This is a genomic window from Nocardioides sp., assembly GCF_004803405.1.
GTDB classification, from domain to species: Bacteria; Actinomycetota; Actinomycetes; order Propionibacteriales; family Nocardioidaceae; genus Nocardioides; species Nocardioides vastitatis.
Genome location: NZ_SSXI01000094.1, coordinates 1 through 51,897, shown reverse-complemented (window position 1 = coordinate 51,897; position 51,897 = coordinate 1). Strand labels below are relative to the sequence as shown.

48 protein-coding genes and 3 tRNA genes are annotated in these 51,897 nt (G+C 69.3%); 21 read left to right on the top strand and 30 right to left on the bottom strand.

The window, feature by feature from the left end; all coding sequences use genetic code 11:
* Positions 1 to 620 precede the first annotated feature (620 nt).
* The 4 genes from E7Z54_RS24355 to E7Z54_RS07000 all read left to right on the top strand — a co-directional run bounded on the left by E7Z54_RS24355 (position 621) and on the right by E7Z54_RS07000 (position 4,364).
* Positions 621 to 821, top strand: a complete 201-nt coding sequence (locus E7Z54_RS24355; protein ID WP_378527431.1) for a winged helix-turn-helix transcriptional regulator — start codon at positions 621 to 623, stop codon at positions 819 to 821.
* A gap of 424 nt (positions 822 to 1,245) precedes the next feature.
* Positions 1,246 to 2,643: an MFS transporter gene (locus E7Z54_RS07010; RefSeq protein WP_206056054.1), complete on the top strand. Its 1,398-nt coding sequence runs from the start codon at positions 1,246 to 1,248 to the stop codon at positions 2,641 to 2,643.
* A 121-nt stretch (positions 2,644 to 2,764) separates the two neighbouring features.
* Complete coding sequence (locus E7Z54_RS07005; RefSeq protein ID WP_136432281.1) at positions 2,765 to 3,334, top strand: TetR/AcrR family transcriptional regulator; 570 nt, start codon at positions 2,765 to 2,767, stop codon at positions 3,332 to 3,334.
* A gap of 238 nt (positions 3,335 to 3,572) precedes the next feature.
* Entirely contained in the window at positions 3,573 to 4,364 is a 792-nt protein-coding gene (locus E7Z54_RS07000) for an ATP-dependent helicase C-terminal domain-containing protein (protein ID WP_206056053.1), read from the top strand.
* Between the two features lie 415 nt (positions 4,365 to 4,779).
* Here E7Z54_RS07000 and E7Z54_RS06995 read toward each other — a convergent pair whose 3' ends face one another.
* Genes E7Z54_RS06995 through E7Z54_RS06980 form a run of 4 tightly spaced genes read right to left on the bottom strand, consistent with a single transcriptional unit; the run spans position 4,780 to position 9,642 of the window.
* Entirely contained in the window at positions 4,780 to 5,157 is a 378-nt protein-coding gene (locus tag E7Z54_RS06995) for a universal stress protein (protein WP_136432277.1), read from the bottom strand.
* A gap of 43 nt (positions 5,158 to 5,200) precedes the next feature.
* Positions 5,201 to 7,264 carry a tripartite tricarboxylate transporter permease gene (locus E7Z54_RS06990; RefSeq protein ID WP_136432276.1) on the bottom strand — a complete coding sequence of 688 codons (2,064 nt, stop codon included), beginning with the start codon at positions 7,262 to 7,264 and terminating at the stop codon, positions 5,201 to 5,203.
* A gap of 10 nt (positions 7,265 to 7,274) precedes the next feature.
* Positions 7,275 to 8,474 carry a tripartite tricarboxylate transporter substrate-binding protein gene (locus E7Z54_RS06985; protein ID WP_136432274.1) on the bottom strand — a complete coding sequence of 400 codons (1,200 nt, stop codon included), beginning with the start codon at positions 8,472 to 8,474 and terminating at the stop codon, positions 7,275 to 7,277.
* 58 nt (positions 8,475 to 8,532) lie between these two features.
* The gene (locus E7Z54_RS06980; RefSeq protein WP_136432272.1) at positions 8,533 to 9,642 is read right to left on the bottom strand and encodes a PrpF domain-containing protein; all 1,110 of its coding nucleotides are present in this window, start codon (positions 9,640 to 9,642) and stop codon (positions 8,533 to 8,535) included.
* A gap of 196 nt (positions 9,643 to 9,838) precedes the next feature.
* On the opposite strand from E7Z54_RS06980, the gene E7Z54_RS06975 reads away from it, so the two are divergent.
* On the top strand, positions 9,839 to 10,756 hold the full coding sequence (locus E7Z54_RS06975) for a LysR family transcriptional regulator (RefSeq protein WP_206056052.1): 918 nt from the start codon (positions 9,839 to 9,841) through the stop codon (positions 10,754 to 10,756).
* A 664-nt stretch (positions 10,757 to 11,420) separates the two neighbouring features.
* Here E7Z54_RS06975 and E7Z54_RS06970 read toward each other — a convergent pair.
* The 7 genes from E7Z54_RS06970 to E7Z54_RS06935 all read right to left on the bottom strand — a co-directional run bounded on the left by E7Z54_RS06970 (position 11,421) and on the right by E7Z54_RS06935 (position 20,863).
* The gene (locus E7Z54_RS06970; protein WP_136432270.1) at positions 11,421 to 11,834 is read right to left on the bottom strand and encodes a TIGR03618 family F420-dependent PPOX class oxidoreductase; all 414 of its coding nucleotides are present in this window, start codon (positions 11,832 to 11,834) and stop codon (positions 11,421 to 11,423) included.
* Positions 11,835 to 13,071: 1,237 nt separating this feature from the next.
* The gene (locus E7Z54_RS06960) at positions 13,072 to 13,683 is read right to left on the bottom strand and encodes a TetR/AcrR family transcriptional regulator (protein ID WP_206056051.1); all 612 of its coding nucleotides are present in this window, start codon (positions 13,681 to 13,683) and stop codon (positions 13,072 to 13,074) included.
* Positions 13,684 to 13,696: 13 nt separating this feature from the next.
* On the bottom strand, positions 13,697 to 15,874 hold the full coding sequence (locus E7Z54_RS06955) for a 3-hydroxyacyl-CoA dehydrogenase NAD-binding domain-containing protein (protein WP_136432267.1): 2,178 nt from the start codon (positions 15,872 to 15,874) through the stop codon (positions 13,697 to 13,699).
* Positions 15,875 to 15,903: 29 nt separating this feature from the next.
* Positions 15,904 to 17,115: an acetyl-CoA C-acetyltransferase gene (locus E7Z54_RS06950; RefSeq protein WP_136432266.1), complete on the bottom strand. Its 1,212-nt coding sequence runs from the start codon at positions 17,113 to 17,115 to the stop codon at positions 15,904 to 15,906.
* Between the two features lie 24 nt (positions 17,116 to 17,139).
* Positions 17,140 to 18,303, bottom strand: coding sequence for an acyl-CoA dehydrogenase family protein (locus E7Z54_RS06945; protein WP_136432265.1), 1,164 nt, complete (start codon positions 18,301 to 18,303; stop codon positions 17,140 to 17,142).
* Between the two features lie 11 nt (positions 18,304 to 18,314).
* Positions 18,315 to 20,072 (bottom strand): AMP-dependent synthetase/ligase, encoded by a 1,758-nt coding sequence (locus E7Z54_RS06940; RefSeq protein ID WP_136432264.1) that lies wholly within the window; start codon positions 20,070 to 20,072, stop codon positions 18,315 to 18,317.
* A 143-nt stretch (positions 20,073 to 20,215) separates the two neighbouring features.
* On the bottom strand, positions 20,216 to 20,863 hold the full coding sequence (locus E7Z54_RS06935; protein WP_168798206.1) for a TetR/AcrR family transcriptional regulator: 648 nt from the start codon (positions 20,861 to 20,863) through the stop codon (positions 20,216 to 20,218).
* Positions 20,864 to 20,966: 103 nt separating this feature from the next.
* Between E7Z54_RS06935 and E7Z54_RS06930 the strand changes: the two genes are divergently transcribed.
* The 4 genes from E7Z54_RS06930 to E7Z54_RS06915 are packed head-to-tail and all read left to right on the top strand — an operon-like array spanning position 20,967 to position 25,381.
* Positions 20,967 to 21,893, top strand: a complete 927-nt coding sequence (locus E7Z54_RS06930; RefSeq protein WP_136432262.1) for a metal-dependent hydrolase — start codon at positions 20,967 to 20,969, stop codon at positions 21,891 to 21,893.
* Entirely contained in the window at positions 21,890 to 22,975 is a 1,086-nt protein-coding gene (locus tag E7Z54_RS06925; protein ID WP_136432261.1) for a PDR/VanB family oxidoreductase, read from the top strand. Before E7Z54_RS06930 ends, E7Z54_RS06925 begins: the two co-directional genes overlap by 4 nt.
* A 43-nt stretch (positions 22,976 to 23,018) precedes the next feature.
* Complete coding sequence (locus E7Z54_RS06920) at positions 23,019 to 24,548, top strand: flavin-containing monooxygenase (RefSeq protein ID WP_136432260.1); 1,530 nt, start codon at positions 23,019 to 23,021, stop codon at positions 24,546 to 24,548.
* Positions 24,545 to 25,381 (top strand): SDR family NAD(P)-dependent oxidoreductase, encoded by an 837-nt coding sequence (locus E7Z54_RS06915; RefSeq protein ID WP_136432259.1) that lies wholly within the window; start codon positions 24,545 to 24,547, stop codon positions 25,379 to 25,381. Before E7Z54_RS06920 ends, E7Z54_RS06915 begins: the two co-directional genes overlap by 4 nt.
* Positions 25,382 to 25,404: 23 nt before the next feature.
* Here E7Z54_RS06915 and E7Z54_RS06910 read toward each other — a convergent pair whose 3' ends face one another.
* The gene (locus tag E7Z54_RS06910) at positions 25,405 to 26,364 is read right to left on the bottom strand and encodes an alpha/beta hydrolase (protein WP_168798205.1); all 960 of its coding nucleotides are present in this window, start codon (positions 26,362 to 26,364) and stop codon (positions 25,405 to 25,407) included.
* A gap of 77 nt (positions 26,365 to 26,441) precedes the next feature.
* On the opposite strand from E7Z54_RS06910, the gene E7Z54_RS06905 reads away from it, so the two are divergent.
* From E7Z54_RS06905 to E7Z54_RS06890, 4 genes are all read left to right on the top strand, one after another.
* Positions 26,442 to 28,403 carry an aldehyde dehydrogenase family protein gene (locus E7Z54_RS06905; protein WP_136432257.1) on the top strand — a complete coding sequence of 654 codons (1,962 nt, stop codon included), beginning with the start codon at positions 26,442 to 26,444 and terminating at the stop codon, positions 28,401 to 28,403.
* A 56-nt stretch (positions 28,404 to 28,459) separates the two neighbouring features.
* Entirely contained in the window at positions 28,460 to 29,191 is a 732-nt protein-coding gene (locus E7Z54_RS06900; protein WP_240769554.1) for an enoyl-CoA hydratase/isomerase family protein, read from the top strand.
* Between the two features lie 467 nt (positions 29,192 to 29,658).
* Positions 29,659 to 30,030, top strand: a complete 372-nt coding sequence (locus E7Z54_RS06895) for a helix-turn-helix transcriptional regulator (protein ID WP_136432255.1) — start codon at positions 29,659 to 29,661, stop codon at positions 30,028 to 30,030.
* A 737-nt stretch (positions 30,031 to 30,767) separates the two neighbouring features.
* The gene (locus E7Z54_RS06890) at positions 30,768 to 32,894 is read left to right on the top strand and encodes a restriction endonuclease (protein WP_136432254.1); all 2,127 of its coding nucleotides are present in this window, start codon (positions 30,768 to 30,770) and stop codon (positions 32,892 to 32,894) included.
* A 183-nt stretch (positions 32,895 to 33,077) separates the two neighbouring features.
* On the opposite strand, the gene E7Z54_RS06885 is transcribed toward E7Z54_RS06890, so the two are convergent.
* The 4 genes from E7Z54_RS06885 to E7Z54_RS06870 all read right to left on the bottom strand — a co-directional run bounded on the left by E7Z54_RS06885 (position 33,078) and on the right by E7Z54_RS06870 (position 36,398).
* The gene (locus E7Z54_RS06885; protein ID WP_206056050.1) at positions 33,078 to 34,451 is read right to left on the bottom strand and encodes a HEPN domain-containing protein; all 1,374 of its coding nucleotides are present in this window, start codon (positions 34,449 to 34,451) and stop codon (positions 33,078 to 33,080) included.
* A 176-nt stretch (positions 34,452 to 34,627) separates the two neighbouring features.
* The gene (locus tag E7Z54_RS06880; protein ID WP_136432253.1) at positions 34,628 to 35,872 is read right to left on the bottom strand and encodes a tyrosine-type recombinase/integrase; all 1,245 of its coding nucleotides are present in this window, start codon (positions 35,870 to 35,872) and stop codon (positions 34,628 to 34,630) included.
* Positions 35,865 to 36,089 carry a helix-turn-helix domain-containing protein gene (locus tag E7Z54_RS23020; protein WP_168798204.1) on the bottom strand — a complete coding sequence of 75 codons (225 nt, stop codon included), beginning with the start codon at positions 36,087 to 36,089 and terminating at the stop codon, positions 35,865 to 35,867. Before E7Z54_RS23020 ends, E7Z54_RS06880 begins: the two co-directional genes overlap by 8 nt.
* Before the next feature lie 236 nt (positions 36,090 to 36,325).
* Positions 36,326 to 36,398 (bottom strand) — tRNA-Arg (locus E7Z54_RS06870).
* Positions 36,399 to 36,489: 91 nt separating this feature from the next.
* On the opposite strand from E7Z54_RS06870, the gene E7Z54_RS06865 reads away from it, so the two are divergent.
* On the top strand, positions 36,490 to 37,491 hold the full coding sequence (locus tag E7Z54_RS06865; protein ID WP_136432251.1) for a LuxR family transcriptional regulator: 1,002 nt from the start codon (positions 36,490 to 36,492) through the stop codon (positions 37,489 to 37,491).
* A 7-nt stretch (positions 37,492 to 37,498) separates the two neighbouring features.
* Here E7Z54_RS06865 and E7Z54_RS24170 read toward each other — a convergent pair whose 3' ends face one another.
* The 3 genes from E7Z54_RS24170 to E7Z54_RS06855 form a co-directional block, all read right to left on the bottom strand.
* Positions 37,499 to 37,624 (bottom strand): hypothetical protein, encoded by a 126-nt coding sequence (locus tag E7Z54_RS24170; protein WP_276606206.1) that lies wholly within the window; start codon positions 37,622 to 37,624, stop codon positions 37,499 to 37,501.
* Between the two features lie 151 nt (positions 37,625 to 37,775).
* Positions 37,776 to 37,866: transfer RNA gene (locus tag E7Z54_RS06860), tRNA-Ser, on the bottom strand.
* Between the two features lie 89 nt (positions 37,867 to 37,955).
* Positions 37,956 to 38,411, bottom strand: coding sequence for a hypothetical protein (locus E7Z54_RS06855; protein WP_136432250.1), 456 nt, complete (start codon positions 38,409 to 38,411; stop codon positions 37,956 to 37,958).
* Between the two features lie 100 nt (positions 38,412 to 38,511).
* Between E7Z54_RS06855 and E7Z54_RS06850 the strand changes: the two genes are divergently transcribed.
* Positions 38,512 to 38,599, top strand: a tRNA-Ser gene (locus E7Z54_RS06850).
* A 16-nt stretch (positions 38,600 to 38,615) separates the two neighbouring features.
* Here E7Z54_RS06850 and E7Z54_RS06845 read toward each other — a convergent pair.
* On the bottom strand, positions 38,616 to 39,509 hold the full coding sequence (locus E7Z54_RS06845; protein ID WP_136432249.1) for a phenylalanine 4-monooxygenase: 894 nt from the start codon (positions 39,507 to 39,509) through the stop codon (positions 38,616 to 38,618).
* 89 nt (positions 39,510 to 39,598) lie between these two features.
* On the opposite strand from E7Z54_RS06845, the gene E7Z54_RS06840 reads away from it, so the two are divergent.
* Positions 39,599 to 40,030 carry an Lrp/AsnC family transcriptional regulator gene (locus tag E7Z54_RS06840; protein ID WP_136432248.1) on the top strand — a complete coding sequence of 144 codons (432 nt, stop codon included), beginning with the start codon at positions 39,599 to 39,601 and terminating at the stop codon, positions 40,028 to 40,030.
* A gap of 6 nt (positions 40,031 to 40,036) precedes the next feature.
* Here the strand turns inward: E7Z54_RS06840 and E7Z54_RS06835 are convergent, their stop codons facing one another.
* The 3 genes from E7Z54_RS06835 to E7Z54_RS06825 are packed head-to-tail and all read right to left on the bottom strand — an operon-like array spanning position 40,037 to position 42,122.
* Entirely contained in the window at positions 40,037 to 40,270 is a 234-nt protein-coding gene (locus tag E7Z54_RS06835) for a biotin/lipoyl-binding carrier protein (RefSeq protein ID WP_136432247.1), read from the bottom strand.
* A 38-nt stretch (positions 40,271 to 40,308) separates the two neighbouring features.
* Positions 40,309 to 41,328 (bottom strand): hypothetical protein, encoded by a 1,020-nt coding sequence (locus E7Z54_RS06830; RefSeq protein ID WP_240769553.1) that lies wholly within the window; start codon positions 41,326 to 41,328, stop codon positions 40,309 to 40,311.
* A gap of 11 nt (positions 41,329 to 41,339) precedes the next feature.
* Positions 41,340 to 42,122, bottom strand: coding sequence for a carbon-nitrogen hydrolase family protein (locus tag E7Z54_RS06825; protein ID WP_136432246.1), 783 nt, complete (start codon positions 42,120 to 42,122; stop codon positions 41,340 to 41,342).
* 36 nt (positions 42,123 to 42,158) lie between these two features.
* Between E7Z54_RS06825 and mobA the strand changes: the two genes are divergently transcribed.
* From mobA to E7Z54_RS06805, 4 genes are read left to right on the top strand one after another with little or no spacing between them, the layout of a single operon-like run.
* Positions 42,159 to 42,773: a molybdenum cofactor guanylyltransferase gene (gene mobA / locus E7Z54_RS06820; RefSeq protein ID WP_240769552.1), complete on the top strand. Its 615-nt coding sequence runs from the start codon at positions 42,159 to 42,161 to the stop codon at positions 42,771 to 42,773.
* A gap of 53 nt (positions 42,774 to 42,826) precedes the next feature.
* Positions 42,827 to 43,153, top strand: coding sequence for a DUF6457 domain-containing protein (locus tag E7Z54_RS06815; protein ID WP_136432245.1), 327 nt, complete (start codon positions 42,827 to 42,829; stop codon positions 43,151 to 43,153).
* 59 nt (positions 43,154 to 43,212) lie between these two features.
* The gene (locus E7Z54_RS06810) at positions 43,213 to 44,190 is read left to right on the top strand and encodes an NAD(P)H-quinone oxidoreductase (protein WP_136432244.1); all 978 of its coding nucleotides are present in this window, start codon (positions 43,213 to 43,215) and stop codon (positions 44,188 to 44,190) included.
* A gap of 52 nt (positions 44,191 to 44,242) precedes the next feature.
* Positions 44,243 to 44,839, top strand: a complete 597-nt coding sequence (locus E7Z54_RS06805; protein ID WP_136432243.1) for a bacterial proteasome activator family protein — start codon at positions 44,243 to 44,245, stop codon at positions 44,837 to 44,839.
* A gap of 36 nt (positions 44,840 to 44,875) precedes the next feature.
* On the opposite strand, the gene E7Z54_RS06800 is transcribed toward E7Z54_RS06805, so the two are convergent.
* The 6 genes from E7Z54_RS06800 to E7Z54_RS06775 all read right to left on the bottom strand — a co-directional run bounded on the left by E7Z54_RS06800 (position 44,876) and on the right by E7Z54_RS06775 (position 49,896).
* Positions 44,876 to 45,130: a helix-turn-helix domain-containing protein gene (locus tag E7Z54_RS06800; protein ID WP_136432242.1), complete on the bottom strand. Its 255-nt coding sequence runs from the start codon at positions 45,128 to 45,130 to the stop codon at positions 44,876 to 44,878.
* The gene (locus tag E7Z54_RS06795) at positions 45,130 to 45,897 is read right to left on the bottom strand and encodes a DUF2975 domain-containing protein (protein WP_136432241.1); all 768 of its coding nucleotides are present in this window, start codon (positions 45,895 to 45,897) and stop codon (positions 45,130 to 45,132) included. The genes E7Z54_RS06800 and E7Z54_RS06795 overlap by 1 nt, the downstream gene beginning before the upstream one ends.
* Positions 45,898 to 46,024: 127 nt before the next feature.
* Positions 46,025 to 46,639: a hypothetical protein gene (locus tag E7Z54_RS06790; protein ID WP_136432240.1), complete on the bottom strand. Its 615-nt coding sequence runs from the start codon at positions 46,637 to 46,639 to the stop codon at positions 46,025 to 46,027.
* Entirely contained in the window at positions 46,636 to 47,523 is an 888-nt protein-coding gene (locus E7Z54_RS06785; RefSeq protein WP_136432239.1) for an HAD family hydrolase, read from the bottom strand. The genes E7Z54_RS06790 and E7Z54_RS06785 overlap by 4 nt, the downstream gene beginning before the upstream one ends.
* Positions 47,520 to 48,824 carry a serine--tRNA ligase gene (gene serS / locus E7Z54_RS06780; RefSeq protein WP_136432238.1) on the bottom strand — a complete coding sequence of 435 codons (1,305 nt, stop codon included), beginning with the start codon at positions 48,822 to 48,824 and terminating at the stop codon, positions 47,520 to 47,522. The genes E7Z54_RS06785 and serS overlap by 4 nt, the downstream gene beginning before the upstream one ends.
* Positions 48,825 to 48,879: 55 nt before the next feature.
* The gene (locus tag E7Z54_RS06775; RefSeq protein ID WP_136432237.1) at positions 48,880 to 49,896 is read right to left on the bottom strand and encodes an aldo/keto reductase; all 1,017 of its coding nucleotides are present in this window, start codon (positions 49,894 to 49,896) and stop codon (positions 48,880 to 48,882) included.
* Between the two features lie 55 nt (positions 49,897 to 49,951).
* Here E7Z54_RS06775 and E7Z54_RS06770 point away from each other — a divergent pair, with 55 nt between their 5' ends.
* Positions 49,952 to 51,526, top strand: a complete 1,575-nt coding sequence (locus tag E7Z54_RS06770; RefSeq protein WP_240769551.1) for a YegS/Rv2252/BmrU family lipid kinase — start codon at positions 49,952 to 49,954, stop codon at positions 51,524 to 51,526.
* 103 nt (positions 51,527 to 51,629) lie between these two features.
* Here the strand turns inward: E7Z54_RS06770 and E7Z54_RS06765 are convergent.
* Positions 51,630 to 51,897: DUF4446 family protein (locus E7Z54_RS06765; RefSeq protein WP_136432236.1), on the bottom strand; the 268-nt coding region annotated here is incomplete at its 5' end.

Here is a 51,897-nt window from a genome sequence, read left to right as displayed (position 1 = left end):
CTACGGCTCCAACTGGGGCCATTTCAGACTGGCACACTCATTCGTGCGAGGCGGCCGCGAACTCGTCGAGTTGCGTGCGGGAGAAGCCCCACCGGGGCAGCGATCAGCTCTGCGGAGACGCTTTGAGGGATCAGGGAAGGTGCATAGCGGGCAGCCACCGTGGGACCCGCGAAGTCCTTGCCCTCGTCTGGCTGCCGATCGGGACGTGCGACATCGACTCGACCCCGAGGCGATCGCGACGTCGTAGGCATCAGCGATCACACCCTGCGCGGCAAATGCTACGCCTGCTGGCGCGAGCCGCACTGCCGGTCGACGGTGACCCCTGGGACCGACTCAGGAAAGCCGGCGGCGAGAAGCGCGCGTCGTGCCCGCCTGCTCACCGACCCGGCCTATCACGCCGCTGATCACCTCGTCGACCACCGAGGGGTCGATGCCCGTGCGCTCGACCAGCGCCCTGAGTGCGGCCGCATGCAGGTCGACGGGGGTTGCATCTCGGAGTAGGCGCCGCCGGGCTTGCCTTTGGCAAGCGGCGTGCGGACGGCGTCGAGGATGACGGCTGTAGCCATGGCGAGGGCCCTTCTCGGTGGTGACCGGTGCGCACTTGTCCCATCGCGTGAAGCTTGGAGCTGGTTGGGGCCAAGGGGACGTCGCTGGCGGTGCGGGAGATGCTGCTCGACAACCACCGCTTCGACGAGTCAATTCGTCGCACCGGCGCACCGCGCGAAATCCTGACCACCCGACTGCGCAGACTCGTAGCCGCCAAGCTGGTCACCAGGTGCATCACGACGGAACGCCCCGTGGTGCAAATACCACCTCACTGACGCCGGGCAAATCACTTGATCCGATGGTCGCGACCCTTCGCGCATTCGGAGACCGTCATCTCGCCGGTGAGGCCGGTCCCCCGGTGGTCTTTCAGCACTTCTGCGGGAACGTCTACCAGGCCGTTCTCGCGCGCCAGGCCTGCCGCGAAGTCGTGAACCAGAAAGAACTTGCCCTCGTCGATTCCACACCCGCCCGCGACCTAGGGGGTGACCCCGGACACATGTAGGCGGCGACGGATTGCGGCATGAGCTCCCATCTGTCAGCATTGTGGAAACCGATCGGTTTCCACCGGTCTTCGACCTAAAAACAGCAAGGGGAAAAATGACTACCGCTCTCGATCGCGCGGCCCCCGCCTCCGAAAAAGCAGACCCGGGGTTTCGAGGCTCACATGCCGCGCGCTGGTGGGTGCTTGTGGTGCTGGGCGTGGCGCAGCTCATGGTCACTCTCGATGCGACCGTCGTGAACATCGCGCTGCCCGCCGCGCAACAGGACCTCGCCTTCAGTGATGGCGACCGGCAGTGGGTCATCACGGGTTACGCCCTGGCCTTCGGCAGTCTCCTGATGCTCGGCGGCCGGCTCGGGGACCTGTTCGGCCGACGTGCCACCTTCCTGATCGGCCTGCTTGGTTTCGCGATTGCGTCCGGCATCGGCGGTGCGGCCGGCAACTTCGAGATCCTGGTCGCGGCACGCGTCGGCCAAGGCGTCTTCGCCGCACTGCTGGCACCCGCTGCGCTCTCGCTGCTCACCGTGACCTTCACCGAACCGTCCGAGAGAGCGAAGGCCTTCGGCATCTTCAGTGCACTGTCCGGCGCGGGCGCCGCGATCGGGCTGCTCCTGGGCGGCATGCTCACCGAATGGGCCTCCTGGCGATGGGTCATGTTCGTGAACATCGGCTTCGCAGGCCTTGCACTGGTGGGTGGCGTGCTGCTGCTGGCCAAGCATGTCGCCTCCGAGCGGCCCAAGCTGGACATCCCAGGCACGCTCGTGGCCAGTGCCGGCCTGTTCGCCATCGTCTACGGGTTCTCCCACGTCGAGTCGACCAGCTGGACCGACCCGGTCGCCCTCGGCTTCCTGATCGGCGGCGCCGTGCTGCTCGCGGCGTTCGTGGGGGTGGAGGCCCGGGTCGCGCATCCCTTGCTGCCGCTTCGACTCGTGGCTGACCGGACCCGCGGTGGGTCGTTCCTGGCGGTGTTCGTCATGGGCATGGGGATGTTCTCGATCTTCCTGTTCCTCACCTACTACCTGGCAGTCACCCTCGGTTACTCGCCCATCAAGGCAGGAGTTGCGTTCCTTCCGATGGTCGCGAGCATCGTGGTCTCGTCGGTCATCGTGCCGTCGGCGCTGCTGCCGAGGGTCGGTCCGAAGGTCGTGCTCAGCATCAGCTTCCTGGTCTCCGCGGCTGGCATGATCTTGCTGGCTCAGCTCGGGCTGGACAGCGGCTTTACAGCAGGTGTCATGCCCGGACTGATCCTGCTGGGCGTCGGCCTGGGGGGCGTGATGACCACTGCGTTCCAGGGCGCCACCGCGGGCGTACACCACGAGGACGCGGGTGTCGCCTCGGCGCTGATCAACACCAGCCAGCAAGTGGGGGGCTCGATCAGCACGGCGCTGCTGACCACTGTCGCCACGTCGGCGATGACCGACTACCTGTCCTCGCACAAGGCCGGCCCTCTCACCATGGCGCAGGCCCACGTCGAGGGCTACACGGCCACCTTCTGGTGGGGCGCCGGGATCTTCGTGGCCGGCGCGATCATCGCGGCAATCGTGGTGCCGAATTCGGCTCTGGCGCCGTCGGAGGGCGAGGCCGTGATCGCGCACTGAACCTGAACCCCCGCCGCCTGCCGCGGCCGTCCGTCGGGACCAGTCGCGGCAGGCTGCGCGGGGGCATCAGATTGAATACCGATCGGTTTCCATTTCGCTGGAACGGAGCTATCCTCCCGTCATGTCCACCGAGGTGAGATCAAGTCCGCGGGACCGACTGCTGGAGGCTGCGGCCACGCTCACCTACCAGGAGGGTGTGAGCATCGGCGTCGACGCCCTCTGCAAGGCGGCCGGAGTCTCCAAACGCTCCATGTACGCTTTCTTCGAGAGCAAGGACGAGCTGCTGACCGCATGCCTCGAGCAGCTCGAGGACTCCTACGCGGACCGGCTCCTGCCACCGGCGGAGTTCGTGGGCTCGCCTCGCGAGCGGATCTTGCACGTTTTCGACCAGCTGGAGAAGCAAGCGAGCACGCCCGACTTTCTGGGCTGCCGATACCTGTCCGCCCAGATCGAGATCAAGGATCCCAGCCATCCCGCGAGCCAGGTGGCCTACCGGGTCAAGGAGAAGCTGGCGTCCTTCTTCCGCGGCGAAGCCGGCAAGGGTGGGGCGAGCGACCCGCTTCTGCTGGCCCGCCAGCTGATCCTGGTCTTCGACGGCGCCAATGCTCGCGCGGGAATCGGAGCCGACACCCTGACCAGGCTCATCAGGCCCACGGTCACTGCCTTGCTCGATGCAGCGAATATGCGCTGACGGGACTCGGGGCGCTCCTCGAACCGGTTCTGCCCCCGAGGCGGCCGCGGTCACAGGTCGAACCAAGGTTGGACCCGGGACACAGCATCAGCGGGGAGTTGATCGCCGGACTGGGACCAGGTCACCTGGACTGGAGGGCGAGTGCTGGCCCGCCGACGGACGTTGCTGGGCGCGATCGAGCTCAGTTCCGCCCGTCGCCAGCGCCTCCCGGATCGCATCGCTCCGGGCGCGCAGCGCCGTGGCCGCCTCCGTCCACGCGAGGAGAGCGATTCCCTCGGTCACGGCCTGCGCGGGTGGATCGCTGAGCCTCGACTTCCTGCACCGCGCGCTCGGTGACCCGTGGCCCGATGTGAGCGACGAGGCGCTGACGCAGGACCTCCAGTCGTGGCTCGGGCCGCAGTTGGCGCGGGTCCACTCGGCCCAGGATCTTCGTCGTATCGACGTGACTGCCGCGCTGCGAGCGATGGTGCCGTGGCCGGAGGCGGGCAGGCTCAACGACTTGGCCCCTGAGCGCGTCGAGGTGCCCAACGGGTCGAGCGTGCGGATCGACTACTCCCAAGATCAGCCGGTGCTCGCCGAGCGACTGCAAGAGGTCTTCGGCTGGACCGCAGTACCTTCTGATACGGAGTCAGGGTCACGTCGTGAGTTCGACCGTGGCGACGCGGTCGAGGAAACCGTCGACCAGGCGGTGGCTGCGCCGCCGGGCGTTCTCTTCGATGGCGGCCGTGTCAGCTACCAGAGTGTCGACATTGGCTCCCATTGCGACGGCCGCGGCCGCACCGCCGTTGCCGAGCCATCCGGCGAGCATCGAGCTGGTGAGCTCGGGATGGAATACCACTGCCAGGTTGCGTCGTACGACGAACGCCTGCGAAGCCGCCGGGTTCGAGGCCAGCTCACGCGCCCCCGGCGGCAGGGCCCACGATCTAAGTCAAGACCTCAAAAGGCCCGGTCACCACAGTGCTCACCCGCCGGCGGACTCGGACACCATTCAGGCCGAAACCAGCGCCGTGCACCCCCATTACGTGACTGAGACGGACAACCACACCAACAGGAGGAGGGACACGCCGCAGCAACGGCGACAACCGAATACGGCGAGGCGCCTTCACACCACCGCTTACAGGAACTGGCACGGAAATTGACGAAGCCCCGGATCCGAAGTCCCGGGGCCCGTCACACGTGCGCGAGGGGGAGTTGAACCGTAGGAACACCACGCTCGATCAGGCGAGAACTGCGGTCCTGAGCGTGAAACCGCCCTCCAGTTGCCTCCCGTTACCTCGGGGGTGTGCACCCCAGGGGTGCACCGGCCAGATCTATTAAGTTGAGCGAACGCCTTCCGCTACAGCACCCACACTAAGCCCGTCACCCCGCCGGGCGCGGGGAGCCTGATCGCCTGCCAGGTGGCACCCGGTGCGGGCTGATTGGCGCCGACCGCTCCGGATGGGGGATCAGCCGTCAGCGACGGTGGGCTTTACCGCCAGCACGGGACAGGTCGCGTCGAGCAGGATCCGCTGGGCCGTGCTGCCGAAGACCAGCTTCCCGACCGCCGTTCGCGCGCGGAGCCCGAGGACCACCAGGCGGGCGTCGCGTCGTTGTGCGACCTGTATGACGTTGTCGCTGGGGTCGCCCAGGTCTCCGCGATCGACCTCGACGCGGCCGGCGATGTCCGGCCAGCGGGTCTCAAGCTCCCCCACGTCGGGGGCAGCGTCCCCTCGTACGGCGGGCACGATGATCACGGTCTCCCGGTTTCGCGTGGACTCGGCGACGGCGGCCGCGACGGCGGCGTGTCCGGGCGGGGTGTCAGCGTAGGCGACGACGATGGTCATCGGCTTTCCTTTCGATGTTGCGTGGGCGAAGAGGCCGGCCTGGTCACTGCAGGGCGCCGAGGGGCAGGTCGACGGGCAACAGGGAGGGCAGGGACAGCAGCACGAGGCCGAGGACGAGGGTGTAGATGATGGCCGTCCGCGGGCGGGTTCGCGCCGCGTACAGGAGGAACACCGGGGTGAACACCAGCGTTGCTGCGGCGTAGCCCCCGACCATGACGAGAACGAGGAATGCTGCCATGGCCGCGAACGTGCGTGCCGCGATCACCAGGTCGTGGTGCCGGGTCAGGGCTGGGGTGTCGACCCTGGGCTCGACGCGGGTGGCGAGCATGGTGGCTCCCGATCCTCCTGCGGGCTCGCGGGCGTCCTTCACGGCGTCCCGCCCGGCTCGCCGGCGGTTCACACGGGCTTCCTGCCATGTCAGCACGAGCGCAGCGACCAGACCGCACACGGCCACGAGACGAGGCATCAGTCGCGCCTCCTCGGAGAACGACCCGCTCACCCACAGCGCGCCGCCGAACAGGAACACCGCGACGACGGCGACGGCGGCGGACCAGGGCGTGCCGGCCAGCGAGCCCTCCAGCTCGTCGCCGGCTGCGGCCACGTTCTCGTGCTCGTCCCGATGACCGTCGTCGGCCGCACCTGAGGCTCCCCGGAGCCTCTTGATCAGGGACCACAGCACGGGCACGACCAGCAGTGCGGCGAAGGCGAGGACGCCCGGTCGCGCCATCCACTCGGCACCGTCGTACAGGCTGGCGGTCAGGTAGTAGTAGCGCTCCATCGGGATGGCGAGGACGAAGCCGATCAGGAACGGTGCGCGCGGCATGCCGGTGGCCTTGAGGAAGAACCCGGCCACTCCGAGCGCGACCATCACCCACAGGTCGCCGAGCTGGCCGCTCTCCTGGAAGGCGCCGAGGAGCATCACCACGAGAAGACCGGGCCCGAGCACGGCGAAGGGCACCCTGGTGAGCTTGGCGAGTGAACCCGTCGCGAGGAAGCAGAGGAACGCACCGGCGATCGAGGCGATCGCGAACGCCCAGACGATCAGGTACATCAGGTCGAGGTGGTCGGTGACGATGGCCGGCCCCGGCTGGATGCCGTACGTCAGCAGCATCCCGAGCAGCATCGCCGACGGCACGCCGCCCGGAATGCCGAAGAGGAAGGTCGGGATCAGGTCGCCGGCCTCGACCGAGTTGTTGGCGCTCTCGGGACCCACGATGCCGCGCGGGTCGCCCTTGCCGAACTTGCGCTTGTCCTTGGCGGTGGCGACGGCCTGCCCGTAGGCGAGCCAGGTGCCCGCCGTGGCGCCGACGCCAGGGAGGATGCCGGCCCAGATCCCGATCAGTGACCCTCGGATGACCTGCGTCCAGTGGGTCAGCCACTCTCGGATGCCGGATGCCCAGCCACCGGTGAGCTCGACAGGCTTCTCAGCCACACGACGTTGACCGACGCGGCTGGCGATCTCGGCGAGCCCGAACACACCCAGCGCCACTGCGACCAACGAGAGGCCGTCGCTGAGGAAGAGGGAGCCGAAGGAGAAGCGCTCCTCGGCGGTCGTGGGCGAGGTACCGACGAGGCCGAGCAGGAGGCCGAGGAATCCGGCTGTCAGGCCCTTGACGACGTTGCCGCGCGAGAGCACGGCGGCGAGTGAGACCCCGAGGACGGTCAGCATGAAGAGCTCCGGGCTGCCGAACGAGAGCACCAGGGGCCGTGCCAGCGGGATGGCGAGGGTGAGCCCTACCGCGCCGATCAGGCCACCTGCCATCGAGGAGAGGAAGGCGAGTGACAGTGCTCGTTTGGCCTGTCCCTGCCGTGCCATCGCGTAGCCGTCGAGCATGGTCACGCTGGCCGATGCGGATCCGGGCGCGCCGAGCAGGACGGCGGCCACGGTATCCGAGGTGTGCACCACGGCCAGGGCACCGATGAGCATCGCAAGAGCAGGCTCGGGGTCCATGCCGAACGTGACCGGGAGGAGGATCGCCACCGCGCCGGTGCCACCGAGGCCCGGGATCAGGCCGATGACGAGACCGGCCAGCACGCCGATGGCGAGCATGAGGAGAAGTGAGGGATCGGCCAGGGAGGCCAGTGCCGAGAACGCTGCGTCAGTCATGGTGTTGCCCCTAGTCGATCGTGATGTCGTAGTCGGTCTCGAGCAGCTCGAGCACGTCCTCGCGGACGTCTTCGTCCACCCGGTATGCCTCACCGATGCGCTCGGCGAGGTCAGCCGAGGCGTCGATCGGGTAGCCACCGAGGACCTCGGCCGCGGACTTCTGGAATTTGGGGTCGGCGCCCATGTCCTCGGCCGTGGACCGCAGCAGCTCGACTGCCTCGTCCGGGGTGTCCTCTGGGACCCAGAGCGCCTTCTGATAGGTGTACGTCAGCGCCAGGATCGCCCGGTACGTGTCCAGTACCTGCGGGTCCGGCTGCTCCCCGTGGAGCTGCTCGTACACCTCGACGACAGTGGGAAGATCGGGGAAGTTGGGATCGCGCACGATCTCACCGGCCTCGTCCACCTGTCCCAGGGAGAAGAGCGGCACCGCGGTGCCGTCCTCCACCAGCGGCTCCACCGCCGGACCGTAGAACGAGGTGGTCTGGTAGTCGATGTCCACCTCGCCGCGCTGCAGCGCGAGGTTGACCGGGCCGCGGCCCTCGAACCCGAAGGTCGCCTCGACATCGGCGGAGAGGAGGTCGAAGGCCAGCAGCGTCGTGAGGTCGAGGCTGGTCGCCGCGATGCCGCCGAAGACCAGTGGCTTGTCCCGGTCCACGAGGTCCTCGACGCCGCGCACGCCGGCGCCGGTCCGGGCGTAGACCACTGCCCCGGTGCCGTTGGCCAGGATGGGCCGCAGCTCCGTGAAGTCGTAGTGCACCGCTGGCAGCTCGAGGAGGTAGGGCACCACCGTGGAGGCCGTGCTGACCAGGACCTCCGTCCCGTCGGACTTCGCGGAGGTCATGAAGTGGTTCGTGCCGAGGATGCCCTCGCCGCCGTCGTCGTTGACAGGGGCGAGTCCCGGGGAGCCGGGCACCGCCTCGGTCAGCTCGGCCCCAACGAAGCGAGCCCAGGTGTCCGTGCCGCCGCCCTCGGCCAGGGGGATCATCATCTCGACGGTCTCACCGGAGTAGTCGCCGTCGGTGGTGGAGGCCGGCGGGTTCAACAGGTCACCGCCCAGCACGGAGACGCCCACCGCCAGCGCCGCGAAGCCGGCCACGATCGCGCCGGTGAGTCGCGGGCTCGGCGCAGGGCGCTCGAGCGAGTCCTGCGCGGGACTGACGTCATGGTCTCCGGTCGTGGCCACGTCCTCTTCGTTGACGTGCTGGGTCATGAGTTCCTCCAGGTGAAGCGAGCCTCGCACGGACGTCCCGTGTCAAGGGGGTGGATGGTCATGCCGAGGCCGATGGCAGGAGCGGTGGGTCCGGCAGCACCACGGACCCGTGGGCCAGCCGCCGGTAGGTGCGCACGACGCCGACGACGGGGACACCGTCGTGGTCCTCGGCGAAGGTGCTCACGCACCCCGCCGGCGTGCGCAGTCTCAGGCCGGTCGTGGGTCGGAGGGTGGGCACGAGGTCGTGCACGACCGTGCCTGGGGCGCCCGCTGCCAGGGTCAGCGCCACGGAGCCGGTGACCGGGACGGCCGGGTGGAAGCGCCCCATCGACAGCATGCGGACGGTCAGGTCGTTGCCTTCGACGCTCTGAGAGCCGGGAGCCGAGATCAGCGCGAGCTTCGGAACGGCGCGGGCGACGGCACCTGGGCTCTCCGCGAGTCCCATCAGGACCCCCGCTTCACGACGTACCGCGTCGAGGCGGGCCAGCAGCCCCGGAACCAGATCGAGCTCGGCGATCTCCTCGTTCCCCTGCACACCGAAGTCGGAGGCATTGGCCGCCACGACCGGAGCGCCCGCGTCGACCAGCGTGACAGTCACCCCGCCCACGGCCTCCGACAGGATGTCGCGCTGCCGACCCGTGGGGAAGAGCCGTCCGGTGCTCCGGCCGGCCGGATCGACGAAGCCCATGCGCACCGGAGCGCCGGGGAAGGGGACGCCCGGGATCGTCTCGGACGCAGCCTCGTCGAGCAGGCCCCCGGGAGTCGGCACGTGTTGCACGATGAGCTGGTTGGTGTTGGTGTTGAGGACCCGCACGGACGTCTCCGGCGCGTCGGTCCCCACCCAGCCTTCACGGATCGCGAACGACGCGACCACGGCGGAGCAGTTGCCGCAGTTGCTGCCCCAGTCGACCTTCGGCTCGTCGATGCCGACCTGGGCGAACGTGTACTCAACGTCCACACCCGTAGCTGATGAGGGAGCGAGGATGACCGCCTTGCTCGTGGTGGACGTACCCCCACCCACGCCGTCGACCTGCCGGTGGTCCGGGCTGCCGTAGATGCGCAGCAGCACCTCATCGACAGACATGTCCGGGACCTGCAGGTCGTCGCGACGGAAGACCCAGCACTTGCTGGTACCGCCCCGCATCCAGGTCGCGGCGATCTCGCGCATGTTGCCTCCTGAGACGACAGTCCGGACGTTCCGGACCTACTCAGGTTGAGGCCAGGTGAGTTGTAGCACAATCACGGTTCTGCACATCGCCATGAAGCAACACTTCATGGTGGACCGCAGTCCTCCGAGGCGTACCAAGCGCCGCGGTCGCTCAAGCGGCGCTGCACATCCCTTCATGGCCTTGTAGCAGAACTTCATGCAGAATCGGGGCGTGCTGGACATCAAGCGGCTGCAGATCCTGTTGGCGATCGTGGAGGAAGGGTCCGTGACCAGCGCTGCTGCAGCGCTGGGCTACACACCGTCCGCGATCTCCCAGCAGCTCCTGAGGCTCGAGCGCGAGGCTGGACAACCGCTCCTCGACCGCCACGCCCGCGGCATGACTCCGACAGACGCAGGGTTGGTGCTGGCCACGCACGCCCGCAAGGTCCTGCGTCAGCTGGCGGCTGCGGAGTCGGATCTCGCGGACATCGCCGGCGTCCGTCGCGGCAGCGTCACCCTGGGCACCTTTCCCACGGTCGGCAGCTCGTTCCTGCCCCTGGCGGTACGTCGATACCGCGAGCTCTACCCCAACATCACGCTGACGATCAGCAGTGGCCGGGAGGATCATCTGGTGCGCATGCTGGAAGAGGGCAAGGTCGCAATGTCCTTCCTGTGGGACTACGCCTGGCAGCGGATCGACAACGACGAGCTCGTGCTGACGGAGCTGTTCACCGATCCCACCGTGCTGCTCGTCGGCTCCACCCACCGCCTGGCCCGGCGCCGTACGGTCCGCATGGCCGACCTCGCGGCCGAGCCCTGGATCATCCGGGCCGGAGGACACCCGGTCGTCGAGGTGCTGCAGCGCAGCGCCGTGGCCGCCGGCTTCACGCCGACCATCGCCTTCCAGGCCAACGACTACCAGGAGGCCCAGGCCATGGTCAGCGTCGGCCTCGGCATCGCCTTGGCGCCGAGGACGGCCACAGTCAACCAGCACCCGGACGTGCGGGTCGTCTCCCTGGGTGACACCGCACCCCCCAGGCGGGTCCTGGTCGCGCACCGACCCGGTCGCGTCCGGAGCGCAGCCGAGCTCGCCCTCCACGACGTCCTGGTCGAGACCGCATCCACCTACACCTGAGTCAGCGGTTGCGGCCGCGCGTCTCATCGCGAGATGTCGTGTTGCGGGTCTGCTGCACGAGCTGGTGACAGTTTGAGCTGGCCGCCTGGGTGGTGGCCGTCTACTGACTCACCCGCAAACGCCAACATCGGGACGGTGTAATCCCCCACTCAAAGCGCCCCCATAGAGGTCGCCCGCCAAGACTGCAAAGGGAGAGTGCAGCGACACCGGGGCGACGGAGTCCCGCTACGGGTCTCGGGGTACGGGCGTGCCTCGCACTCCCCCGCTGGGATGCCACCAGCCTGACTACCGAGTGGCCCCGTGCGCCAGATACGGCCTCGGGTCGATCCCCCCGATCATGCCCCGATGTCAGGAAGGTCCGCGATCCTCGGGGATCTTCTCCAGATCCCGGCTCTTGACCGCATCAGGAGCGCCAGGCCAAGGGCTCCGATGAGCGTGGGGAGCGACCAGAGGCGAGGGTGGTCCGGTTCACACCGATGTCTGCACGGCCTTCGTCGCGCGGGGGTGAACGACTGTGATCCCGTCCCCGGTTAGGCGCTCGCGAACGCGGGCGGTGGGGGCGTCGGGACGGGCGGGTCTGAATGTCGGGCGACCACGAGGCGTTCACCGCCGCGCTGTTGAACACACCGACACCTCGTTGACGAACCTCCACTACCGGGCCGCGTCACCAACCAGGTGGCCTCACCGGGCCCATCACACGAGTCACGGTGATCTCGATGACCACGCGCTCGAGGTTGGGGCGAGGCGGCCGGTAACGTTCGGCGTAACGCCGTTCGGCCTCGGCAACTGACTGCAGGTCGTCCTTGACCAGCGCGGTGCCTTCGAGGGTGCACCAACGGCGCCCCTCGACCTGGCTGACGGCGACTTTCGCGCCGGGTCCGGCCGCCCGGACGTTGCGGACCTTCTTGCTTCCGGCGCTGCTGATGATGCGTGCGATGCCGGCCTTGGGGTCGAAGGTGACACCCACCGGGACGAGATGCGGACTGCCGTCTGGGCGGTGGGTGACGAGGAAGCAGATCCGGCGTTCCTGCCAGAAACGGTCATTCTCCTCCCCGGGCGGAGGCATGTCGACTGTCATGGTGGTCCTTCGTGGAGGGGGCGAACAGGCAGAGGTCGCGCGCGAGATCGCGTCGGCTGCCGCGGTGATGATGATGGCGTGAAGCCGTTCTACCCCCGGTTCCAGTAGGAACGAAAAGAGAGACCGTCGTGCCCTAACTCATGCGTCCGTCGACCTGGTGCGCCGGGGAGCAGACGACACGCGTCACTACTGATGCCGCCGCGGCGGTTCGCTGATCGAGCGGCCTCGCGGATCCCATCGATGCAGGTAGGGCAGCGCTCCCGAGCCGCGCACGGCCGCATCAATTCCGGTGCTGGGCGACAAAGAGCCCCAAGAACGAACAGATGCTCCTTCAACGGGTACCTCGCGCTGTCGCCGGCGCGGGTGTCACGCCCAGAGCTAGGGGTCAGCACGCTGGTCTTGCATGATGCAGAGCCGGCGATTCTCGCCGGGATCGGCCGGCCGGCTCCTCCGTCTCGTGGGCCGGTCTCTAGCCGCGTCCCCAAGGCGTGTTCAGGTGCGACTGAGACTCGCGCTCGTTGTTTGGAGGTCCGCCTACCGCGATGTAGCGAGGCCCGGCGATTAGCAACCTCTGCCGGGAACTTCGTGATCACCTCGCAGCCGTCTGCGGTCACGACGACCTCCTCCTCGATACGTGCCGCTCCCCAGCCGTCGGCCGCTGGCCAGTTCGTCTCCAGCGCGAAGAGCATCCCTTCCTCACGCACCTCGGATGGCAATGCGCCAGCCATCTCCATGACCCTCGCTCTTCTTGGGATGCGCCTGAACAGGCCACTAACGGCTGTTCTGGGGTGGGGCGCCCGTCACGCCGGCTGCGGCGACGCCACCCCCGCCACCCTCAGGCACGTTGGCGTCAGCGGGTGCCGATCCTGATCTACGAAGCGGTTGACTTGAGCCAGCCGCCCTGCGATACGGCCCCGAGTGCGCGCAGCTCTTGGCGGCCCTTGGCAGGTTTCTGGCCTGCTTCTGGACACCTTCGAGTCCGCTCGGAAGGGCCTCTGTCACAGGTGATGGGGTCACTAGCTCGCCGTGCTCCGTGCCGACGCCGCACGTCTACAGCAACGTCGCTCGTCCATCGAACAGAGGGCGGCGATCGAGGTTCGTCGCTGACCTCTTGCGGACATACGCCGTACCCCCGGCCGGCTCGCCGAATCTGCGGCCACTGCGAGCCGCGTACAGAGCTCGACGACGGTTTCGGTGGCCCGATCCAGGATGCACGCACGCAGCGCCGCTCGCGCGATCATCGGGAGGGCGGCTCGAGGTCATCCAGAATCGCTTCCAGCGCCACGGACAGCAGTTGCCTGGCCTGGCGTCCGGAGAGCGAACGCCGCTCGATCAGCTCGCGGCTCATCGCCTTGGCCATGCCGCCGAAGGCACGGATCGCCGCATGGGCCGCCTCACGTTGCGCCGGGGTGGCGACGTGACCCAGGAAGTCCAGGACTCGCTCGGCGGCGAGGTCGTCGGCCTCGTCGAGCAGGGCCTGCACCTCAGGGTCGCCCGCGCCGCTACCGGCCATGGCCAGCCAGCCGCGGCCGTGCTTCTCCACCACATCCATCAGCCAGCCCACGATGGCCTCGATGCGATCGTGCCGATCGCCTTCAGCTCGAACGCGTTCACCCAGCGGGGGGACGAACATCATCGCTCGCACGACCTCGAGGTACAGGTCCCGCTTGGTTCCGAAGTAGTGGTGAACGAGCGTCCGTGCCACGCCCGCACGCCTCGCGAGGTCGGCCATCTGGACGGCGTCGTACGGCTGTTCGCCGAATGCCTTGATCGCGGCGGCCAGGATGTCCGAGCGACGTTCGTCGGGGCCCAGGCGGCGCCAGCGGGGTTCGGAAGCCTCTGCGGTCACGCGAGCGATCGTGTCACAGGTAGCGTCCGTCCGTCGCGGCCAGCTCGCGCAGCTGTTCCGGTACGGCGAATCGGTCTCCATAGCGCGCCCGGAGCTCCTCTGCGCGTGCGACGAAGCCCGCCGGACCGCCCTCGTACTGGTTGATGTACTGCAGCGTTCCGCCGGTCCAGGCCGGGAAGCCGATGCCGAAGATCGAACCGACGTTGGCATCGGCGACGGTCTGGACGATTCCTGCCTCCAAGCACCGCGCACCTTCGAGCGCGGACGCGACGAGCAGTCGCTCCTTCATTTCCTCGAACGGGATCTCGACTGCGGGGTCGTGGAAGTGCTCGAGCAGACCCGGCCACAGTCTCTGGCGAGAACCGTCGTCGGCATACTCGTAGAAGCCGCGGCGGGCCAGCCGCCCAGGCCGGTCGAACTCCTCGACCATGCGTTCCTGCACCGGAGTTCCGGGCGTCTCGACGTACGGCACGCCCTCGGCCTCGGCGGCAGCGACGGCGCCGCGCTGGATCTTGAGGGTGGTGCGCATGTTGATCTCGTCGAGCAACGCCAGCGCGCCGACGGGGAAGCCGGCCTGGGTGGTGGCCTGCTCGATGCTGGCGGGGTGGGCTCCCTCGGCGAGCATGGAGACGGCTTGGTCGATGAACTGTGCGATGACGCGGTTGGCGTAGAAGGCGTAGACGTCCTTGACGGCGATCGGGGTCTTCCGGATCTGCTGGGCGAAGTCGAAGGCCCGGGCCAGTGCTTCCTCGCCTGCGTTCTCACCGACCACGATCTCCAGCAGCGGCATCTTGTCGACGGGCGAGAAGAAGTGCAGGCCGATGAAGTCCCTGGGCCGGCTGACCGCCGTCACCATCTCGCTCAACGGCAGGGCTGAGGTGTTGGTCGCGATGAGCGCATCCTCGGCGAGGTAGGGCTCAGCCTCGGCGAGGACCTTCTTCTTCAGGTCGAGGTCCTCGAAGACGGCCTCGATGACGAAGTCCGCGCCCTTGACGTCGGCGACGTTGTCGGTGGCCAGGATCCGGGCGAGCACCTCGTCACGCTTCTCGGGGGTGATCCACCCCTTGGCGACCGCCTTGGCCAGCAGGCCTCGGGAGTAATCCTTGCCGCGCTCAGCGGCCTCGATCGAAACGTCGCGCAGCACCACCTCCGCGCCCGACTGGGCGGCGACGTACGCGATCGCGGCGCCCATCATCCCGGCGCCGAGGACCGCGACCTTCTCGGCCCGACGGTCCGGGAAGCCCTCGGGCCGTGATGCACCCTTGCTGATGCTGTTCAGGTCGAAGAACAGCGCCTTGATCATGTTGCCGCTGACCTTGCCGCAGATCAGGTTGACGCAGTAGCGGGTCTCGATCGCGAATGCGGTGTCGATGTCGACCTGGGCGCCCTCGACGGCCGTGCTGAGCACGGCGATCGGGGCCGGCATCGGCGCTCCCTTGAGCTGTTTGCGCAGGTTGGCTGGGAAGGCGGGCAGCATCGAGGCCAACCCCGGGCTGGCGGGACTCCCTCCAGGGATCCGGTAGCCCTCGCGGTCCCAGGGCTGGGTTGCGTCCGGGTTCGCCTGGATCCAGGCCCGCGCCGCGGCGAGCATCTCCTCCGCCGTACCGACGACCTGGTCGACGATGCCGACCTGGAGCGCCTTGGTCGGCTGCATCTTCTGGCCTTGTCCGACCACGTTGAGCACTGCGTTGGTGATGCCGATCATCCGGACCACGCGGGTCACGCCGCCGGCGCCCGGGAGAACCCCGAGGGTGACCTCGGGCAAGCCGATCAGGCTTCCAGCCTTGTCGAGGGCGATCCGGTGGTGCGCGGCCAGGGCGAACTCGAAGCCGCCTCCCAGAGCGGTTCCGTTGATCGCGGCGACCACCGGCCTGCCGAGGGTTTCGATCGTGCGGAAGCAGGCCTTGTAGGCGTCGAGCCCCTCGCTGATGGTCTCGACATCGTCGGGGCCGGCGTTCATCAGCAGGTTGAGGTCACCGCCTGCGAAGAAGCTGTCCTTACCGGAGGTCAGGATGATGCCGTCAAAGGAGTCCTTCTCGGCGACCAGACGCGCTACGGTCGCCTGCAGGTCGGTGATGCACCGCTCGTTCATGGTGTTGGTGGGCTGGGTCGGGTCGTCCATGGTCAGGACCAGCACGCGATCGTCGCCGATCTCCCAGCCGAACATGTTCTGTGTTTCGTTGTCGCTCATGTGTGTCGTTCCTTCTCGTGCCGCGGCGCTCAGATGCGCTCGATGATGGTGGCGATGCCCATGCCGCCGCCGATGCACAACGTGATGAGGGCGTAGCGGCCGCCGCGTCGCTCGAGCTCGTCGACCATGGTTCCGGTGATGATCGCGCCGGTCGCGCCGAGCGGGTGGCCCATCGCGATGGCACCGCCGTTGACGTTGAGCTTCTCGTCGGGGATCCCCAGCTTCTTCTGGAAGTTGAGGACGACGGACGCGAACGCCTCGTTGAGCTCGAAGAGGTCGATGTCGTCGACCGAGAGGCCAGCAGTGGCGAGGACCTTCTCACTCGCCGGGACCGGTCCGGTGAGCATGATCGTGGAGTCCGAACCAGAGACCGCGGAGGCGACGACCCGGGCTCGCGGCGTCAGGCCGGCAGCCCAGCCGGCATCTTCGGATCCGATCAGGACGAGACCTGCGCCGTCCACGATGCCCGAGGAGTTCCCGGCGTGGTGGACGTGCTCGATCTTCTCGACCCAGTGGTACTTCTGCAGGGCTACGGCGTCGAAGCCGCCCTGCTCTCCCATGGCGGCGAAGGAAGGCTCCAGCGAGGACAGCGACTCCATGGTGGTGTCGGGCCGGACGAACTCGTCGTAGTCGAGCAGGATCGTGCCGTTGATGTCCCTGACGGGGACGACGGACTTGGCGAAGTAGCCGCCGCTGACCGCTGCGGCCGCACGCTGCTGGGACCGTACGGCGTACGCGTCGACGTCCTGACGTGTGAACCCCTCGATCGTCGCGATCAGGTCGGCCGAGACCCCCTGCGGGACGAAGTAGGTGTCGTAGTTCGTCTGCGGGTCCAGCGGCCAGGCTCCGCCGTCGGCGCCGAGCGGCACCCGGGACATCGACTCGACACCGCCAGCGACCACGAGCCGTTCCCAGCCCGATCGCACCTTCTGCGCCGCGGTGTTGACCGCCTCGAGGCCGGATCCGCAGAAGCGGTTGAGCTGCACGCCCGAGACGGTCTCGGGAAGGCCGGCCTTGAGCGCAGCCGTCTTCGCGATGTCACAGCCCTGGTCGCCGACCGGCGATACCACGCCGAGCACGATGTCGTCGATCGTCGCCGGGTCCAGGGCTGGGTGTCGGGCGAACAGCTCGTCGAGGAGGCCGACCACCAGGTCGACCGGCTTGACGCTGTGCAGGGATCCGTTCTTCTTCCCGCGGCCTCGCGGGGTTCGGATCGCCTCGTAGATGTAGGCCTCGGCCATGTCAGGTGCCTTTCGGGATGCGGTTCAGAGGAAGCGGGCGATGAGGTCCTTCATGACCTCGTTGGCGCCGGCGTAGATGCGGGCAATGCGGCCGTCGACGAACAGCCGAGAGATCAGGTACTCCTCCATGTAGCCGTATCCGCCGTGTAGCTGGAGGCAGCGGTCGACGACCTGGGTCTGCTGCTCGGAGCACCAGAGCTTGACCATCGCCGCCCGCTTCACGTCGAGCTCGCCGCGCACGTGTCGTGCGACCGCGTCGTCGACGAACGCGCGCATCACCTCAAGGGTGGTGGCGACCTCGGCCATCTCGAACCGGGTGTTCTGGAGCGCGAAGAGCGGCTTGCCGAAGGCCTCTCGCTGCTGGACGTAGGCGAGGGTCTGCTCGTAGGCGGCCTCGACGACGCCCAGGGCGGCGACGCCGACGATGAGCCGCTCCTGCGGGAGCTGCTCCATGAGCTGCGCGAAACCCCTGCCCTCCACGCTGCCGAGCAGGTTGGCGGCGGGGATGCGCAGGCCGTCGAAGAAGAGCTCCGTGGTGTCCTGGCCCTTCTGTCCGATCTTTTTCAGCTTGCGGCCGCGCTCGAATCCCGGGGTGTCGTCGCCGATCTCGGCCACCAGCAGCGAGACGCCCTTGGCACCCTGCGAGGGATCGGTCTTCGCAGCGATGATCAGCAGGTCGCAGGTCGCTCCGTTGGAGATGAAGGTCTTGGCGCCGGAGATGACGTACTCATCACCCTCCCGGATCGCGCGGGTACTGATGGCCTGGAGGTCCGATCCGGTGCCCGGCTCGGTCATCGCGATGGCCCCGATCCACTCCCCACTGGCCAGCTTCGGCAGCCACCGACGCTTCTGCTCCTCACCTGCGTAGGTCAGGACGTAGTGCGGCACGATCCCGGAGTGCACGCCCAGCTGCATGGACAGGTCCCCGCAGCGGGCCTGCTCGTGGAAGAGCACTGCCTCGTGAGCGAAGGTGGCGCCGCCGCCGCCGTACTCCTCGGGGACGGACATGCACAGGAGGCCGAGGGCGCCAGCCCGGCGGTAGAGGTCGCGGTCGGGCTCCCCGGCTGCGGCGAACTCCTCGTAGCGTGGAGCGACCTCCTTGGTGAAGAAGTCGCGGGCGAGCTGGGTGAGGTCGGCGAGCTCGGTAGCCAGCTCGGCGGAGTGGGTAGCGGAGTGCTCTGTGGTCATCGTCTCGTCCTTCACTTCGCGTAGAGCGCGTCGATCTGAGCGGCGTACTTGGTCGCGATCGGCGCCCGCTTGAGCTTCATGGTCGGCGTGAGCTCGTCACCCCCGGGCAGCCAGTAGGACGGCAGGACCTCCCAGCTGCGGATCTGCTCCACTCGGGAGAGCCGCTCGTTCGCGGCCTCAACCGCAGTCGTCAGCGCGGCGCGCACCGCGGGGTGCGCAGACAGGACCTCGGGGGTCGGTTCGGCAATGCCGGCCTTGGCCGCGACCGCCGCGGCCGCATCCGGATCGAGAGTGATCAGTGCGGCGATGTGAGGGCGGTTGTCGCCGATCGCCACCGCGGAGCCGATCAGGGGGCTGGCAGCCTTGAGCGCGCCCTCGATGTTGCTCGGTGACATGTTCTTGCCACCCGAGTTGATGATCATCTCCTTCTTGCGGTCGACGATCCTGAGGTAGCCGTCGATGAGCGTTCCGATGTCGCCGGTGTGGATCCAGCCGTCCGCGTCGAGGGTCTCCGCGGTCCGGACCGGGTCGTTGCGGTAGCCCCTCATCACGCCGCGACCGCGCACGAGGACCTCTCCGTCATCGGCGAGCCTCAGCTCTGTGCCGGGGATCGCCTTCCCGACCGAGCCGTAGCGCGGCGCGGCGACCGGGTTGACCGTGGTGACTGCGGATGTCTCCGACATCCCCCACGCTTCCATGACGGGGACCCCGACACCCAGCATGAACTCGAGCGCAGCGACATCGATGGGCGCGGCGCCGGAGACTGCGGCCGTCAGGTGGTCGAAACCCAGCGAGGCGCGCACCTTTGAGAGCACGAGCGCGTCGGCCAGGAGTGCCCCGATGGCATCGAGTGGGCGGAGCGGTGTGCCGGCGACCACGGCCGCCGCCTTCTTCTGTCCGGCGGCGAGGGCCCATCGGGCGAGCTTGCCCCGTGGACCTTCCTCGGCAGCGATCCTGGCCTCGATGGCGGCCTTGATCTTGTACCAGAGCATCGGGACTGCGACGAAGAACGTCGGCCGCACCTGGCCGAGCACGTCGACCAGCGTCCTGGGGTTGTCGACGTCGGTGACGGTGATCCCGAAGTACATGGGGGCGTACTGGCAGATCCACCGGTTGATCAGGTGGGCATCGGGCAGGTAGGAGATGACCCGACCCTCGCTCAGGTCACCGACGACGTCGGTGATGACCTCCAACTGGTAGAGCAGGTTGGCGTGGGTGAGCTCCACGCCTTTCGGGTTGCCCGTGGTGCCGCTGGTGTAGATCAGGGTCAGGACGTCGTCCTGGGCGACGGACTGCCAGGTCGCGTCGAAAGGGAACTCGGCCTGGCCGGCCGCGATGACCTCGTCGATCCCAAGGGTGCCGGCCGCACGCTCGTCGATGCAGACGATGGTCTCGACCTTGGTGCCGAGCGCCGCTTCCTGCACGAGGGGCAGGAACTGACGCTCGGTGAAAACGATCGCTGGTTCGGCGTTGGAGAGCAGGTAGGCGATCTGCTCGGCCGTGCTCGTGTTGTAGACCGAGAAGCCGATCGCCCCCAGGTGCATCACGGCGGCGTCGATGACGTGGAACTCCGGACGGTTGGTCAGCATGATGCCCACCGTGTCGCCGCGGCGGACCTCGAGTCCGGCCAGGCCGGCGGCGAGCTCGCGCACCCGGGCGCCGTACTCGGCCCAGGTCAGCCGCTGGGTGCCGTCGGCCCGCTGGAGCGCGACCTCGGCACCGCGCTCGGCGACCTGACGCTGGAAGTGGGCGCACAGACTCTCGGACATCGTGACCTCCTGGTCGGCTCCTGCTCGACTCCTGCGCCGGCGGCCGGCGGAGCGAGTAATTGTCGCAGTGTCAGATACTGCACAGCAATTGTCTTGCTGTCAATAACGACGCCCTGGGAGGCCCCGCCCCGGATGGGAGTGGGTCAGCTGTCGAGCAACCTCGCGAGAGCGGCGCTGGCCACCTCGACGATCGACTCGACGATGTGCTCGGCGCCCACGGGGAGATGCCCCGCCGTCCACTCGAGGAAGAGGTTCACGATCGCGCCGGACAGGGCGGCCACGGCGATCTGGACATCTACGTCCCGGATGCTCTGCATCGCCTGAGCCGGGACCGAGGCAGCCATCGCGCCGAGCACCAGCTCCGGCAGCCGCCGGCGCGCGTGTCGGCGCAGCACGGGATCGGCCAGGGTCTCGCGGAGCATGACTACTGCTCGTGACGGCTGCTCCTCGAACCACCGCGCGACCACCGACAGCGCCGCCCGCATCCGCGAGTCGAACTCCTCCGAAGCGCCGGCGATCGCATGCTCGACAAGCGCACTGACCTCGGCGTACTGCTCGTCCCAGACCGCGATGAGCAGGGCCTCGCGGTCCTCGAAGCTCTCGTAGAAGAACCGGGGGCTCAGGCCCGCCACCCGGGTGACAGCGCGCACCGAGACGGCGGCGGCACCCTCGGCCAGAAGGCTCAGCCCGGCATCCAGGAGCTGGCGTCGACGGTGGTCTGCACGCTCGTCCGCGGTGGTCCCGCGCCACGGCTCGGGGGCGGTCGTTCCTGGCTTGCTGATGGCTGGCACCCCCTTGACAGGGTGCCGAGCATAGCCGACGATCACTTAAAGGAAACAGGTGTTTCCGATAAATGCATCCCCAGTAGAGCTGACAGAGAGGTCGGTCCCCACCATGGCTCACGTCCCTACCGCCACCGCCCCGGACGGGGCGCCGTACGACGAGGAGGCACTCGCCATTCACGCGCGCGAGATGGACTTCTGCTGGGACGACGTGCCCCTGCACTACATCCCGGGCCGCATGGTGGCGACGCACGTCTACAACTGCATGCACCTGCTCCTTCCCGAGGGCGAGAAGGCGATGTCCGCGGCGCTGGCCCAGGCGCTCCCCCTCATCGACGACCCGCGACTGGCCGAAGAAGTAGTCGGGTTCATCGGTCAGGAGGCCACCCACGCCGACAGCCACGGCGGCATGCTCGAGCGCCTCGTGGACCTCGGTCTCGACGCGCGCCCGGTGCTGCGGCGGCTCGACAAGCTGATCTCCGTCATCATGGCGGACTACGGCGGGCACCGGATCCGGCATCACCTGCTCTGCGAGCGCCTCGCGCTGTTCTCGGCGCTCGAGCACTTCACCGCCGTGTGGGGCAAATTCTTCCTGGAGTCCGAAGGTCTCGCGGAGTCCGGCATGCATCCGATGGTCCTCGACCTCTTGAAGTGGCACGGTGCCGAGGAGGTCGAGCACCGCAGTGTTGTCTTCGACGCCTTCCAGTACGTCGACGGCAGCTACGCGCGTCGCGTCCGGATGGGCGTGCTCGGAAGCCTCGCCCTCGCCGCGGCCGGCTTCATGACGCTGGGCTACCTCGTTGCCAAGGACCCCGAGCGCACCCGGACCCGGAACCCGTGGAAGCGGTACGTCGCCCCCGTGCTGGAGTTCCTCCGGGCAACTCGAGACCGGGTCATCCCCAACACCCTGGGCTTCCTCACCGAGATCCCGGTCTACGCCCGACGCGACTTCCACCCCTCCCAGCTGGACGGGATGGACCTGGCCGTCCGCTACCTTGCCCAGGCGCCGATCCGGCACCACGGGGACCGGGCAGCATGACGTCCTCCACCGACCGGACCAGCGACCGGACCAGCGACCCGGCCACCGACCTGCTGATCGCGGCCTACCGGGGATATCTGCGCGTCTTCGCGCAGGGCCGCTTGGCGAACCACCTCTCCCCCGCCGCACCGGTCCGCCGCGCCGGCTTCGACATCGACGTCACCGTCGTCGACCGCACGCTGGTCGCCGAGGACGTCGTCAGCATCACGCTCGCGCGCCCCGACGGCACCGCACTGCCCGCATGGACGCCGGGCGCCCACCTCGACGTGTTTCTGCCCTCGGGACTCCAGCGCCAGTACTCCCTCTGCGGGGACCCGGCCGACCGGTCGTCGTACCGCATCGCGGTGCGCAGGGTCGCCGGAGGAAGCGGGTCGCACGAGGTGCACGACCAGCTGGAGGTCGGCGACCCGCTCACCGTGCGCGGCCCCCGCAATGCCTTCCTCCTGGTCCCCGAGCGTTCCTACCTCTTCGTGGCGGCCGGCATCGGGATCACCCCGATCCTGCCCATGGTCACCCGCGCCGAGGCGTCCGGCGCCGCGTGGCGGCTGGTTTACCTCGGCCGCAGCCGGGCGACGATGCCCTTCCTCGACGACCTGGAGCTTTACGGCGACCGCGTCGTGGTACGGACCGACGACGAGCACGGGGTGCCGAGCGCCGAGGGCGTGCTGGCCCTGGGCCGCACCGGTGAGGCCCCGCTGCCCCCGGCGGTCTACCTGTGCGGACCACCGCCACTGATCGACGCGGCGCGAACCCTCGTCCGGCCGCTCGCCCCGCACAGCCGGTTGTTCAGCGAGCGCTTCTCGGCGCCACCGGTCCGCGGGGGCGAGCCCTTCTCCGTCACGCTCGCCCGGTCGGGCCGGCTCGTGCAGGTCGCCGAGGACGAGTCGCTGCTCACGGTGCTGCGCCGCGAGGTGCCGGGCGTCGCCTACTCCTGCCAGCAGGGCTTCTGCGGCACGTGCAAGGTGCGCGTCCTGTCCGGCGAGATCGACCACCGCGACAAGCTCCTGCTCCCCGCCGAGCGCGAGGAGCTGCTGCTGGCGTGCTCCTCGCGGGGGCGCGGACCGCTGGTCCTCGACCTGTGAAGAACGAGCTCCGTCACCACCCCGACATCCGAAGGACCGACAGATGAGCACGACCCCCTTTCGCCGGCGCCGCCGCTCCGACCCGCAGCACACCGCCGTCCTGGTCGTCGGCGCCGGCTTTGGCGGCATCGGACTGGGCGCACGCCTGCGCCAGGCACACATCACCGACTTCACCATCCTCGAGCGGACCGAGGACCTCGGCGGCACCTGGAGCCGCAACACCTACCCGGGTGCCGCATGCGACGTACCGTCGAACCTCTACTCCTACGCCTTCGCACCGAACCCCGACTGGTCACGCAAGTACGGCACGCAACCCGAGATCCTCGGCTACCTGCGCCGGGTCTCCGACGACTTCGGCGTGACGCCGCACATCCGACTCGGGACGACGGTGACTGCCGCACGGTTCGACGAGGACGCCCGCCTCTGGCACGTGACCACCGACCGCGGGGAGTGGACGGCCGACGTGCTGGTCTCCGCCGTCGGCGCCTTCGCCGAGGCCTCCATCCCGGACATCGAGGGCCTCTCGACCTTCACCGGGCCCCTCATGCACACCCTGCACTGGGACCACGACCTCGACCTCACCGGCAAGCGCGTCGCCGTCATCGGCACCGGGGCGACCGCGGTCCAGGTCATCCCCGAGCTCCAGCAGACGGCAGAGCAAGTCGTGGTCTTCCAACGGACCGCGCCGTGGATCGTCCCCCGACGGGACCGCAGGACCTCGAGCTTCGAGCGCAGGCTCTACCGCAGGATCCCGGCGACCCAGCGCGCCTCGCGCGCCGCCTGGTACGCCGGCATCGAGTCCTTTGGCCTTCCCGGGTTCGTCCACACCGCCTTCCGCCACCCCTTCGAAGCCCTCGGGCGGATGCAGCTGCGACGCCAGGTCGCCGATCCCGAGCTGCGGGCCCGGCTGGCGCCGGACTACATGATCGGGTGCAAGCGGGCGATCTTCTCCGACGCCTACTACCCGGCGATGATCCAGCCCAACGTGGACCTGGTGACCGACCGGATCGAATCGGTGATTCCCGAAGGCATCGTCACCGCCTCCGGCACCCACGCCGTTGACGCGATCGTCCTGGCCACGGGGTTCACGGCGATGCCCATGCTGGCCTCCGTCGTGACCGGCACCGACGGACGCACGATCGAGGACCACTACCGCGAACGGCCCCAGAGCTTCCTCGGAGTCGCCAACGCGGGGTTCCCCAACATGTTCACGATTCTCGGGCCATTCGGCGCGGCCGGCAACCAGTCCGCCGTGGTGATGATCGAAGCGCAGATCACCTACATCGTCGACGCCCTCACCCGGATTCACCGTGCCGGGATCACTCGCTTCGAGCTGCGCCGCGACGAGCAGGAGGCGTTCGTGGAGGAGATGCACGCACGCGCGGGCAAGGGCACGTGGCTGCGGGGAGGATGCAGCAGCTACTACACCAACGGCAGTGGCATGAATGCCGGCCTTTTTCCCGGCTGGTCCTTCGAGTATCGCTCCCGGACCCGGCGCTGGGACGCCGAGCGGTACGAGCTCGCACGCGGCCGGCTGGCTCGGGTCGACGTGGCCGAGGAGGTCAGCCCATGAACCGCCTCTCCCTGAACGGGAGGGTGGCGCTGGTGACCGGCGGCGGCGCGGGCATCGGCCTTGCTACCGCCCGCATGCTCGTCGACCGCGGCGCGCACGTGGCCGTGGTGGACCGGGACGCGGTGGCCGCTGAGGCGGCGGCCGCGGAGCTGGGCCCGCGCGGGATCGCGATCGGTGCAGACGTCACCGACGCCCGCGCCATGGCGAGTGCCGCCACGCGCGTCGAGGAGACCTTCGGAGGGATCGACCTGGTCGTGGCCAACGCCGGCATCACGCCCACGCCCGCGACGCTGCGCCGGGCATCCCCCGAGGGCTTCGCGCGCGTGCTGTCCGTCAACGTGCTCGGCGTGCTGCACACCGTCCAGCCGGCGATCGACGGCCTGATCGCACGGCAGGGTCAGGTGGTCGTGGTGGCGTCAGCGGCGGCGTACTCCCCGCCCCTGGGCGGCGCCGCGTACATGGTGAGCAAGGCAGCTGCCGAGGTGCTCGCGCGCGCCTTCCGCCTCGAGCTGGCACCTCACGGCGTGGGTGTGACCACCGCGGCCTTCGGCTTCGTGGACACCCAGCTAGCCCGCGCCACCCTGGACGACCACGAGGTCGGCGTACGCCTCAACGAGCTCCTGCCGCGCCCACTGAAGAAGCGGATCAGCGCCGACCAGGCGGCCGCAGCGATCCTCGACGCCACTGAACGCCGGGCGACGCGGGTGACGCGTCCTGCGGCATGGGCGCCGCTGGGCGTCCTGCGGGGGGCAGTCGGTCCGGCGATTGACACGGCCCTGATCAGGTCGGGCCGAACGGCCGAGCTCGTGGAGCTGCTCGAGCGCGAAGGATGACCACGACGGCGATGCCTGGCCGATCAGGGTGAGCCGGCGCGCAGGAACCGCGCCGCCTCGACCACCGCAGCGCGACCTTCGGGCAGCCAGCGGGCGAAGACGAGGAAGGAGTGGATCTGGCCGGGCATGGCCCGCCACCTGTTCTCGACGCCGGCCCGGTCCAGCCGCCGGTGCAGGCGCCAGGTGTCGTCGGCGTAGCACTCCGTGTCACCGAGCAGGCTCAACACGGCCGGCAACGAGTCGTCCGCGACCCCGTCGAGACGAGACAGCGCGTCGGTGACGCCTGTCGGGTCCCCGCCGCGCGCCGCCGACACACAACGGCGGACGAACTGGGGGCTGACCACCGGGTCCGGGCAGGAGCGGTCCCGCGCATCGGCCTGGGGGCTCTCGGGGTCGAGGACCGGTGAGAACAGCACCATCCGACGAGGTCCTGGAGCTCCTCTGGTGGCGAGCTCGGCGAGCATCTCGATCGCGAGGTGCGCACCTGCGGAGTCGGCCACGACGTGCACCGGGCGGGGCCTGCCGTCACCCAGCAGGATCTCGTAGGCCGCGAGCGCGTCGTCGAGGGCCGCGGGGATGGGGTGCTCGGGAGCCAGGCGGTAGTCGAGGGCGAGGACGGGGAACCCGGTCTCGGCTGCGAGGAGGCGCATAGCGGCGCGGTAGGTGCGGGCCGATCCGGCCACGTAGCCGCCGCCATGCAGGAACAGGACGACGTCGCCGCCCCGCGGCGGCGTGCCGGGCGGCAGGATCCACTCCCCTGCCGGCGTGCGGGAAGGCCGGACCAGGCTGGCGGGTCCGCCCGGTAGAAGATCGAGCACGGCTGGGCCGGCAATGAACGCTCGGAGCGCCACCCGCGCGGGCCCCGTCGCCGGGAGCGCGGTCAGCAACGGCCGAACCGCACATCGAGCGAGGGTCCGCACCACCCGCGACCGGGTGCTCGCGGCCCACGGGCCCAACGGTTCCACCGAGGTCACCGCACTCACCACCATCACCACCGCTCGTTTCGGACTACTCGGTGCTACCTTATAGGAAACAGTCGTTTCCGATAAGGGGCCCGCTCATGTCCGTGACCACCGACGACAGCGTCAGGTTCGAAGTCCGCGCTCCCGCTGACGGGCGCATCCTCGATCTCGTGCGGGAAGACGGTCCCGGCGAGGTGGCGGCCGCGGTCAACCGGCTCCGCAAGGCGCAGCCGACGTGGGCGGCGCTCCCGATCGGCGAGCGGATCGCCTGGCTGGGCCGTTTCCGCGACTGGATCTACGCCAACGAGTCCCGGCTCAGCGCTCTGCTGGCGGCGGAGACCGGCAAGCCGGCGGCCGAGGTCGGCATCGAACTCACCTCCAGCCTCGGCGTCCTGCGCTACTACTCCCGCCACGCCCACCGTTTCCTCGCCGATGGGAACCCCAGGCCCAGCAGCCTGCTGACAGCCCTGAAGCGGATGCGCGTCCGACGTGTCCCGCAGGAGGTCGTGGGGGTCATCAGCCCGTGGAACTTCCCGGTGGCGATGTGCCTGTGGGATGCGTTCCCCGCCCTCCTCGCGGGTTCCTCGGTCATTCTCAAGCCGTCGGAGCACACGCCCCTGACGACCAACGCTCTCGTCCAAGGGTGGGCGGAGGTCGGGGCGCCGCAGGTCCTCGCGGTCGTCAATGGAGCCGCAGCAACGGGCACCGCGGTCGTCGACCGCGTCGACCACGTCCACTTCACGGGCTCCACCCGCACCGGTCGCTCGATCGCGACCCGCGCCGCAGACCGGCTGATCCCGTACAGCCTGGAGCTGGGGGGCAACGACCCCGCCCTGGTGCTCGCCGATGCCGACCTCGACCTCGCGGCGTCCGGCATCGTGTTCAACGGCCTGCTCAACTCCGGCCAGATGTGCGTCTCAGTCGAGCGGGTCTACGTCGTGGCCGAGGTCCACGACGAGTTCGTCGCCAGGGTCCTCGACCGGGTCCGCGCTCTGCGCACCGAGGGCGATGGGTTCGACCGCGACATCACCACGCTGATCACGCCCGATCAGCACGATGTGGTCAGGGACCAGGTGGCAGATGCACTGAGCCGGGGAGCCCACGCCCTCATCGGCGGCGAGCCCGGAGAAGGACGTCACTATCCGCCGACTGTCCTCGTCAACGTGGACCACTCAATGCGGGTCATGGCAGAGGAGACCTTCGGCCCGGTCCTGCCGATCATGCGCGTCGCGAACGTCGATGAAGCGGTACGCCTGGCCAACGACTCGCCGTACGGCCTGTCGGCGAGCGTCTGGTCGAGGGATCGGGCCGCCGCGGAGCGGGTGGCCGAGCGGCTCGAGGCCGGCACGGTGGACATCAACGACGCCGCCACCCACATCCTCTGCCACCCGATCCCCCAGTCGGGCTGGAAGCAGTCCGGTGTCGGGGCCCGCCTCGGCGGTGCCCACGGCCTCCAGAAGTACACGCGCACGCAGGCGATCACGGCCAACCGCGTTGACCTGCCGCTGGTCACTGCCCTGGCCGGGTTTCCCTACTCCGCTAGCAAGTCCAGACTGCTCGACCGCATCGGGCGGCTCAACGACGGAGGGCGCCTCGCCCGCCGCGTCGGTCTCGACTCCGATCGCACCTTCGAGGTCACGGCGCGCCGCACGATCCACGCCCCGGCGATCGACGTCCACGCGTGGCTCCTCGACTCCTCCAACTACGCCAAGGCGCTGCCCGGCGTGATCGAGCGCAGGATCCGCGACGGAGCGAACGAGCCCTATGGCGTCGGCACCGTGCGCGACATCATCAGCCCGGCCGCCTTCCTGCGTGAGGAGATCACCGCGGTCACCCCCACCACGATCTCCTACGTCATCACCCGGTCCTTCCCACCGCTCGCGCACGAACGGGCAACCATCACGGTCACGCCGCTCGGTCCCACGACCTGCAACGTCGTCTGGACCTCCCGCCTCAGCGGTGCCCGAGTCGCCGAGAAGCTGCTCGGGACCGCGCTCGGCGCGGTGTTCGGCCGGATCCTGCGGGAGTGCGCGACCGACCTGGTCGGGGGTGCTCGATGACGTCGCCGTGCGACACGCCGATCACCAGTGACGTGGAATGCGAAGTGGACGGCCCCGTGGCCACCATCGCCCTCAACCGCCCCTCGGTCCGCAACGCACAGCGCCCTGCGATGTGGGCGGCGATGGCGCAGTTCCTCGCATCCCTTGATGACGCGGTCCGGATCGTCGTGGTCCGCGGAAACGGCGGAACGTTCTCTGCGGGGCTGGACCTCGCCCTTCTCGATCCCGCGCAGGTCGACCAGGAAGGCAGCCTGGTTGCCATCGTGCAGAAGAGTGACCAGGAGATCGTCGACCAGATCGGGGACTACCAACAGGCGTTCGCTCTGCTCGCTGACCCCAAGTTCATCTCCATCGCAGCAGTCAACGGACACGCCATCGGTGCAGGGTTCCAGCTCGCACTGGCTTGCGACCAGAGGATCGCCACCGAGGACGCGCAGTTCTGCATGAAGGAGCCCGCACTGGGACTCGTGCCCGACCTCGGCGGAACCAAGCCACTGGTCGAAGCGGTCGGCTACGGGCGGGCACTGGAGATCTGCGCGTCGGCACGCATGGTGAAAGCTGCAGAGGCGCACTGCATCGGCCTGGTCCAGTCGGTCGTGCCGCCCCATGCACTCGACGACGCCGTGACAGCTGCGGTCCGATCGCTCACCGCTCACGGCCCGAGCGCAGTGCGAGCGATCAAGGCGCTCCTGCAACAGGCCCCTCATCGAGGCAGCGAAGAGCAACGGCTCGGCGAGCGGATGGCTCAGGTCGATCAACTGCGCGAACTCGCCACACGCCATCGCTAGCCAGAGCGTGTGGATAGCCTGTGCCAGGCAGAGACCAGGATCGAGTGCGCGACCGCGACCGCACCGATCCCTCCAGCACCGCACGACTCCAGGCACCGCGCTACCAAGCCCGCCACGAGGCTGGCCCCACCGCCGAGCGCAGCAACGACACCTACCGCGTGCTCAACCGGAATGACCTTTCAAGACCCTCCTGTGACCTCAGCAGCCACCCGACCCGCCCACGACGTCAGAACCGTCACCGACACCCCTCTGCGTCCCCCCGATTTCACGCGACCGACGATGTGCCACACACCTCTTGCATCTGCGGCAGAGTTTCGTCCGGCGAAATCGCGTCCCCTGCGCAGACAGCGGCGCGCTCCTCGCCGGTTCGACGTTGTAATCGGACAAATTGATCGCTGCGCCCCTCCACTGCGCCTTTGGTGACTGACGACGAACGTCGAACACCAACGCAACGGAGACCGAAGACCATGAACGGCGACAAGAACGGGCGAGAGCAACCGGGCCTCTGGGACGAGGAAATACCGTCCACAGACCGCCCTGATGGGGCCCGGCGCCACCAATCACGCGCCACCAAGGCAGCAGCGCGCACCAAGTCGCAGGGGCAGCCGCAACCGCCGACGACCACTCCGCCAACAGCGCAAGCGATCCACCCAGAGCTCGACATTCAGGACCTCTGGGACGCCGCTCGCGTCGCCGCCTACCTCGGCGTACCCAGGCAGACGCTCTACGCCTGGCGACACACCGGCAACGGTCCCAAGGGCTTCCGTGTCGGCAAGCACCTGCGCTGGCATCCCCACACCGTGGTCGAGTGGACTCTCGCGCTGGAGCGCGACCAATGATCAAGCCCTGCCCCCGCTGCGGAAAGCCGTTCCAGGTCTCCGATCCACCCACGGCGGGCCGTCCCCGACGATGGTGCAGCAGCACGTGCCGCCGACTGGCATCCGAGGAACGAAGAGCCGCAGAAGCCGGCCACACTGCCATCACGTTCATCAAGGAAGCCGCAAGTCTCGACGAGCACGTACGCGCCGTCCTCGACTCCCCCAGCGCCTGCCGCCGCATCCTGCGCGAGCTCGCCGACCGCGACACCCGAGGAGCGCTGGACGACGCGAAGTGGAGCAGCGTCGCCGACGAACTGGTTCGCCTCCGTCGGCCCAGCCTCCCGACCCGCTGGCGTCGCTGACGATTACGCCGGACGAAACTCAACCGACAATGCACCAGGTGTGTGGCACTTCAGTCTCAACGCTTCCTGGCGCGCCGTGCACGTGCGGGCTGGGTGGCGACGACTGCAGGCGTCCGGCGTCGAGGCGGCCTTTCCAGTAAGCGGTCAGGTCGCTCGCGCGACGGGCGGTGTCTCCCACCGTCGCCCGGGTCGGAACCGATCAGGGTGCCGAGGATCCAAGCGCTATTAGAACGATCGCAGCGATCGATTGGCCTTCGCAGGAGATGCACTGACGGAATGACGTAACGCCGCTCGGACTCGGGCGACTCGCAAGGAGGCCTTCAGAATCCCGCAGCACTTCTGGCAGTTGCGAAGTGACCACCGGTGTGGCTGCTCCGGAGCATGCATGATGATCTCATGGAAGGCATCCCAAAGGGCTTTGACGGCGGTGACGACCCGATTGACGGCGGCCGGCCGGTCCGGCCGCTGCCTTGGGCGTCGCGCCTTTCGGCCATGCCGTACCTACCTGGTGGAGGGCCGAACCAGATCGCGATCTTGCGCGAGTTGCTGCAAGCCCTGCTGGCGAACGATGGTTTGCTAACCGCAACCGTCACTGATGGGACCGGGCAGGAGCGTTCGCTTCGCGACGCATTGAAGCAACTGTCGACTGCGGGATTCGTTCAAAAGCTCGACCGTGACCACGCCGCCGTCACTGCAGAGGCATTGTCCTGGCTCGAATCTAATAGCGATGCGGCGCTGCTGGCGATATTCCATCGCCACGTCCGATACGTGGGCGAGCTGTTACATGCACTTCAAGACGGACCGCTATCCGTGCGAGACCTCATGGAAGTAGCAAGGGATCGGTACGACCTTGCGTGGACCACGCTCGACCAGACGCGCCGCCGCGTGACCTGGCTCTCGTGCATGAGAGCTGTTGAGTATCGGAGCTCCACACTGTTGGCGATCACCCAGCAGGGTGAAGCGCTTGCGAAGGGTCTCGAAATCGATGGGCCAAGGATCGCCGCCGAATGCTCCGACACTCGTCAGCCGGTCGACATAGCGGAACCACCGCCAGCCATCGCCGGCCTGCTCGGTGCGCTTACTCCAGAGGCGCTCGCGGCTCGAAACCCGGTCTTAGGGTACGTACCGCGCGGCAAGGGAGAGGCCACGGTCGTAGATGCGCTGCAGGCACTCGTCAATGCCGCTTCACCGTCGTCGACGAAGGCGGAGCTACTGGCGTTCGCGGCGCAGCGGTTCGGTGTCAGCGAATCCTCATTTGGAGCAGTCCTTACGACCCTCACAAGGTCCGGGCTGATCGTGCAGACATCGTTGAACGACTACGAGCCAACCGCCCCCGCCCGCGCCTGGCTCGAAACGGCAGATCCGCTTGATCTCGCGCTCGTAGTGCACGCTCGCTACCTCTTCGTTCTGGAGATCATTCCGATGCTGAGGGAGTGCGACCGCGCGCCCGACCTAGCACGTGCTGCCGTCGACTTCTACGGGCTGCCACGCCCAGACGCAGGCGGCGTCCGAACGCGCCTCCAGATCCTCAAGGCGGCTGGTCTCATCGTCGAGCGGGCGAACTGGCGCTACCAGGCCACGCCGCTGGGCGAGGAAGTCGTGGCGAGAGTGCCGCTACAGACTCCCGCAGACGAGCCCGGATCAGAAGGGCGTCGCGAGCCAGCCTCGACGGGAGGGTTCGACCAGCCAGGGCCGATGCACGTGGCATGGGAAATCTGCCGGGAGCTAGTCAGCGCCGGAACTGACTCAGACAACCCCGTACGGTTGGAGCGGGCCGCGGCAAACGCCTTCGAGTTCCTAGGGTTCGAGGCGCGGCACATTGGCGGCGGAGGAAAGACGGATGTCCTCGCGACGACGAACAACTCGGATCTCAAGCCCGTCCGCGTCATCGTCGATGCGAAGTCGGCGCGATCGGGCACGGTCAACGAGGGTGCCGTTTCGTTTGACACGCTGCGCGAGCACCAGGCCCAACATCGGGCCGATCACGTCGTTCTAGTTGGCCCAAGCTTCGACACCGGCCGGGTGCGAAAGCGCGCAGAACAGAACCACGTGGCCCTTCTGACGACGGACGAGCTCGCTGGGGCCTTGGCGCGCCACGCCCGAACGCCGCTTTCGACTCACCACTACCTCGGCCTCGTTTCCCTCAGAGACGAAGACCGTCGAGAAGTGGAGTCGAGATGGTCGGCTACCGACCGCCGCACGAACCTCCTTGCGCAGATTGTCACCGTGCTTGCAGAGGAAGCGCGAGACACGGACGACGTGACACATGGCGCGCTAACGAGTGACCAGATCTACCTGATTGCACGCGAAGGAAGTACGGGGGCGCGACCCCACCCGAAGGATATAGAAGCCGTCCTCGGGTTGCTTCAACACCCGCTGGTGAACGCAGTCCGTCACATACAGGCAGATCGCGGACGTCCACCGGCGTTTCAGTTGATCGATGATCCAGCGCTCGTCCAAGCCAAGCTCTTGACCCTCGCCCGATCACTCGACGGGCTCGGCGAGACGATTGAGGTGGACTAGGTGCGGATGTCGGATCGAACTGCGTGCCGTGACGCGGCCGAAGGACGCAGGGTTGATGGACGCTTATCGCGGCATGCATCCAGATCTGGCAGTGGTTTCCTCGCTCGTCGGGCTCTCCCTCATGCGGGGGTTTGAAGTAGAAGCAACGCAGTGCGCCACTGTGAGTTCCGGACGGACGGTCCCCTAGGTGCGCCGCCTGTAGGGATGGCGATGAGGGTCATTCTTCAACCTGGCTGTCACCTGTTCTGCGGGCACTCCGAGCTCGAGCGCGACCCATGCGCGAACGGCTAGGACGCACTCGCGCCACGCATTGGCGACGTCGACCTCATATGGTGCCTGCCGGTTGGCGTGTTTGAGCCCGTTATATGTCTCGACAGTCTTGCTAACCCAGGTGGCGCCGTCGAACGGCACGGTCTCGTCGATATCGGCCAGGACTCGCTCAAGGCGCTCGCGAAGAATCGCACGCGCCGCCCGCCTCGGCGCGGCCCCGTCACGGAGCATCAGCAGGTAGCCGAGAGCCTCAATGCCAGGCCCGGTATGTGCGAGGAGCGTGTTGGCCGTCGCGTCGAGATCGATGCCCGTGATCACCGGGTCCAGCGCACGTGCGAACTCGTTCCGGAGGTCGATCCAGCGCGCGATCCCGGCAGGCCCGAGGTCTTGGTATTCGATCAGGTGCGAGCGGTAGCCGATTGGCGGTGGTTCGCGGTCGTCGTCGGGAACGATCACGTCGCGCCACTGACCTCCGCGTTCCTTCCCGTCCAGCGTGCGGAGTGGGTCGTCCTCACGGTGGGCACGAACCGCGACGCACGACTCGTTCCGCCACCTGGAGAGCACTAAGAGGTCACGGACTGCTCGGTGGAGCTCCAAGTGCTCCTCCCACAACACCGGCTCGGTACCGCGCGAGCAAGCGCGCACGAGGTCGAGCAGAACGATCCGGTCCCGTCCGTCATCGGGAACGATCTGCCAGGACTGCCGGAACTCGAAGGAGATCCCGTTGAATGTGCCGATCTCAATCATGGGTGCCCGGAGGGAGTGGATCCTGGCGACTAAACCGTTCTCCTCCCAGTCGGTCTCTTCTGACCATGAGGTCACTTTGAGCCAGTCGCGTAGACCCGAGATCTCGGTCTGCAGGCCGTGTGGTCGATCGAAATCGACGTCGGCGTCCACACCGAGAATCGCTGCGCGCGACCAAACGGTTCCACTCCCGGGACCGTCGATGGTGGAGTGGAACCCGCGGGCCCAGCATCCGATCAGCATTACGGAGCCATGCGAGTCCTGGAAAAGGAGCCGCTTTGGGACGCTTCTCGGCGCCCTGCCCTCGCTCTTCGTCCGCCGCCAAGACCCATCTGTGCCGAACCAAGCCGGGTAGGGGCTGTCTTCACCGGACCACGGCACAGTGACGCTGATTCCGTCCGTAGACCGTTCCAGCGTCACGTGCACGTGAGGAGTGTCTGGATCGAAGTCGATCAGGTTTCCGGTGCGGCGAGTCTCCGTCGTCAGTTCGTTCGCCATCGCGCTCCAGTGCTTCCCGTCGTCAGCGGCTGTCAGCCGCTGCACGAACCTAGCCGCCGCTGAAGCGTATGTGAATGCAGAGCTCGGCGTTGGCAAACGTCACAGCACGCGACGGCCATCGAGCACCGCCCGCGTAGCAACTCTCGCTGTCGAGGGTGGCGGTCGGCGCCCGGATTGGCGTCCGCCTCTGTCCCGTACCGGCGCCGCTGTCCGGTGTCCCTCTAGGTGCCGGCTTGCTGGTCCCAGAGAAGCGCGCCCATCTGGCGCGCCGCGCGGCGGCGGAGTTCGTCGACGGCGTGGGTGTAGCGCTGGGCGGTGGCCATCTCGGTCCAGCCCATGATCGACATGACGGTGCGGATGTCGACGTTCTGCAGCAACAGAAGGGTCGCGGCGGTGTGCCGGGCGTCGTGCAGGCGCACCTCGCGGACGTCGGCTCGCTTCAGCAGGGCCTTCCACTCGGTGTGGTCACGCGACGGGTCGATCAGGCCACCGCTGGCTGCAGGGAACACCAGGTCATGCGTGCTGTCCCAGCTCTCGCCGGCGGCGAGCCGGCGGCGGTTGACGCCGGCGCGGTGGGAGCGCAGCTCATCGACCAGTGGTTGCGGCAGCACGATGGTCCGCTTGGACGCCTTCGTCTTCGGCTCGACCAGGAGCAGCCCGCCGCCGGTGCGGAGGGCGCACTCGGCGCCACGCTTGCGACCGCACGACGGCGAGCCGTCGACGACTGGGCAGCCGTGTTCCCACGTGTGCCGCTGAACCGAGCGGCGGACCCGCAGCACGCCGTCGTCGAGGTCGACGTCGGCCCAGAGCAGTCCGAGTGCCTCGCCCTGCCGGAGGCCGAGAGAAAGAGCGATCGACCACCGCGCGGGATGGAGCGTCGCCTGGGCCGCGGCGAGGACGCGGCGACTCTCCTCGATCGACAGCGGCTCCACCTCGACGTCCTCACCACGCGGCGGGCGGGCGATGAGTGCCGGGTTGGCGGCGAGCCGCCGGCGGCGTACTGCCTCGTTCAAGGCGGAGCGCAGGACGCGGTGGACGGCGCGGATGGTGTGGGTGGAGTGGCCGTCGGACTGCATCCGGCGGTAGTGCTCCTCCAGGTGCTCGGGCTGGATCTCGCTCATCCGCCAGTTGCCGAGGGTCGGCAGGACGTGGAGCCGGATCTGGCTGCGGTAGGTGGACAGCGTCTTCCACCGCACGGTCATCGGCAGGACGGCGCTGAGCCAGTGCTCGAGCCAGTCGCCAAGGGTGGGGTCACCTTGGGTCCAGGTGTAGCCCTCGGTGTCGCGGCGGTGCTCGAGCTCCCGGACGGCGTCGCGAAGCTCGGTCTTGGTACGCCGCTGGAGGTGTCGGCGATCGGTGGTGCCATCGGGTCGACGCCCCATCGTCACCCGGGCGTGCCAGCTGCCGTCGGCGCCGCGGTAGATCGGCGAGGTGGTCTGCTCAGCGGGCTTTCGGGGCCTAGCCATCGCTGGGGTCCCGCATCTGGGCGATGAAGCGTTCGAGCTCGCGGCGCTCGACTCGGACCGAGCGGCCGAGGTGCACGGCGCGCAGTCGGTGGCTGGCGATGTGGCGTTCGACGCTGCGTCGCGCGCAGCACAGCTGCCGGGCCGCCTCGTCGAGAGTGAGCAGCAGGGTGTCGGCTGCGGTCGTGGTCAGGGCGCTGGTGTGGGTTGTGGTCTCCATGTGGCACCAAAGTGCGGATACCGGGTCCCAGCGATCACGGAAGCGGGGGGACGTGGGGGGACGCAGCCCGGTTTCGGGGGGACGCGGCGGGGGTACGCGCCGGGAGACGACCTGATCCGACGGCGCACTCGCGAAGAGTTTTTGGGCCGGTTTCTGGGCCGAAGAAGGGCCGCCTCCCAGCGGGAGAGCGACCCTTCGAAACCTGTTTGCGCAGGTCATGCGGTGAATCCGATCTGCGCGCCTGTAGGGATTCGAACCCCAAACCTTCTGATCCGTAGTCAGATGCTCTATCCGTTGAGCTACAGGCGCCCGTCGCGTGGCGACCGCACGAGGATAGCCGAGGCGATGCGCCGATGCCGAATCACGGGGGCACTCCTGGTCGTTGTGGAAGCATGTCGCCATGTCCGGCTACCAACCCGAGGACCGTGAGCTCTTCGAGGAGGACGCCACGGCACTGTACGACCTGATCGTGCAGGAAGGCGGCATCGCGAGCGACGACTCCCGCCTCGCCGAGGGAACCCGGCAGCGGCGCGCCTTCGAGCTTCTCGTGGACGTGGGCCTGCTCAATCTCGACGAGAGCAGACGGACCTGGCGCGCGCTCGAGCCGGCGCAGGCGCAGGCCCGGGTGATCGGCCCGCTCGGCTCGGAGGCCAGCCGTCTTCTCGAGGAGTCGGCACGCTGGGCGCGCGCCTTCCAGTCGCTGACCCAGAGCTGGCGCAAGTCGCCGACCGTCACCGAGGGCGGGGCGTTCCTCTACCTGCACAAGGAGGCGATCAACCCCTACCTCACCTCCCTGGTCAGCGAGGCCGAGGAGGAGCTGCTCACCGCCCAGCCGCAGGCGGGCCGTCATCCCCAGACCATCGCCGAGGCCACGACGCGCGACCTCAACGCGCTCGAGCGCGGCGTCGCGATGCGCACGCTCTACCAGCACAGCGCGCGGCGACACCCGGTCACCCACGAGTACGTGGCGCGGGTGACCGAGCAGGGCGCCGAGGTGCGCACGCTCGACGAGTTCTTCAACCGGATGATCGTCGTGGACCGACGGGTCGCCGTGATCCCGTCCGCGGACAGCCTGGCCACGGCCGTCGTCGTACGAGAGCCGGCGCTGGTCGCCTACCTGATCGACGTCTTCGAGCGAGCCTTCGCTCGTGGCCGCCCCTTCAGGAGCAGCGAACAAGGGGTGGTCCGGGCGATCGCCTCCGAGCAGCGGGCGATGACGATCCGCATGCTGATCGAGGGCCACTCCGACGCGGTCAGCGCCAAGCGCCTAGGCGTGAGCCCGCGCACGTACGCCGGGTACGTTGCCGATCTCAAGGCCGAGCACGACGCCGAGACCCGGTTCCAGCTGGGCTACATCATGGGCCGGATCGGCATCGCCGGGGATGAGCCCGACGACGCCTGATCACGGATCAATTCCGCGGTGCGGACCAGCCCCAGCCGGTGTCGGCCTCTGCTGCCGTCGGCATCGCCACGAACCCGAAGGTCGCGACGACTGCGAACGCTGCGACGGCTGCCTTGCGAGCGAAACTCTTCATGTCAATCCCCTGTCTGACCGGGGTCTCCCGAGCCGCTCCCATTGAACCATTCGGGATGGTGCCGACCCCTCGCCACGAAGGCCCATCTTGCCTCACCGTGAGACAACATGCGAGACCCCCGGCGAGGCGGACCTCACCGGGGGTCGTGCGGCGGAGGCGGAGGGATTTGAACCCTCGATGGGGTTGTAGCCCCAAACCCGCTTAGCAGGCGGGCGCCATAGACCGGACTAGGCGACGCCTCCCCACCATCCGGTCACGAGGACCGGCCAGCGGAGCAAGGCTACAAGCCCCGGCGTCGGAGGTCCGAATTGGCCAGGCCCCCGTAGGTCCCTCAGCGCGCCGCGCGCCGCAGGTGCTCGCGTACGTCGCGCGCGAACTCGTCCTTGTCGGCAGCCAGCAGCTGCACGGGGACCGTGGTCGAGCGGCCGTCCCGCAGCCGGAGCACGACGCACTCGATCCCGCGCGGCGTCGCCGCCACGGCATCCTCGACGTCGCTCCACCTGGCCTCAGGGACGCCCACGGCGCGGATCATCCGCACCCGGTATCCCGCGGCGGTCAGCCGCACCACGACCAGCTTCGCGCGCAGCCACCAGGCCATCGCGATCAGGCCGAGCGCACCGGCGCCCAGGAGGATCACCAGCAGGTCGGGGCTGAGCGCGAGGGAGGCGACGACGACGGTCGCCACGACGAGCAGGACCGCCAGCGCGACCAGGTACGACCCGACGAGCCGCGCCATCACCGGCGACGCCAGTCGGTAGTCGGTGTCCGTGGTCTGCTGCACGCTCATGGGGCTATTGAACGAGACCGGGCCACCGGAGACCAAAGCGGGAGCACCCGGGACCTAGACTCCTGCTCGCCGGCACGACGCCTCGGCGTCGTCCCGGGCTGGAGGAGTGCCGGAGTGGCCGATCGGAGCCGCCTTGAAAGCGGCCGTGGGGAGACCCACCGCGGGTTCGAATCCCGCCTCCTCCGCCAGTGGCGGGCGTCCGACCTAGGACGCCGCCGTGTGCGAGGCCATCTCCGCGATGGAGTCGTCGGTGCACTCCGCCCAGAAGCCGCCGACCACGTCCTCGACGTGGGTGAACGACTCCGCCGCGTAGAGCAGCGGCTGGTAGACGGTGATGTCGTAGTCGGTCGTGCCCATCGCGACCAGGTCCAGCGGTCGGATGGTCATGCCGCGGAACTCCTCGGTCTCACCCGGGGAGGAGAGGATCCCGGCGCCGTACGCCTTCAGCTCTCCCGCCTCCCACAGCACACCGAACTCGAGGGTGAACCAGAAGACCTTGCTGACGAACTCCAGCGCCTCCTCGGTCTGCACCCGCCGCGACGCCTGGCCGGCCAGCTCGTAGAGCGCGGTGAACCGGGGGTTCGCGAGGGTGTTGCCGTGCCCGATCACCTCGTGGATCACGTCGGGCTCGGGCGTGTAGAGCGGCACCGAGTGGTGGCGGACGTACTGCGTGGCCCAGAAGGTGTGGTCCGCCAGCGAGCCGTAGAACTCCCGCAGCGGCACCAGGCCGGCGGCCGGCAGGTAGCGGTAGCCGGTGAGCGGCGCCAGCAGCGCACTGACCTCCTCCAGCTGCGGGATGTGGTCATTTGGCAGGCCCAGGGTCTCCTTGCCGTCCAGGAACTCACGGCAGGCGTAGAGGCGGTGCTCCGGCAGCAGCGCCTCGCTCACCACCCGCCAGACCTCGTGCTCGGCGTCGGTGTAGTCCGCGGTGGGGCACGGCTCGCCCGGCTTCCATCGGCTGGCCAGCGTCGCGAGGTGGTCGCGTCGCCGGCGGTACTCGGGGTCCGCGAAACCCGGGTGGTCGGCACCGAGCCGGACCTTCAGGGTGCCGTCCTCGTGCTCCTCGATCGGGGCGAAGTACTGCGCTTCCTCGAACATGGTTCGAGTCTGCGCCTTCGTCCACGAGAATGCGAGATCACTGGACGAGTTGCTCCGATTGAGACGGATCAGTGGCAGACTGTCCAGTCATGGACGCGATCGACCGGGAGATGCTGGACATTCTGCGCGCCGACGCCCGCACCTCGGTCCGCGACCTCGCGACGCGCGTCGGCATCAGCCGAGCCAGCGCCTACGCGCGGCTGAGGCGCCTGATCGACGACAAGGTCATCCGGGCCTTCACGATCGACGTCGACCACGCCGCGATCGGCCTCGGGGTCTCGGCCTACGTCCACGTCCGGATCAAGCAGAACTCCTGGAAGTCGTTCCGCAAGAAGGCCTGGGCGCTCGAGGAGGCCGCACACGTCGCGCTGGTCGCAGGCGACTTCGACTGCGTGATGCTGGTGCGAGCCAGCGACACCGACCACCTGCGGGACCTCGTCCTGGAGCGCATCCAGTCGTTGCCCGAGGTGCTGGGCACCCAGACGGTGCTCGTCTTCGAGGAGCACCACGGCCTGGTGTGAGGACGCTCAGCGGATGGTGATCTCCACGAGCACGTCGCCCTCCTGGACCACGTCCCCGACGCTCACCTTGACCGCGCCGACCACGCCGCCGACCTCCGCGACGACAGGGATCTCCATCTTCATCGACTCCAGCAGCACCACGGTGTCCCCGGCCGCGACGGTGGCGCCTTCCTCGACCTCCACGCGCAGCACGTTGGCGACCATGTCCGCTACCAGCTCTGACGTCGTCACCCTTGCCATGCCAGCGACGCTAGGCGTTACCGATCGGTACCGGAAACTCAGAGGAGGGGCGCGAACCGGCTCGGCTCGGGCCGTACGGCGGCCGCCTGCTCGGCTGCCCGGCTGCGTCGGCCACGGTTACCGGTCAGGGCGAGGTCGATGCGGATCGCTAGCCAGCCGATGACCAGTCCCACGACCAGGCCGTAGACCACCGACAGCACCGCCTCCTCGACGGTGACCGCAGGGTTGGCCAGCGCGGTCGCCGTCGGCGAGGTCGCGGCGACGCCGAACGCGCACACCCACCAGCCCTGCCGGCGCCGGGCCCGCATGTGGCAGCCGTAGGCCAGCGCGGGCACTCCGAGGAGGGTCTCGATCGGCCGGGGGAAGGCGCCGAGGTGCTCGCGGCTCCAGGCCACCCACGACAGCAGCTCGTCGACCAGGGCGGCCGAGCCGTAACGCCGCAACAGCTCCGCGTAGAGCAGGGTCGCCGCGAGCAGGACCGCACCGATCCCGACCACGATCAGCCCCCGGCGACCCAGGCCGTGCAGGCCTGCGCCGAGCCGGTTCACGAGGATCAGGGCGCCGAAGAAGGCCATCCCGAGGCCGACGTACTCGAACCGGACCGTGTCGACGGCGGGCTCGAAGCCGACCGTCGCCATGGCGCCGACCCCGGCGTACACCAGCGCGACGATGCACTCGCGGACCGCGCCGAGGAACCCCTGGGCGGGGATCGTGCCCATCACACCGAGCACGGCGGCGATCGCCGAGGTGCTGACGGCGGCACCGGTGAGCAGCAGCTCCTGCTCCGTGAGCACGGCCGCCAGACCGCAGACCAGCGCGAGCAGGCCGAAGACGATCGGGCGGCCGCCGGTGCGCGCCGCCAGCGCCGAGGTGTAGGTCGTCGCGATCACGATCGAGCCGGCCGCCCCGAGCCAGTCCGGTCCGACCGGCACCATCGCGGCGACCAGGGCGGCCGCGCCGAGCACGACGAGCGCGGCCCAGATCAGCAGCGGCGCGCGGGATGCCCCGAACTGTCCGACGCGCTGCTCGATGGGAGTGGTGGACGGGGCGCGGGACACGGCGAACGAGCCTACAGACGCCGGTTGGCCAGCGACGGGTTGACCCGACGGGCCTCGTCGAGGACCTCACGGTCGACGACGGCGCGGACCACGGCAGGCTCCTCCGGCGACCCGGGTCCGGTCTCGGCCACCACGTCGCCGAACGGGTCGACGACCATCGAGTGACCGCAGTAGCGCGGCGCGGGCTGAGCGGCCGCGGCGACGTACACGGTGTTCTCGATCGCGCGCGCGGTGAGCAGGGTGCGCCAGTGACGCACCTTCCTCGACCCGGCCACCCACGCCGCCGGCACCACGATCAGCTCGGCGCCGCGGTCGACCAGGGCCCGGGCGAACTCCGGGAACCGCAGGTCGTAGCAGGTCATCAGGCCGACCCTCCAGCCCTGCAGCTCGACGACCCGGGGCTCGATCCCGCCCGCCGTGAGGCGGTCCGACTCCCGGTAGCCGAACGAGTCGTACAGGTGCACCTTCCGGTACGACGCCGCGACGGCGCCCCGCATCAGCAGGGTGTTGTAGGGCCGGTCGGCGTCGGGCCCCTGCTCGAACATCCCGGCCACCACGGTGGTGTCGGCCGCCTCCGCGGCCGCCGCCACCGCCTCGCTGAAGGGCCCGTCGACGGGCTCTGCGAACGAACTCACCTCGGAGCCGGGCTCGCCGAAGTCGCGGGCGAACGCCTCCGGGAACACGACCAGGTCCGCGTCGTCGGGGGTCAGCCGCGCCAGTGCGCCGCGGTTCTCCGCCGGCTCGAGCGTGGAGGCGGCCTGCACCAGGGCGAGGCGGAGCGTGGTGGCGATCACGGTGCCAGCGTAGGGCCGGGCTGAGAGACTCCCGGTGTGATCGAGCCGGGACTCTCCGCATTCGCCGCCGTCGTGCTCGCCGGCGGCCGGGCCACCCGGCTCGGCGGCGCCGACAAGGCCTCGATCGAGATCGACGGCCGCACCCTGCTCGAGCACGCGCTCGATGCCGTGATCGACGCCGGCGAGGTGGTGGTCGTCGGGGAGCAGGTCCCGACCGACCGGCCGGTGACGTTCGTGGTCGAGGAGCCGCGGTTCGGCGGCCCCGCGGCCGGCCTGCTCACGGGCCGGGGCATGCTGCTGCGGCGGTTCCCGACGATCGCCGTGCTGGCGGTCGACATGCCGCACCTGACCTCCGCGACCTTCCGGCGCCTGCACGAGGCAGCGATCGGCCACGACGGCGCGGCGCTCACGGATGCCGACGGACGCCGGCAGCTGGCGCTCGTCGTGGAGACCGCGCGGCTGGACGCGGTCTCGCCGGACCTGGAGGGACGGCACGGACTCGCCATCCACACCCTGTTGGCGCCGCTCGACCTCGTCGGCGTGCCGGCGCTGGGGCCCGAGGCCCGCGACATCGACTCGTGGAGCGACCTGCGCGACGCGCGGAGCGAGCAACCCGACCCGCGCGCCGGGACCGACGCGTTCGAGGGCTGAGTCTGACCGATTGGGTCTTGTCAGGTCGCGGTTCCGAGGATCACTCTGGACCGGTGAACCTCCACGACTGGATCGACGAGCTGTGCGACGTGCTCGACATCGACGCCGAGGCTGACGAAGGCCTGCTGAGCGACCTGGCTCGCTTGACCACGGAGAACGTCCACCACGCCGCGGGCCCGGTGACCGCGTTCCTCCTGGGCTATGCCGCAGGCGAGCAGGAGGCGAACCCTGACCGGGTCGAGCGGCTGGCCGCCAAGGCACAGGCCCTGGCCGAGGCCTGGGACCGGCCGCCGGGCGCGACGGCGGAGGAGGACTACGACGACGTCGAGGTCGACGAGCTCCCCGAGCTCGTCTACGACGACGAGGACGCCGTGGTCTGAGCGCTCGCGCAGCGACCGTCCGTGGCTGAGATGCGCGGCGGTACCGGCACACTGTGCGCATGCGCACCGTCACCACGACCGGCCCCGGTGGCCCTGAGGTCCTGACCGTCGTCGAGCTCCCCGATCCCGAGCCCGGACCGGGCGAGGTCCTGCTCGAGGTGGCCGCGACGGCCGTCAACCGGGCCGACCTGCTCCAGCGACAGGGCTTCTATCCGCCGCCGCCCGGCGCCTCGGACGTGATCGGCCTGGAGTGCAGCGGCACCGTCGCGGCGCTGGGCCCAGGGGTGGTCGGCTGGTCGGTGGGCGACCAGGTCTGCGCACTGCTGGCCGGCGGTGGCTACGCGAGTCGGGTCGTCGTACCTGCTGGTCAGGTGATGCCGGTTCCCGGCGGCGTCGACCTGGTGACCGCGGCCGCGCTGCCCGAGGTCGCCTGCACCGTGTGGTCCAACGTCTTCATGGTGGCCGCGCTGCGGCCGGGCGAGGTGTTCCTCGTCCACGGCGGCGGCGGCGGGATCGGGACGTTCGCGATCCAGCTCGCGGCGAGGTCCGGGGCGAGGGTGTTCACGACCGCAGGCACGGCGGAGAAGCGCGAGCGATGTGTGGCGCTCGGCGCGGAGGCGGCGATCGACTACCGCGAGGACGACTTCGTCGCGGTGGTGAAGGAGGCGACCGACGGCCGTGGCGCCGACGTCGTGCTCGACAACATGGCCGCCAAGTACCTCGCGCGGAACGTCGACGTGCTCGCCACCGAGGGCCGGCTGGTGATCATCGGCATGCAGGGCGGCACGAAGGCCGAGCTCAACATCGGCAAGCTGCTCTCGAAGCGCGCCGCGGTGATCGGCTCGACGCTCCGGTCGCGGCCCGCCGAGGACAAGGGGCGGATCTGCGGGTCGGTCGTCGAGAACGTGTGGCCCCTCGTCGCCGACGGGTCGATCGAGCCCGTGGTCTCCCACGTGCTGCCGCTCGACCGGGTCGCCGAGGCTCACCGCCTCGTCGAGTCCAGCAGCAACGTGGGCAAGGTGCTGCTCACCCTCTGACCGGCGAAACCTCCGCCCTCGTGATGACGGGGCGTTGGCTAGGTTTGTCCCCATGACCGACAACGCCAGCTCCGCACCGGAAGAGCAGATCGTGGTGATCGGACCCGACGGGCAGCCGATCGGCAGCGTGCCGGCATCGGCCGTGCAGCAGGCCGACGGCAACGACGACGGGGACGACGACAGCGAGCGCTCGCTGACCGACCTGGTCGAGCAGCCGGCGAAGGTGATGCGGATCGGCAGCATGATCCGCCAGCTGCTGGAGGAGGTGAAGGCGGCGCCGCTCGACGAGGCCAGCCGCCACCGCCTCGCCGCGATCCACCGGTCCTCGATCGCCGAGCTCGAGGAGGGCCTGGCGCCCGAGCTGGTCGAGGAGCTGGAGCGCCTGTCGCTCCCGTTCACCGAGAACGTCACCCCGTCGGAGGCCGAGCTCCGGATCGCGCAGGCGCAGCTGGTCGGCTGGCTGGAGGGCCTGTTCCACGGCATCCAGACGGCGATCTACGCCCAGCAGATGGCGGCGAGGGCGCAGTTCGAGCAGATCCGCAAGGCGCTGCCGCAGGGGATGGGCGGCCCTGCGCATCAGACCGGCCAGCAACCGGGCGCCGCCCCGCAGTCCGGCGAGGAGCCCCGCTCCGGCGGGATGTACCTCTAGCCGAGCGTTGTCCCTATTGGCGACGGCGCGCCCCGATTACGGGCGCTGACCAGTGCGACGTGTGGCGCGGGCGTTCCCCGACGCGTGGTCCGGGACGTAGGTCAGCAGGTCGCCGGGCTGGCAGTCGAGCTCTCGGCAGATCGCATCGAGGGTCGAGAGACGGATCGCCCGCGCCTTGCCGGTCTTGAGGATCGAGAGGTTGGCGACGGTGATGCCGACGCGATCAGCGAGCTCGGTGAGGGTCATCCGGCGGTCGAGCAGGACATGGTCGAGGCGGATGTCGATCGCCATCAGACCGTGAGCCTCTGGTCGTGTTCCAGGCGAACGCCACGCTGGAAGACCTGCGCCAGCAGCAGCAGCAGTGCCCCGAACGCCATCCACGTGAGCTGCGGTCCGCCTGGCTCCATCGACCCCAGTTCGAGGCCCGCACCCCGGGCACCCGCGCGGACGAAGCCGTACTCCCAGGCCTTGGGGCTGAGGAACAGCCACAGGAAGGGCTCCAGCAGCTCCCAGGCGATCAGGGTGACGCCGATGACGCGCAGCCGGCGCACGACCTGGTCGGTGAACGGTGCGTCACGGGAGACGGCGCGCAGCAGCAGCCACAGCTGCGACAGCATGAAGGCAAGGACAAGCAGGCTGAGCACCGTCATTCCGTACAGGGAGGCGACGAGAGGGTTCCATCCCGGGTCGGCGTCGAACAACAGGCGACCCTCGAGATGGGCCGATACCGCTTGAATGTCGTCGTCCGGGAGCAGGAACGGTGGGTCCTCGCGGGGGCCGTGCGCATCGCGGAGGAGAACGTTCTCGCAGTCGCGCTCGGGATGGCGCAGGTTGATCCGGGGACAGACCTCGGTGAAGGCGCGGACCTCCCAGGACGGCTGGTAGGTCATGTCCAGCAGGTGCGTGCCGGGCACCAGGCTGATCCGGTGGGCGTAGTCGCTCCAGCCGGCCAACCCGGCGACGCCGACGGCGGCTACCAGCAGCGCCCCCAGCGTCGCCATGACCGCGGCCGTCAGCGCGATCCAGCCAGCCATCATGAAGCTGCGGTTTGAGCGCATGGGCGTTCCTGACCTTCGACGCGGTTTTATTGTGAATCAATATCTCCGCATCGTCCCCCGAGGTCAAGGACGGGAAAGGGTCACCCAGTCGGACTGGGCCGCTGATCCGTCGGGTGTGTCCGGCGCGTCAGGCGCGACGGCGACCGACCCGCGCGAGCAGGAACAGCCCCAGCACGCCGACCAGGCTGATCGCGGCGCCCGGCGCGACGATGCGGCTCAGCCGCGGCGGATCCTCGGTGCCGCCGTCGGGCGTGTGGAGCGCGACCCGGGCCGGCGGCTCCGGCGCTCCGCTGAGGTAGTCCTCGAGGGTGCGCTGCATCGGCGCGCTGAGCCCACCGGGGAGCTCCTGGCTCCCCTCGCAGTAGTCGGCGCGCACCGCGCCCCCCACGTCGCGGGTGAAGAACAGGTGGGTCTCGCGTTCGCCCAGCAGCCGCTTGCTGCCCTCGGCGGAGCGGTCGAACACGACGGTGATCTTCTGGCCGAGCCTGAGGTCGCCGGACAGCACTGTGGTGACGGTGACGCGGTGCGCCGCGGTGCGTCGTACGACGGCGTCGACCCTGCCGACGAAGACGTCGTCGACCTTCTCGGCCCGCTCGACCACGGCCGCCTCGTCGTTGAGGTCGAGCGGCATGCACGCGTCGACCGGAAGCGCCCCGGCGGGCGGCGCCACGGCGACCAGCATCGGCAGCAGCGCCGCGAGCAGCGCGGCGCCCGGGAGCAGGGGTCGGAGCACGTGCCTCACCCGTCCATCCCACCAGACGCGGCCAGGGGGAACCACCGGGCCAGCTCGACCGCCGCTCCGTCGACGTCGACCGAGTCGGTCACCGCGTCGGCGACCGCCTTCACCTCGTCGACCGCCTGGCCCATCGCGACACCGCGACCGGCCCACTGGAGCATCTCGATGTCGTTGCGCCCGTCGCCGATCGCCAGCACGTCCGCCGGGTCCACACCGAGCTGCCCCGCGACGTACTCGAGGCCGGAGGCCTTCGAGACCCCGACCGGCGCGAGGTCGAGCCACGCGGTCCAGCCCACGACGTAGTCGGTGCCGTGCAGGCCCAGGCCCTCGGCGAGCTTCACGAAGTCCTCGGCGGTCGCCTTCGGGTCGCGGATGATCACGCGGCTCACCGGATTGGCGACCATCTCCTCGACGTCGGTCACCGTGGTCGTGCCGCCCAGCTCGCCCTCGGGGAAGGGCGCGGAGACGCGGTACCCGATGCCGCGCTGCTCCACCGCGACCAGCGCCTCCGGATGCCTCTCCAGCACGGCGCGGACCGCGGGCCGGGCGTCGAAGGTGACCTCGTGGACCACCTCCATCGGGGGATAGCGCAGCACCACCGCGCCGTTGGCCGCCACGATCCACAGCCGCTCGCCGTGACCGTGGAGCGCGAGCATGTCGGCGACGACCGTCATGTTGTGCGGCGCCCGCCCCGATGCGAGTACGACGTGCGCGCCCGCGTCGAGCACGCCCTGGACCGCGTCGTGGACGGCCGGGGTCACCTCCTCGTGGCTCATGCCCAGGCCGACCACCCACTTCAGGAGGGTGCCGTCGATGTCGAGGGCGACGAGCTTGGGCCTCCACTGCTCGGAGGTCCGCTCGGTCGGGAGGACCGTCGGCTCCCCGCTCATGAGACCGGGTGCACGGGCTCGATGACCTCGAGCCCGCCGAGGTAGGGCCGCAGTGCCGTCGGCACCCGGACCGAGCCGTCTGCCTGCTGGTGCGTCTCCAGGATCGCGACGATGGCGCGGGTGATGGCGGTGAGGGTGCCGTTGAGGGTCGCGACCGGTCTGGTCGTCGTCCCGCCCGCGCCGCCACCGTCGGGGAAGCGGCCACGGATGTCGAGGTTGCGGGCCTGGAACTCGGTGCAGTTGGAGGTCGAGGTGAGCTCGCGGTACTTGCCCTGGGTCGGGATCCACGCCTCGCAGTCGAACTTCCGGATCGCGGAGAGGCCGAGGTCGCCCGCCGCCACGTCGATCACCCGGTAGGCGAGCTCGAGCTTGTCGAGGAACTCCTTCTCCCACCCGAGCAGCCGCTGGTGCTCCTCGTAGGAGTCCTCGAGCGTCGAGTAGACGAACATCTCGACCTTGTCGAACCAGTGGACCCGGATGATCCCCTTCGTGTCCTTGCCGTGCGAGCCTGCCTCCTTGCGGAAGCACGGGCTGAACGAGGCGTAGCGCAGCGGCAGCGACGAGGCGTCGAGGATCTCGTCGGAGTGGAAGGCCGCCATCGGGACCTCCGAGGTGCCGACCAGGTAGAGGTCCTCCCCCTCGATCCGGTACACGTCGTCGGCAGCCTGGCCGAGGAACCCGGTCCCCTCCATCGCGCGGGGCCGCACCAGCGCCGGGGCGATCACCTGGGTGAACCCGGCGTTGCGGGCCTGGTCCATGGCCATGTTGACCAGGGCCAGCTCGAGCTGCGCACCGATGCCGGTCAGGAAGTAGAAGCGGCTGCCGCTCACCTTCGCGCCCCGGTCCAGGTCGATGGCGCCGAGGATCCGGCCGAGCTCCACATGGTCGCGCGGCTCGAACCCCTCCGCGGCGAAGTCACGTGGCTCCCCGATGTGCTCGAGGACCACGAAGTCGTCCTCGCCGCCCGCCGGCGCCTCGTCGGCGGCGAGGTTCGGGATGTCGGCGAGTGCGGCCGCCCACTCCTCCTCGGCGGCGACCCGCGCGGCCTCGGCGTCCTTCACCTCGGCGGCGAGCGCCTTGGTCTGCTCCAGGAGCTCCTGCTTCTCCTCGCCCTGCGCCTTGGGGATCTTCGCGCCGAGCGCCTTCTGCTCACCGCGCTTGGCCTCGAACGTGCTGATCGCCTGCCGGCGCGCGGCGTCCGCCGCAAGCGCCCGATCGACCACGCCGTCGGACAGCCCGCGCTTGGCCTGGGCGGCGCGGACGCGGTCGGGCTCGTCACGGAGGATGCGCGGGTCGATCATGCCCCCGAGGCTATCCGGCGGCGCCGACCTGTCGCGCGGCGGTTTCCCACGAGGATCAGAAGGGGGAGATCGGTTCGGGCGACGGGAACATCGTGTCCAGCTCGGCGAGGTCGTCGTGCGTGGGCCCCCAGTGCGCCGCCGCCGCGTTGGCGACGGCCTGCTCCGGTGCGGTCGCGCCCGCGATCACCGAGGTCACCGGCTCCTGCGCGAGCAGCCAGCCGATCGCGACGGTCACCTCCGGGACACCACGCTCGCGCGCGAACGCCGAGTAGGACCGCAGCGGCGGGGAGACGGCGGCCTCGAGCAGGTACTGGCGGCCCCGGGTCAGTCGCGAGCCCTCCGGGGGCACCCCGGTGGCGTACTTGCCGGTGAGCACTCCGTTGGCGAGCGGGAAGTACGGGAGCACGCCGAGCCCGAACGCACGGGAGGCGGGCAGCACCTCGAGCTCAGCGCGGCGGTCGGTGAGGTTGTAGTGGTTCTGCGCCGACACGAAGCGCTCCACGCCGAGCTGTCGAGCCACGAGCTCCGCCTCCGCGATCTGCCAGCCCGCGCGGTTCGAATGGCCCACGTAGCGGACCTTCCCCTCCCGGACCAGGTCGTCGAGCGCCGAGAGCGTCTCCTCGATCGGGGTCGAGGGGTCGGGCGTGTGGAACTGGTAGAGGTCGACCCAGTCCGTCCCGAGTCGGCGCAGCGACGCCTCGATCGCGGTGCGGATGTAGCGCCGCGAACCACGCGCCCCGAAGTCCGGGCCGTTGACGCCCTTCATGTCCATGCCGAACTTCGTCGCCACGACGACCTCGGAGCGGCGGGAGCCGAGGGCCTTGCCGAGCCGCTCCTCGGCGAGGCCCGGCGTCGCGCCGTAGGTGTCGGCGACGTCGAACAGGGTGATCCCGGCGTCGAGCGCGGCGCCGACGACCCGGTCGGTCCCCTTCTGCGACTCGGTCGCCGTGCCGGGGCGTCCGAGGTTGTTGCACCCGAGCCCGACCGCCGACACGACCAGGCCCGACCGGCCCAGGCGGCGCTGCGGGGGCGCGGTGACGGACGAGGCAGTGACGTTCGACTCGGCGGCCATGCCCCGACGCTAGCGAGAATCTCGTGGTCCGCTTCAGGTGGCCTATCCTCCGGGGGTGCTCGACCGACCCCGCCAGACGCCCCTCCTGGCGTCCCTGATCTGCCTGGGGCTGTTCGCCGCACTCGCCGGAGGCGTGGCGTCCGAGTGGTCCTGGCTGGGCGACCTCGACAACCGCGGCGAGCCCACCAGTGCCTGGGCGCTGGACCAGTCGTGGCTGCTGCAATCGCTCCGCTGGGTCGAGATCGCGTTCGGAACGCATGCCATGACCGTGCTGACCGTCGTCCTGGCTGCCTTCATGTTCATCAAGGGCCACCGGCGCGCTGCGATCCTGGTCGTGGTCGTCATGTCGGCGACCGCTCTCGCGACCTACGGCGCCAAGGTCCTCGTGGGCCGCGGCCGGCCGCTCTGGCAGGACCCGGACTTCTTCCTGCAGTCCAACGCCTTCCCGTCCGGGCACGCCTCCTCGACCACCGCGTACGGCGCCCTGGTGCTGGTCCTCGCGGTGATGCTGGTCCGCCGCGCGGGCGTCCGCCGCCTCCTGGCCGCCCTGGTCGTGCTCGTGGTGGCCGTGGTCCTGGCCGACCGCGTCCTTCTCGGACGGCACTACCCGACCGACGTGCTGGGAGGTGGCCTGCTGGGGCTGGGACTGGTGCTCCTCGGGATCGCCATCTACAGCCCGCTCCCCCGCAGCCACGCCTTCAAGGCGGAGCCGCTGCCGGAGGCGATCCCGTCCCACCGCAACCTCTCGGTGATCCTCAACCCGATCAAGGTCGAGTCGGTGGAGCAGTTCCAGTCGATGGTGACCCAGATGGCGCTGGCCGCCGGCTGGAACGAGCCTCGGTGGCATCTCACGACGGTCGACGACTCCGGCACCGGCCAGGCCGAGCAGGCCTCCGTCGAGGGCGCCGACCTGGTGATCGTCTGCGGCGGCGACGGCACCGTGCGCCAGGTGTGCGCCGAGCTCGCCGGCACCGGCATCCCGGTCGGGATCGTCCCCGCCGGCACGGGCAACCTGCTGGCCCGCAACCTCGACATCCCGCTGTTCATCCGGGCCGCGATCGACGTCGCGCTCACCGGTCAGGACCGCGCGATCGACATGGTCGAGGTCCACGGCGACGGGGTCGAGAAGACCCACTTCATGGTGATGGCCGGCATGGGGTTCGACGCCGCGATCATGGAGGGCGTCAACGAGGACATCAAGAAGAAGGTCGGCTGGCTGGCCTACGTCCTCTCCGCCCTCAAGTCGCTGATGTTCCCGCCGGCCAAGGTCGAGATCTCCGTCGACGACGGTGAATGGACCAAGCACCGGGCCCGGACGATCGTCGTCGGCAACGTCGGCTACCTGCAGGCCGGCATGCCGCTGCTGCCGGACGCGGCCATCGACGACGGCCGGCTGGACGTCGTACTCCTCTATCCGCAGCGGTTCTGGTCGTGGCTGCCGCTCGCGTTCCGGGTGCTCGCCAAGCGGCCGTACACCGACGAGACGATCAACCGGATGACCGGCCGCAAGGTGTCGATCCGTGCCGCGCAGGAGACTCCGCGCCAGCTCGACGGCGACACCATCGGCCCGGGCTGCGAGCTGCACATGGAGTGCATCCACGGACGGGTGCTGGTCCGGGTCCCCCGGTAGTGCGGTCTCGTGACGGTCGCTGCGCGACCTCCGCGACCTCCTCGACCGGCGCGGCGCCGCGGGTCGTCGCGACGGGGGTTCTCCGGCGAGCGGCCGAATGCGGTCAGAGTCGCGCCATGCGTGCGTGGGCGACCGCCTCGGACTCCTCGGGCGACAGCTCCTGGTCGCTGGCCCATCCGCTGACCGACTTGGCGTAGGTCCGCGCCTCGTTCCGGCCCCGGATGGAGGTGAGGACGACGCCGTCGCCGGCGTCGTCGAGGAGCGCGAGCGACCACGAGAGTCGCCCACCCATCTCCTCGAAGGCGTCGTAGCGGACCACCGCGAGGTGCCGCAGCGCTCCGACGGCCTCGGCCCGGAGCGCCGCCACCTCG

What these genes read in the sequence shown, in the direction of transcription:
- E7Z54_RS07005 (WP_136432281.1), top strand. Translation starts at nt 2,765, where the DNA reads ATGTCCACCGAGGTGAGATCAAGTCCGCGGGACCGACTGCTGGAGGCT.
- E7Z54_RS06995 (WP_136432277.1), bottom strand. Translation starts at nt 5,157, where the DNA reads ATGACCATCGTCGTCGCCTACGCTGACACCCCGCCCGGACACGCCGCC.
- E7Z54_RS06990 (WP_136432276.1), bottom strand. Translation starts at nt 7,264, where the DNA reads ATGACTGACGCAGCGTTCTCGGCACTGGCCTCCCTGGCCGATCCCTCA.
- E7Z54_RS06985 (WP_136432274.1), bottom strand. Translation starts at nt 8,474, where the DNA reads ATGACCCAGCACGTCAACGAAGAGGACGTGGCCACGACCGGAGACCAT.
- E7Z54_RS06980 (WP_136432272.1), bottom strand. Translation starts at nt 9,642, where the DNA reads ATGCGCGAGATCGCCGCGACCTGGATGCGGGGCGGTACCAGCAAGTGC.
- E7Z54_RS06975 (WP_206056052.1), top strand. Translation starts at nt 9,839, where the DNA reads ATGCAGAATCGGGGCGTGCTGGACATCAAGCGGCTGCAGATCCTGTTG.
- E7Z54_RS06970 (WP_136432270.1), bottom strand. Translation starts at nt 11,834, where the DNA reads ATGACAGTCGACATGCCTCCGCCCGGGGAGGAGAATGACCGTTTCTGG.
- E7Z54_RS06955 (WP_136432267.1), bottom strand. Translation starts at nt 15,874, where the DNA reads ATGAGCGACAACGAAACACAGAACATGTTCGGCTGGGAGATCGGCGAC.
- E7Z54_RS06950 (WP_136432266.1), bottom strand. Translation starts at nt 17,115, where the DNA reads ATGGCCGAGGCCTACATCTACGAGGCGATCCGAACCCCGCGAGGCCGC.
- E7Z54_RS06945 (WP_136432265.1), bottom strand. Translation starts at nt 18,303, where the DNA reads ATGACCACAGAGCACTCCGCTACCCACTCCGCCGAGCTGGCTACCGAG.
- E7Z54_RS06940 (WP_136432264.1), bottom strand. Translation starts at nt 20,072, where the DNA reads ATGTCCGAGAGTCTGTGCGCCCACTTCCAGCGTCAGGTCGCCGAGCGC.
- E7Z54_RS06930 (WP_136432262.1), top strand. Translation starts at nt 20,967, where the DNA reads ATGGCTCACGTCCCTACCGCCACCGCCCCGGACGGGGCGCCGTACGAC.
- E7Z54_RS06925 (WP_136432261.1), top strand. Translation starts at nt 21,890, where the DNA reads ATGACGTCCTCCACCGACCGGACCAGCGACCGGACCAGCGACCCGGCC.
- E7Z54_RS06920 (WP_136432260.1), top strand. Translation starts at nt 23,019, where the DNA reads ATGAGCACGACCCCCTTTCGCCGGCGCCGCCGCTCCGACCCGCAGCAC.
- E7Z54_RS06915 (WP_136432259.1), top strand. Translation starts at nt 24,545, where the DNA reads ATGAACCGCCTCTCCCTGAACGGGAGGGTGGCGCTGGTGACCGGCGGC.
- E7Z54_RS06905 (WP_136432257.1), top strand. Translation starts at nt 26,442, where the DNA reads ATGTCCGTGACCACCGACGACAGCGTCAGGTTCGAAGTCCGCGCTCCC.
- E7Z54_RS06895 (WP_136432255.1), top strand. Translation starts at nt 29,659, where the DNA reads ATGAACGGCGACAAGAACGGGCGAGAGCAACCGGGCCTCTGGGACGAG.
- E7Z54_RS06890 (WP_136432254.1), top strand. Translation starts at nt 30,768, where the DNA reads ATGGAAGGCATCCCAAAGGGCTTTGACGGCGGTGACGACCCGATTGAC.
- E7Z54_RS06880 (WP_136432253.1), bottom strand. Translation starts at nt 35,872, where the DNA reads ATGGCTAGGCCCCGAAAGCCCGCTGAGCAGACCACCTCGCCGATCTAC.
- E7Z54_RS23020 (WP_168798204.1), bottom strand. Translation starts at nt 36,089, where the DNA reads ATGGAGACCACAACCCACACCAGCGCCCTGACCACGACCGCAGCCGAC.
- E7Z54_RS06865 (WP_136432251.1), top strand. Translation starts at nt 36,490, where the DNA reads ATGTCCGGCTACCAACCCGAGGACCGTGAGCTCTTCGAGGAGGACGCC.
- E7Z54_RS24170 (WP_276606206.1), bottom strand. Translation starts at nt 37,624, where the DNA reads ATGAAGAGTTTCGCTCGCAAGGCAGCCGTCGCAGCGTTCGCAGTCGTC.
- E7Z54_RS06855 (WP_136432250.1), bottom strand. Translation starts at nt 38,411, where the DNA reads ATGAGCGTGCAGCAGACCACGGACACCGACTACCGACTGGCGTCGCCG.
- E7Z54_RS06845 (WP_136432249.1), bottom strand. Translation starts at nt 39,509, where the DNA reads ATGTTCGAGGAAGCGCAGTACTTCGCCCCGATCGAGGAGCACGAGGAC.
- E7Z54_RS06840 (WP_136432248.1), top strand. Translation starts at nt 39,599, where the DNA reads ATGGACGCGATCGACCGGGAGATGCTGGACATTCTGCGCGCCGACGCC.
- E7Z54_RS06835 (WP_136432247.1), bottom strand. Translation starts at nt 40,270, where the DNA reads ATGGCAAGGGTGACGACGTCAGAGCTGGTAGCGGACATGGTCGCCAAC.
- E7Z54_RS06810 (WP_136432244.1), top strand. Translation starts at nt 43,213, where the DNA reads ATGCGCACCGTCACCACGACCGGCCCCGGTGGCCCTGAGGTCCTGACC.
- E7Z54_RS06805 (WP_136432243.1), top strand. Translation starts at nt 44,243, where the DNA reads ATGACCGACAACGCCAGCTCCGCACCGGAAGAGCAGATCGTGGTGATC.
- E7Z54_RS06800 (WP_136432242.1), bottom strand. Translation starts at nt 45,130, where the DNA reads ATGGCGATCGACATCCGCCTCGACCATGTCCTGCTCGACCGCCGGATG.
- E7Z54_RS06795 (WP_136432241.1), bottom strand. Translation starts at nt 45,897, where the DNA reads ATGCGCTCAAACCGCAGCTTCATGATGGCTGGCTGGATCGCGCTGACG.
- E7Z54_RS06785 (WP_136432239.1), bottom strand. Translation starts at nt 47,523, where the DNA reads ATGAGCGGGGAGCCGACGGTCCTCCCGACCGAGCGGACCTCCGAGCAG.
- serS (WP_136432238.1), bottom strand. Translation starts at nt 48,824, where the DNA reads ATGATCGACCCGCGCATCCTCCGTGACGAGCCCGACCGCGTCCGCGCC.
- E7Z54_RS06775 (WP_136432237.1), bottom strand. Translation starts at nt 49,896, where the DNA reads ATGGCCGCCGAGTCGAACGTCACTGCCTCGTCCGTCACCGCGCCCCCG.